Below are 56,821 nucleotides of genomic sequence, written 5' to 3' on the forward strand. Positions count from 1 at the left end.
ACCGGCAAGGGCCGCCTCCCGGACCCCGAGCAGATCTTCGAGGTCTGCCGCCGGGTGCTCGCCCGCGGCTCCCGTCCTGCCGACCTCACCGGCCGGCCGTCAGCCGCGGTCAGTGATGGCGAGCCTCGTCGGCACGGCCGAACCGCACGTCGCTCGTCTTGACCGAGTGGTCGATCCGCGTGCTGTGGTCGACCACCGAGCTCTTGTCGACCGTGTCACTGGCGTTGACGTCCGTGCTCTTGCCACAGCGATTGCCGTTGGCCTGCTGGACGTTGGAGAGGTCGGCGCTGCCGCCCTTCCCGCCGTTGGCGGTGGCACCCTGGTCCTGGGAACCGCTGCCCGACCCGGCGCCGCCCCGGCCCGCGCCCCCGGCACCGGACCCGCCCGTACCGGGACCGCCCGTGGCCGGGCCGCTCGCGCCGTTGCCTCCCTCACCGGGGCTGCCGGTGCCGAGGATGCCGCCGGCGCCGCCGGACACGGCCCCACCACCGCTGGCGCTGCCGCTGGTGGCACTGCCGCCCTTGCCCGCGCCTCCGGCGCCGGAGCCGCCGGTGCCCTCGCCGCCCACGCCGATACCGAGGAGGTCCTGGGCCTGCCGCACCACCGCGGTCCCGCCGGAGGCGTCGACCAGGCTGGAGTTGATCGGGTTGTTGCAGTAGATGTTCGAGACGCCTTCACCGTGCCCGGCATCGGCCGAGGCACCCCCGCATCCCACCCCGACCGCGGTGACAGCGAGCGTGGCGACGGCAGCGATCCGCTGAACGATCCTCACGAGCCTTCCCTCCCGTTCGACGCCGGCGTGCGTATGACCGGCGTACCTACACATCGCATTAACCACCGACCATCCGTAAAGTGACGGGTTAATCACGGTAGGTCACGTTGACGAACCAGGGAGAACCCGCGCCGGACCGCGGACAGCGCACGATCACCGACGCGCAGCGGAACGACGCCGGCGTGATCTGGCAGTGCCACCGAACGCACCACGAACCGCGGCCCGCTTCCCGCGCGGCGAGGCGGTCCACTACCGCGAGCACGCGCTCGACCTGGGCGTGCCGGACGACGCGATCCTCCTCGAGACCGAAACCGGCAACACCGGGCAGAACATCACGCTCTCGCGCGAGGTGCTACGCGCGGCAGGAGTCGAGGTCTCCTCGCTTGGCATCCGGAAGTCCGCCCGCGAGATCAGCGCGCGCAAGGCGCGACCGGTCGCGCCCCGGCCCATCGCCCTAGAACGGATACCACCGCACCGCCGCGTCCCCCTCCCGCAGTGACGCGACCCGGCGCCGGAACTCCGCGAGAGCCGCCGCGTTGCCCGGTGCGTGCTGGGCCACCCATGCGCAGCTGGCCGTCTCCCGGGCGCCCCGGAGCACGGCGCATCCTTCCCATTCCCGTACGTCCCACCCGTAGGTCCGCACGAAGGCGTCGTAGGCCGCCGGGTCCAGGCCGTAGCGGTCCTTGCTGAGGGCGAGTACGACCAGGTCGTGCTCCCGGAAGTCGTCGGAGACGGTCTCCAGGTCGACCAGGACCGGGCCGTCGGGCCCGATGTGCACATTGCGGGGAAGGGCGTCGCCGTGGATCGGGCCGGGCGGCAGGTGGGGGATCAGCCCGGCGGCGGCCTCCGCGAAGCCGTCCCGGCGCTCCCGCAGGTACGCGGCGTCGGCAGGGTCGACGGCGTCCCCCGCCAGCCGCAGCCAGCGCTCGACGCCGCCGAGCAGTTCACGCTTCGGCAGGGCGAAGCCGGGGGCGGGCAGGGCGTGGACCGTGCGCAGCAGTTCGGCGAGATCGGCCGTGGTCGCCGGGCGTGCGGGCTCGGGCAGACGGTGCCAGAGCGTCACCGGGTGTCCGTCGGCGACCCGCGCGGCGGGCTCGGCGGCCCGTACGGCCGGCACCCCGCTGTCCGCGAGCCATGCGGCGACGCGCAGTTCGTGGCCGGCCCGGTCCAGGAGCGAGGCGTCGCGCCCCACCTTGATCACGAGATCGCCGACGGCGAAGACCGCGTTCTCGCCGAGGGCGAGCAGCCTCGCGTCCGCCGCGGACATCTCCGGTGCCGCCGTCGCGAGGAGTTCGCGCGCCCGCTGTTCCCCGAATGCCGTTTCCACCACGTCGTACCTCACCTGCTGTCGGGCCGTTCCACGGGACAGTCTCCCCTGCCGCCCGGCGCGGCACGGGACCAGGGGCGTGGGGCCGCGCGGCGCGCGGGACGGGGAGCGGCAGGAGGTCGCCGTGGCGCCTCGCAGGAGTCGGCACGACGACATGCCGTCCGGCCTCTGAACCTCCGCTTTTTCGAGCCGAGTTGATGCCGCTGTGTCGTTGTTTCGGCGAAAAGCCCTCCGCGCAGCGAAAGTTGAACGCTTAACGCCTTACGCCTGTCCAATTTGCCGTCGTTCAGCGGCATTTACCTTTAAAAAACGACGTTGCATATGTCACACATCCCCATGGGAGTTGAATTGAGCGCGTCAATCCTGACAGGGTTTCGGGAACCCGGAGTGACACCTTCCGCCGCTCCGGGCCATTGCGCCCCACGCGCAATCCCCCCCCACATACGCATGAGGAGGAACCCTCGTCATGGCAACACACAAGCGCGCCGGCAAGCGACGGCTCGTACTGGCGATATCCGCCGCGGCCGCCGTCACGGCAGGAGTCACGGTGCTGACCCTGCCCGCAGGCGCCGCGCCCGCCCCCGCCGAAGGCACGGTCTACGGTGCCGGGGCCAAGGGCTCGGTCGACGGCAGCTACATCGTCCTGCTGAAGGACGGTGCGAGCGCCCAGGGCACCGGAGCCAAGTCCGTCGCGGCGAAGGGCAAGGACCTCGCCGCACGTTACGGCGGCAAGCTCAACCGCACCTACGACTCCGCCGTCCACGGCTTCTCCGCCAGCGGCCTCGACGCCACCGAGGCCAAGCGGCTCGCCGCCGACCCGGCTGTCGCCAAGGTCGTCCAGAACCACCGCTTCAGCGCCAGCGCCACCCAGGAGAACCCGCCCTCCTGGGGTCTGGACCGCATCGACCAGACCGAGACCAAGGGCGACGGCAAGTACACCTACCCGGACAGCGCGGGTGAGGGCGTCACCGCGTATGTCATCGACACCGGCGTGCGCATCAGCCACAAGGACTTCGGCGGGCGCGCCTCCTACGGCTTCAACGCCGTCGACAACAACGACAACGCCGACGACGGCAACGGCCACGGCACCCACGTCGCGGGCACCATCGCCGGGACCGAACACGGCGTCGCCAAGAAGGCGAAGATCGTGGCCGTTCGGGTGCTGAACGCGGAGGGCTCGGGCACCACCGAGCAGGTCGTCGCGGGTATCGACTGGGTCACCAAGAACCACAAGGGCCCCTCGGTCGCCAATATGAGTCTCGGCGGCGGCGCGGACGAGGCCCTGGACGCCGCCGTGCAGAAGGCCATCGCCTCCGGCGTCACCTTCGCCGTGGCGGCGGGCAACGAGTCCACCGACGCCGGCCAGGGCTCCCCGGCCCGGGTCAAGGAGGCCATCACCGTCGCCTCCTCCACCAAGGACGACCAGCAGTCCGACTTCTCCAACTACGGCAGCGCCGTCAAGCTGTACGCACCCGGCTCGGACATCACCTCCGACTGGAACGACAGCGACTCCGGGACCAGGACCATCTCCGGTACGTCCATGGCGACCCCGCACGTCACCGGTGCCGCCGCGATCTACCTGAGCGGCCACAAGGACGCCACCCCCGAGCAGGTCTCGGCCGCGCTCGTCCAGGGTGCGACACCGGACAAGATCTCCAACCCGGGTCCGGGCACGCCCAACAAGCTGCTGAAGGTCGTTCAGTAACCCGCTGACACACCGGGCCCGGCTCCGGCCGGCCGTCGTTCCCCACCCCCACGGGGCACGACGGCCGGCCTTCCCGGACTCGTCAGCGCAAGGGCCAGCGGGGGTCCACCACCGCGTCCGCGTCGCCCTTGCGGCGGAGCCACTTCTCGAAGTCCGTGGCCCAGTCCGCGTACCAGCGCACCTGGTCGTCATGGAGCTCCCACAGGGACGCGTCGGCTATGCGGGGATACCGCTCGGCGAGCGCGCACGCGACCCGGACCGCCGCGAGCGCGTCCGCGCCGGCCTCGTGGGCGCCGTCGAGGGCCACCCCGTACTCCCGGCAGACCGCCTCCAGGGTGCGCTTGCCCTTGCGGTAGCGGTCGACGGCGCGGTCCATCGTGTACGGGTCGACGACCGGGCCCGTGGCGCGGCCCGGGGCCGCCTCCCCGAGGCGCTCGCCGAGCGGGCGCAGCCCGTGCCGCCGCAACTCCGCGGCCAGCAGGGAGAGATCGAAGCAGGCGTTGTAGGCGACGACGGGGGCGCCCGCCGACCAGTGGGCGGCGAGGGCGTCCGCCACCTCCTCGACCACCTCGCGGGCGGGCCTGCCCAGCGCGGCGCGCTCGGTCGTGATGCCGTGGACGGCCGCGGCCTCCGCCGGGACGGGGACGCCGGGATCGGCCAGCCATTCCCGGCGGCCGACCGGCTCACCGCCCTTGGTCTCGACGACGGCCGCCGTGACGATCCTCGCCTCCGCCGGGTCCGTGCCCGTGGTCTCCAGGTCGAAGCCGATCAGCGGCTCGTGGTGCCACCCCATCGCGGTCCCCCTTCGTGGTGCTTCCCCCGACTGGTCCCCAGCGTCGCACGGACCACTGACAGCGCCCCCACGAGCCGTCACTTCCCGTACCCCGTCGTGCCGGACATATCAGGACACGGGGCGCGAATCCAGCCAGACGCTTTCGAATTCCTCGCGGTAGGTCTCGAAGAGACCGTGTTCCGGTTCCCGGCCCTCCCGCACCACGACGCCCCCGCCGCGCAGTACCAGCACCGGCGCCTCCATGCCGCGCGCCTTGCGGAGGTACGACTGGACCACGGCCAGCCCGTCCGAGCCGTCGCCGTTGACGAGGTAGGCGGTGAAGCGCGGCGTCTCGTCGAAGACCCGGATCTCGAAGGCCGCGGTGTCCCGGAGCCGGTCCCGGACCCGCCGCATGTGCATGATGTTCATCTCGACGGACCGGCTCATCTCGCCCTTCTTGATGCCCAGCTCCCGCTCCCGGCGGCGCACCGCGCTGCTGGCGGGGTTGAGGAAGAGCAGCCGGGCCCGGCAGCCGGCCTCGGCGAGCCGGACGAGTCGCCTCCCCGAGTAGTTCTGCACGAGGAGGTTCAGGCCTATGCCCACCGCGTCGAGGCGGCGGGCGCTGCCGAAGAGGTCCTCCACGGGCAGCTGCCGCTGGAGCCGCACCCGGTCGGGGTGGACGCCCACGACGTCGGCGTAGCGGTCGCCCACGAGGTCCTCGACGGCGTCGATGGGCAGCCGGTCGGCCGACGGGCTGCCCGCGCCGGTGCCGCCGCCGAGGATGTTCAGCAGCCGCGCCGAGGCCCGTTCGGCCTGGGCGAGGACGGTCTCGGAGAGTGCGCGGTTGCGGGAGACGACGTTGCGCGTCACCTCCAGCTCGTCCAGTGCCAGTTCGAGCTCGCGCCGGTCGTCGAGGTACGGCTCGAAGCACGGCCAGTGCTGGACGAGCAGCTCCCGCAGCTGCGGGAGGGTGAGGAAGCTGAGGACGTTGTCGTCGGCCGGGTCCAGCAGATAGCCCTTGCGGCGGCTCACCTCCCGTACCGCCACGGCCCGCTGGACCCACTCCTGCCCGGCCGGGCCCGCCGCGGCGACGACCCATTCGTCCTCGCCGTGCACCGGCTCGTAGACCGGCCGCAGCACGGCGGCGACGACGGCGCGCAGCCGCTGCTCCACCAGGTTCAGCCAGATGTAGGCCCGCCCGGCCCGCCGGGCGCGGGTGCGGACCTCGCTCCACGCCTCCGCGTCCCAGTCCAGGGCCGCCCCGATCTCCACGGGGCGCGCCACGGAGACCGCGCCGGGTGGTGTGTCGGCCGAACCGTCAACCCCTGGAATTCCCTCTCCAGGGGGCAGCTCCAGCCCGCCCGAGCTCACCAGTGCACCGCCTTCCGCCCCCGTCCAACGATCAAGGCAGACTACTGCGCGGGCGGGAGGCGCTGCACCCGGACACGACCGGCCTCCCGCCAACTCTCGCGTTCCGGGTGCGTGTTGCGCCCGGGCGGCGCGCGAGGAGTGAGCCGTTTCATAGGGCGCGAGGCGCGCGGGGGCCTCTCACGGGCCCGCGGGGCGCCGGGCGCGGCCGGACGCGTGGCCCGCCCCGGCGTAGCCCCGCTCCGGTTCCGGCACCGGGAGGTCACCCGGTTGGACGAGCCGAAGAGCGTCGTGGTTGCGCTCCTTTTGGGGAAGATCTGGCGAAAGGGCGGCTCGGCGACCGTGGTTGGACGAAGATGCCGGTCCGGCTCCGTACGGGGCCTCGGCCGACAGTCGCGGGCGGGAACTCGGGGCGCCCGTGGCGAACCCGATGAGCCGTCAAGAACCGTCGAGAAACCTCAGGAACCTTCAGAAAACTGGAAGAGTCGACTCATGCAGGTCTGGCCGGGACAGGCGTACCCCCTCGGCGCCACGTACGACGGCGCCGGCACCAACTTCGCGGTCTTCTCCGAGGCCGCCGAGCGGATCGAGCTGTGCCTGCTGCACGACGACGGCTCGGAGACGGCGGTGGAGCTCCGCGAGAGCGACGCGTTCGTCCGCCACGCCTACCTGCCGGGCATCATGCCGGGCCAGCGGTACGGCTTCCGGGCGCACGGCCCGTACGCCCCGGACCGGGGGCTGCGCTGCAACTCCGCCAAACTGCTGCTGGACCCCTACGCACGGGCGGTGAGCGGTTCCGTCGAGTGGAGCGAGGCGGTCTACGGCTACCACTTCGGGCGGCCGGAGAAGCGCAACGACATGGACTCCGCCCCGCACATGATGACCTCGGTCGTGGTCAATCCGTATTTCGACTGGGGCGACGACCGGCCGCCGCGCACCGACTACCACCGCACGGTGATCTACGAGGCGCATGTCAAGGGTCTGACGATGCGCCACCCGGCGCTGCCGGACGAGGTGCGCGGGACGTACGCGGCGCTGGCCCACCCGGCGGTCATCGAGCATCTGACGGAGCTGGGCGTCACCGCGATCGAGCTGATGCCGGTCCATCAGTTCGTCAACGACCACCGGCTGTCGGACGTGGGGCTGGCCAACTACTGGGGGTACAACACCATCGGCTTCTTCGCCCCGCACAACGCGTACGCCTCCTGGGGCGACCGCGGGCAGCAGGTGCTGGAGTTCAAGTCGGCCGTGCGGGCGCTGCACGCGGCGGGCATCGAGGTCGTCCTCGACGTCGTCTACAACCACACGGCGGAGGGCAACCACCTGGGGCCCACGCTCTCCTTCCGGGGCCTGGACAACGCCTCGTACTACCGGCTGGCGGACGACCCGCGCTACTACATGGACACCACCGGCACCGGGAACTCCCTGCTGATGCGCAGTCCGCACGTGCTGCAGCTCATCATGGACTCGCTGCGCTACTGGGTGACCGAGATGCGGGTGGACGGTTTCCGGTTCGACCTGGCGGCGACGCTGGCCCGGCAGTTCCACGAGGTGGACCGGCTGTCGTCCTTCTTCGACCTGGTGCAGCAGGATCCCGTCGTCAGCCAGGTGAAGCTGATCGCGGAGCCCTGGGACGTCGGGGAGGGCGGCTATCAGGTGGGGAACTTTCCTCCCCTGTGGGCCGAATGGAACGGCAAATTCCGGGACACCGCGCGGGATCTGTGGCGCGGCGAGCCCGCGACCCTGGCCGAGTTCGGCTCCCGGCTGACCGGCTCGTCCGACCTGTACCAGGGCGACGGCAGGCGGCCCCTGGCCTCCATCAACTTCGTCACCTGCCACGACGGCTTCACCCTGCACGACCTGGTGGCGTACAACGAGAAGCACAACGAGGCCAACGGCGAGCAGAACCGGGACGGCGAGAGCTACAACCGGTCCTGGAACTGCGGCGCCGAGGGCGACACCGACGACCCCGGGGTGCTCGCCCTGCGCGAGCGGCAGATGCGGAACTTCGTCGCCACCCTCCTCGTCTCGCAGGGCGTGCCGATGCTCAGCCACGGGGACGAGTTCGCGCGCGGGCAGCAGGGCAACAACAACGCCTACTGCCAGGACAACGAGGTCTCCTGGGTGCGCTGGCCGCACCCGTCCGACGGCTCCTCCGAGCGGGCCCGCCGGATGCTGGCCTTCACCCGCGCCATGGTGTGGCTCCGCCGCGACCACCCCGTGCTGCGGCGGCGGCGCTTCTTCCACGGCAGGCCGGTGCAGGGGACGCACGACGAGCTGTCGGACATCGCGTGGTTCACCTGCGAGGGCGAGGAGATGCGGGACGACGACTGGCACGCGTCCCACGCGAAGTCGCTGACGGTCTTCCTCAACGGCAGCGCGATCTCCGAACCCGGCCCCCGGGGGGAGCCGGTCACCGACGACTCGTTCCTGCTGATGTTCAACGCGCACCACGAGCCGCTCGAATTCACCGTTCCGGTGAACCACGGCAGGCAGTGGCAGCTCGTGGTGGACACCGCGCGCCCCGAGGGCGTGGTGACGGACGGCCCGAAGGTCCGGGCGGCCGACCGTGTGACCCTGACGGACCGCAGCCTGGTCGTGCTGCAACGCCCGGCGTAGTCGCCAACGTCCGGCGTAGTCGCTGCGGCAAGCCCGCCCGTTGTGGGTACGTACGTTCCCATGATGCTCGAGAGCGTGCCGCCGACCGCCACCTACCGGCTCCAGCTGCAGCCCGGCTTCCCCTTCCGGGCCGCCGAGCGCGCCGTGCCCCGCCTCGCCTCCCTCGGGGTGTCGCACCTGCATCTGTCGCCCGTGCTGGAGGCCGTGCCGGGCTCCACCCACGGCTACGACGTCGTCGACCACGGGGCCGTGCGGGCGGAGCTCGGCGGGGAGGAGGGGCTGCGCGCCCTGTCCCGCACCGCCCGGTCGCACGGGCTCGGGCTGATCCTCGACATCGTCCCGAACCACATGGCGGTGCCCGCGCCCGTACGGCTCAACGGCCCGCTGTGGGAGGTCCTGCGGGACGGGCCCGTCTCCCCGTACGCCCGCTGGTTCGACATCGACTGGTCCGAGCACGGCGGGAAGGTGCTGCTGCCCGTGCTCGCCGGGCGGCTGGGCGACGAACTGGAGCACTTCACCGTGGCGGACGGCCTGCTCCGCTACCGCGACCATGCCTTCCCCCTGCGGCCCGGCTCCGAGCGGCTGCCGCTGCCCGAGCTGCTGGACGCGCAGTGGTACCGGCCCGCCTGGTGGCGGCTGGCCCGGACCGAGCTGAACTACCGGCGCTTCTTCACCGTCTCCGAGCTGATCGCGGTCCGGGTGGAGGACCCCGGGGTGTTCGCCGCCACCCACGCCAAGGTGCTGGAGCTGCTGCGCGACGGGGTGGCCGACGGGCTGCGCGTCGACCACCCCGACGGCCTCGCCGACCCGGCCGGTTACCTCCGCGGGCTCGCCGCGGCCACGCGCGGCCGGTGGACGGTGGTCGAGAAGATCCTCAGCGGCGACGAACGGCTGCCCGCCGACTGGCCCGTCGCCGGGACGACCGGCTACGACGCCCTGCGCCACCTCGACGGCCTCTTCACCGACCCGGAGGGCGCGGCGGAGCTCGGCGCGGTGTACCGCGCGTTCACCGGCCTGCCGCAGGACCGCGGCGGCGACTGGCCCGCGACCGTGCGCCGCGCCGCCTACAAGGTGGTCAGCCACGAACTCGCCGCCGAGGTCGAGCGGCTGGTGCGCGGCGCCGTCCGGGTCTGCGAGGGCGCGCACCGGCTGCGCGACCACGCGCCCTGGGCGCTGCGCACCGCCCTGTGCGAGATCCTCGTCCGGCTGCCCGTCTACCGGCCGTACGCCGTGCCGGGGCGGCCCGTCACGCCCATGGACGCCGGACTGCTCGACGAGGCCGCCCAGGGGGCGCGTACGGCCTTCGCCACGCCCGAGGAGGCGCAGGCGGTCGAGGTCGTCCGGGACGCGGCCCTGGGGCGCCTCGGGGACGGTCCCGACCACCGGGACTTCTGCGCGCGGTTCGCGCAGACGGCGACCGCGCTGCGCGCCAAGTCCGTCGAGGACACGGCCTTCTACCGGTACGCGCCGCTGCTGTCCGCCACGGAGGTCGGCGGAGCCCCCGGCAGGCCCGCGGTCGCGCCGGCGGACTTCCACGCCTACTGCGCCCGGATCCAGCGCGACTGGCCCGCCACCGGGACCGTCCTGTCCACCCACGACACCAAGCGCAGCGCCGACGCGCGGGCCCGGATCGCCGCGCTCACCGAACACCCGCGCCGCTGGGCCGAACTGATGGACCGTGTGGCGGCGGGCGCCCCGGCGCCCGACCCGCACGTGGCGTGGCTGGCCTGGCAGAGCGCCTTCGGGCTGGGCGCACCCGACGCCGGACGGCTGGTCCCGGCGGTGCTCAAGAGCGTGCGGGAGGCCGCGCTCCGCACCACCTGGACCGAGCCCGACGCGGCGTACGAGGAGGCCGTGCGGGCCTATGTCGCGGCGGGCCCCGGCGGGCCGCCCGCCCAGGTCGCGTTCGCGCCGCTGGAGGACGCGGTGGCGCCCTCCGTACGGGCCCACACGCTCGGCGCGGCCCTGCTGCACCTGACGATGCCCGGCGTGCCGGACCTCTACATGGGCACCGAGCGCGTCTACACCGCCCTGGTCGACCCGGACAACCGGCAACCGCCGTCCTTCCCCGACGAGGAGCCCGGCGGAGAAGAGCCCGAGGAGGGGCGCGCCGGGCTGTCCGCGGAGAAGCTGCGGCTGACCCGCGCGGCGCTGCGGCTGCGGCGCGCGCACCCCGGCTGGTTCGGCACCGGCGCGTCGTACGAGCCGCTGCCCGCCGCCGGCCCGGCCGCCGAGCACTGCACGGCCTTCGTCCGCTCGGGCCGGGTGATCGCCGCGGCCACCAGGCTCCCCGCCCGCCTGGCCGCGGCCGGAGGCTGGCGCGGAACGGCCCTGGAACTGCCCGGAACCGGCCCGTGGCACGAGCTGCTGACGGACCGTCAATACGAGGGCGGGGTGCCGTTGCCGGAGCTGCTGGACGACTGGCCGGTGGCGCTTCTGGTGCGGGAGTGAGCGGTCGGTCCGGGCGGTCGGTCCGGGCGGTCGGGCGGTCGGTCCGGGCGGTCGGTCCGGGTGGACGGGAAAAGCGCTGGACGCGGCGCGTTCGGCACGCCTACGGTGCCGGGGCCGTCCATCGAAGGGACCCTCCTTTATGACCGAGCCGGTCGTCCGCGCGCTCACCGAGCGCGACACCGCTCTTTTCGCTTCCCTGCAGGACCCCGGCCTCGTCGGCCGGGCCGCCTTCGGCCACCGCTACGTGCCGGTGCACGAAGGCGGTGACTACCGCCCCGAGTGGACCTGGGTCGCGCTGCGCGACGACAAGGTCGTGGCCCGTGCCGCCTGGTGGGGCGCGCCGGGCGACGAGACGCCCGTGCGCCTCGACTGGTTCGACTTCGCCGACGGCGAGGCGGAGGCCGCCGCGCTGTTGCTGCGCACGGCCCCGCTGTCCGCCGAGTACAGCATCATGGTGCCGCCGGGCTGGCGGGAGCGCCCGGAGATACGGGCCGCCGCCGAGGCCCGGGTCGCGGCCGCAGAGGCCGCCGGGATGCGGCGGCTGGTCGAGCGTTACCGCTATGTGTGGACGAGCGACTGCGGGCTGCCGGAGCGCCCCGGGCGGCTGGAGTTCCGGCCGGAGCCCGACGACGGTGTCCTGCGGGACGTGGTGCGCCGCGTGTTCGAGGGCACGCTCGACGCGCACGACCGCAAGGCCCTGGAGGAGGGCGGGCCGCAGGCCGCGCTCGACGACCTGATGGGCTTCCTGGAGTGGCTGCCGTCGCCGCGCGCGTGGTGGAAGCTCGCGTACACGCCCGGCGGGGAGGTCGTCGGCATCCAGATTCCCGCGCACAACCCCACGGGGCCGTGCGTGGGCTACATCGGCGTCGTCCCCGAGCAGCGCGGGCACGGCTACGCGTACGACCTGCTCGTCGAGTGCACCCACGACCTGGTGGCGGAGGGCGCCACCCGGATCGCCGGGGCGACGGACCAGGGCAACTTCCCCATGGCGGCCAATTTCGCGAAGGCGGGCTACCCGGTCGCCCAGGAGCAGATCGACCTCGTGCCGTAGCCGTTCCGGGCACCATGGGCAGCATCGCCGTCGAGGGGAGCCGTCAGTGCTGTTCGAGGTGTGGGCGCCGGAGGCCGGCCGGGTCGCGCTGTGCGCGGACGGTGCCGGGTACGCGATGGAGCGGGACCCGGCCCGCCCCGGCTGGTGGCGGTGCGCGGCCCCCGCCGCGGACGGCACGCGCTACGGCTTCGCGCCGGATGGCGGGCCGGTGCTGCCGGACCCGCGCTCGCGCCGCCAGCCGGACGGCCCGGACGGGCTCAGCGCCGTCGTCGACTTCGCCGCCTTCCCGGCGCTGCGGGACGGGCCGGGCGTGCGGCTGCCGGAAGCGGTCCTCTACGAGCTGCACGTCGGCACGTTCACCCGGGACGGCACGTTCGACGCGGCCGTGGAGCGGCTGCCGCACCTGGCGGACCTGGGGGTCACCCATGTGGAGCTGATGCCGGTGTGCCCGTTCCCGGGCAGGCACGGCTGGGGGTACGACGGGGTGTCCTTGTGGGCGGTGCACGAGCCGTACGGCGGCCCGGCGGGCCTGCGGCGCTTCGTGGACGCGGCACACGGGCTGGGCCTGGGCGTCCTCCTCGACGTGGTGCACAACCACCTGGGGCCGTCCGGCAACCATCTGCCGTCGTTCGGCCCGTACTTCACCGGCACCCACCACACGCCGTGGGGCGCGGCCGTCAATCTCGACGCCGCCGGTTCCGACGAGGTCCGCGCGTATCTGACGGGCAGTGCCCTGGCCTGGCTGCGCGACTACGGGCTCGACGGGCTGCGGCTGGACGCGGTGCACGCGCTGGCCGGCACCCGGACGCCGCACTTCCTCGCCGAGCTGTCGGCCGCCGTGGACGGGCTGGCCGGGCGGCTGGGGCGGCCGCTCCTGCTGATCGCCGAGTCCGATCTGAACGACCCGGTCACCGTCACCCCGCGCGAGGCGGGCGGACACGGCGTCCACGCGCAGTGGAACGACGACTTCCATCACGCCCTGCACACGCTGCTGACGGGCGAGGCCCAGGGGTACTACGGCGACTTCGCGGCCGATCCGGCGCACGCCCTGGCCAAGACGCTGACCGGTGGCTTCTTCCACGACGGCACGTACTCCTCCTTCCGCGGCCGCCTGTGGGGCCGGCCCCTCGACCCGGCGGCCACACCCGCGTACCGCCTCGTCGGCTACGCGCAGAACCACGACCAGATCGGCAACCGGGCGCCGGGGGACCGGCTGTCGGCCCGCCTCTCCCCCGGGCTGCTGGCGTGCGCCGCCGCGCTGGTGCTGTGCGCGCCGTTCACCCCGATGCTCTTCATGGGCGAGGAGTGGGGTGCGCGCACGCCCTGGCAGTTCTTCACCGACCACACGGACCCGGGGCTGGCGGAGGCGGTACGGGCGGGGCGGCGGCGCGAGTTCGCCGCGCACGGCTGGGCGGCGGAGGACGTCCCGGACCCGCAGGACCCGGCCACCCGCGCCCGCTCCTGCCTGGACTGGACGGAACCGGGGCGCGAGCCGCACGCGGCGCTGCTCGCCTGGCACCGGCGGCTGATCGCGCTGCGGCGCGGCGAGCGGGACCTGGCGCGGGCGCCGCTCGCCGCGACGGACGTCACCGTCGCCGACGACCTCACCACCGTGCTGCGGCGGGGGTCGCTGTGCGTCGCCGTCAACCCGACCGGCCGCCAGGCCGCGATCCCGCTCGGCACGGCCGCGCGGCCCGCCGAACTCCTGGCGGCGTGGCGCCCGGTGGACCTGCCGGGCGCGGACGGGGTGCTGCGCCTGGCACCCGAATCGGCGGCCGTGCTGCGGTACGGCTGACCCCGCCCGCCGCTGCGGCCAGGGCGCCGAGCGGGATCGCGGCCGGTCGGTCCTCCGGACGCGGACGGCACCCGCGGCTGCCGCCGTCGTACCGCGCCGAGCGGGAGGGCGGCCCCCGTGCGGCGGTTCGGGAGCGGCCCGCTCAGTCCGCCGCCGGCTCCAGGCGGAGCGAGATGGAGTTGATGCAGTAGCGCTGGTCCGTGGGCGTGGGATACCCCTCGCCCTCGAAGACGTGCCCCAGGTGGGAGCCGCACCGGGCGCAGCGGACCTCGGTGCGGAGCATCCCGTGCGAGCGGTCCTCGATCAGCTCGACCGCATCGGAGTCCTTCGGGTCGTAGAAGCTGGGCCAGCCGCAGTGGCTGGCGAACTTCTCCGTGGAGCGGAACAGCTCCGACCCGCAGGCCCGGCAGGAGTAGACCCCGGCCGTCGTGGTGTCGGTGTACTCACCGCGGAAGGCGGGCTCGGTGCCGGCCTGGCGGAGCACCTGGTACTCCGCCGGGGTCAGTTCCGCGCGCCACTGCTCGTCCGGCTTCTCGACCTCGTACGACATCTCGCCCCTTCCGGGCAGTTCGGTCAGCTCTCCAGGCGGGCCAGGATGCGCGGACCGAGGTCGGTCACATCGCCGGCGCCCATGGTGAGAACGAGATCACCGGGCCGGGCCATTCCCGCGATCACGTCGGGCACGGCGGCCATGTCGTGCTCGGGGCGGACGTCGGCGCCGCGCTCGCGCGCCGCGTCGATGATCAGGGTGCTGGTGATGCCGGGGATCGGGTCCTCGCGGGCCGGGTAGATGTCCAGGACGACGGAGGAGTCCGCGAGGGCGAGCGACTCGCCCATCTCGGTGCCCAGCTCCTGGGTGCGGCTGAAGAGGTGCGGCTGGAAGACGACGAGGATGCGGGAGTCCCGCGCGGCGCCCCGGATGGCCTCCAGGTCGGCGGTCATCTCGGTGGGGTGGTGGGCGTAGGAGTCGATGACCTGGACGCCGTTGGCCTCGCCCTTGAGCTGGAGGCGGCGCTTGACGCCGGTGTACTTGCCGAGCGCGGAGGCCAGGTTGTGCAGCGGGAGGCCGAGGGCGACGCCCGCGGCGAGGGCGGCGACGGCGTTGTGCGCGTAGTGGCGGCCGGGGACGGACACCGTGAAGGTGAGCATCTTGCCGTTGATGAGGACGGTGACCTCGCTGCTCAGGCCGCGCGGGTTGACCTTGAGGACACGGACGTCCGCGTCCTCGGACTCGCCGTAGGTGACGACCTCGATGTCGTGGCGGCCGGAGATGCGCTCCGTCAGCTCGCGGGCGCCCGCCTGGTCGGCGGAGACGACGAGGGTGCCGCCGGGGCGGATCCGGCCGACGAAGGTCTCGAACGACTCGTAGATCTCGTCCATCGACGCGTAGTTCGCGTGGTGGTCCAGCTCCACGTTGAGAATGATCGCGACCTCGGGCGCGTACTTGTGGAAGCTGCGGTCGCTCTCGTCCGCCTCCGCCACGAAGATCTCGCCCGCGCCGTGCCGGGCGTTGGAGCCGGGGGCGTCGAGGTCGCCGCCGATGGCGTACGACGGGTCGAGGCCGAGGGCGTCGAGGGAGACCGCGAGCATCGAGGTCGTGGTCGTCTTGCCGTGCGTGCCGGCGACGGCGATCGGGCGCAGGCCGTCCATCAGGCGGGCGAGCGCGTCGGAGCGGTGCACGACGGGGATGCCGCGCTCGGCGGCGGCCGCCAGCTCGGGGTTGTCGGCCCGGATGGCGCTGGAGACGACGACGCAGGTGGCGTCCTCCGCGAGGTGGTCCGCGGCGTGCCCGATGTGCACCGTCGCGCCCAGGGCGCGCAGCGCCTCGGCGGTCGCGGACTCCTTGGCGTCGCTGCCCGCGACGCGCGCGCCGCGCTGCGCGAGGATCTTCGCGATGCCCGACATGCCGGCGCCGCCGATGCCGATGAAGTGCGGTCGGTCCATCGTCGTGGGGACGGCCGGTGCCATGTGCGGTGCTCCCTGGGGGTCGGGTCCTGGTGGAACTGCTGGCCCGATTGTTGCACCCGGCGCCGACAGCCCGTCCCACGGCCGCCCCATATCCGTCATACCGGGCGGATCAGGCCCGCCGCCAGGCCCGCGGCGATGGCGGCGGTGCGGCTGTCCACGCCGAGCTTTCCGTAGATGTGCACGAGGTGGGTCTTCACCGTGGCCTCGCTGATGAACAGGCGCCGGGAGATCTGTCTGTTGGCGAGGCCCTCGGCGAGGAGCCCGAGGATCTCGGTCTCCCGGGGCGACAGGGCGGGCCGTCCGGCGCGCACCCGGCCGAGGAGGCGGGCGGCGACGGGCGGGGCGAGGACGGTCTCGCCGCGGGCGGCGGCGTGGACCGCCGCGGCCACGTCCTCCGGCGGCGCGTCCTTGAGGAGGTAGCCGGTGGCCCCGGCCTCGACGGCGGCGAGGATGTCGGCGTCGGTGCTGTAGGTGGTGAGGATCAGTACGGCGGGCGGGTCGGGCAGGGCGGTGATGCGGCGGGTGGCCTCGACGCCGTGCATCCCGGCGCCCATCTGGAGGTCCATCAGGACGACGTCGGGCCGGGCCCCGCCGTCGAGCAGGCGCAGTGCCTCGGCGCCGTCGGCGGCCTCGCCGACGGCCGTCACCTCGGGCAGCTCGTCGACCATGGCGCGCAGGCCCCGCCGGACCACGGGGTGGTCGTCGACCAGGAGGACGCGGATCACGCGGCACCCGCCCCGGCGGTCCCGCGCGCCCGTACGGGCAGCGTGGCGGCGACGGCGGTGCCCTCGCCCGGCGCGGACTCGACGGTGAGCGTGCCGCCGAGCTCGGCGATGCGCTCGCGCATGCCGTGCAGGCCGAAGGTCCTGCGCCCGTCGGCGGGCCCGGTGCCCGGGGTGAAGCCGACGCCGTCGTCGTAGATGTCGAGGGTGACCTCGCCGTCGAGGTAGGCGAGGGTCACGGCGGCGCGGTCGGCGCGCGCGTGGCGGGCGACGTTGGCGAGCGCCTCCTGGGTGAGGCGCAGCAGGGCCACCTCGCTCTCGACGGGCAGCGCGCGGGGCTCGCCGTCGAGGTGGAAGGCGGCGGTGGGGACGGTCCGCGCGGTGACGCGGCGCAGTGCCTCGGGGAGTGGCGTGTCCTCCAGGGCGGGCGGGGTGAGGGCCTGGACGAAGCGGCGGGCCTCGGCGAGGTTGTCGGAGGCCGTCCGGCCGATCTCGCGTACGCGCGCGCGTGCCGTCTCGGGGGCGGCGGTCTCGGCGGCGCGGGCGAGCAGGACGATGCTGGAGAGCCCTTGGGCGAGGGTGTCGTGGATCTCGCGGGCGAGCCGCTGCCGTTCGGCGAGCCGCCCGGCCTCGCGCTGGGCCGCGGCGAGCTCGTCGCGGGTCCGTACGAGGTCGTCGATCAGGCGCTGGCGGCGGCGGGTCTCGCGGTAGAGCGCGGCGTAGCCGTAGGCGGTGAGGACGGCGACCGCGGCCCCGGCGACCGGTCCGATCACCTTCGCGGGGGTGAGCCCGCCGGGCGTGGTGGCCTGGGCCGTGACGACCGCGGCGGTGGCGGCCGCGACGGCGGGCAGGGACCAGCGGACCGGCAGCGCGTGCAGGAAGTGGAAGAACAGCGGGAAGGCGACGTAGCTGAACCCGTGGTCCTGCGCGAGGAGCACGAGCCACAGGGCGGTGACGGCGGCGAGCCACAGCAGGCCGCTCGCGCGGCCCGTACGGACCGTGTCCGCCGTGTCCCTCGGCGCGCCTCCTGGTGGGCCCTCCGTCGCTCCTGCCGCCGTGCCTTCTGCGGTGCCTTCCGCCGTGCCGCGACGGTGATCCGTGCCGTCCTCGTGCGGCGCCCGGTGGGCGGCGCCGAAGCCGTAGACGGCGGCCAGCGCGAGACCGGGCACGAGCAGGGTCAGAGGCTTCGCCCCGACGGCAGCAGGCGCGAGGGCGACAGCGAGCAGCGCGTAGAACGCCCCGTGCAGCGCGAGCCGGACCGAGCGCAGCACCGGGGCGTCGGGGGCCGGGTGCGCACGCGTGTGAGCGCGTACGGGGGGCGCGTCGGGGGTGGGGCTGCTGCTCGGTCTCACCCCATCGAGCGTACGGCTCCGGTCGATGGCCTCCGTCCACGTGGGCCATCAACCGTTCGATTGATTTCCGGGTGCACCGGACGGACGGGCCGGGGACCACTCCTTGCCCTGATGGCGGCGCGGCCCGCGCGCGGGAGGGTTGGGGGCATCCCGTTCAGAGCCCCGGGAGGGTTCCGTTGTTCGTCGCGCTCCGTGACATCCGTTTCGCCAGAGGGCGGTTCGCCCTCATGGGCACGGTCGTCGCGCTCATCACCACACTGGTGGTCTTCCTCTACGGTCTGACCGGCGGGCTGGCCCGCGAGGCGTCGTCGGCCGTCGCGGGCCTGCCGGTGGACCGGATCGTCTTCGGCGCGCCCCCCGGGGCGGAGCCGGAGGTGTCGTTCGGCAACAGCACGGTCGACGGGCGGCAGCTCCGGGCGTGGCGGGAGGCGCCGGGCGTGGCGTCCGCCGAGCCCCTCGGGGTGGCGATGACCCGGCTGACGGCGCACGGCAAGGCGTCGTCGGTGAGCGCGTTCGGCACGTCCGCCCGGCTGCGCCCCGCCCTGGTGACCGGAGCGGCGCCCGGGGACGGCCAACTGGCCGTGGGCGAGCGGGTGGCACGCGAGGGCGGCATCCGGGTGGGCGACCGGGTCACCCTCGGTACCGAGGAGCTGACGGTCTCCGGCATCACCGCCGACCGCGGTTACGGCCACGCGCCCAGCGTGTGGACCACGCTCCCGTCCTGGCAGGCCGTCAGCCACCAGCGGCAGCCGAGCGTGCTCGCCGTCACCGGTTCGGGCGGGCCGGCGGGCGCCGTCGCCGGGACCACGAAGGCGGTCCCGGTGGACGAGGCGCTCGACGGGATCGACGGCTACGCGGCGGAGCACGGCACGCTCCAGCTCGTGCAGGGCTTCCTGTTCGTGGTGAGCGCGCTGGTGGTGGGCGCCTTCTTCACGGTGTGGACGGTGCAGCGGCGGCCCGACGTCGCCGTGCTCAAGGCGGTGGGCGCGAGCAGCGGCTATCTGGTGCGCGACGCCCTCGGGCAGGCGGCGGCCGTGCTGCTCGCCGGGGCGGCCCTGGGTGCCGCGGCCGGTGCGGGCGGCGGGGCCCTGGCCGCGGCGGCCGTGCCGTTCGAGCTGGGCGCGGCCACGGTGGCCGTGCCGGTGGCGGCGATGGTCCTGCTGGGCCTCGCCGGGGCGGCGCTCGCCGTCCGCCGCATCACCTCCGTCGATCCGCTGACCGCGCTGGGAGCGTCCCGTTGACCACCACTCCTGTTCTGTCGATGGAAGCTGTCGAACTCACCTATCCGGATGGTGACCGCCGGCTGACGGCCCTGGACGAGGTGTCCCTGGCCGTGGCCCCCGGTGAGCTGGTGGCAGTCGTCGGGCCGTCCGGCTCGGGGAAGTCGAGCCTGCTGGCGGTGGCGGCGACCCTGCTGCGCCCGGACTCGGGCCGGGTGGTGGTGGCCGGACGGGACACGGCCGGGATGAGCGCCGGGGAGCTCACGGCGCTGCGGCGCGAGCGGATCGGCATCGTGTTCCAGCAGCCGAACCTGCTGCCGTCCCTGACGGCCGAGGAACAACTGCTGGCCGTGGCGCACCTCCGGGGCGGGAACGTACGGGCCGCCCGGCCGCGCGCGGCCGAGCTGCTGGAGTCCGTCGGGCTGGACGCGGCGAAGCGGCGGCGCCGCCCGCACCAGCTCTCCGGGGGCGAGCGGCAGCGCGTGAACATCGCCCGCGCGCTGTTCGCCGGCCCGTCCGTGCTGCTGGTGGACGAGCCGACGTCGGCGCTCGATCACGAGCGCGGCGAGCGGGTCGTGGACCTGCTGGCCGACGTGACCCGGCGGCACCGCACGGCGACCGTCCTGGTCACCCACGACCGGGCGCTGCTCGGGCGCGCGGACCGGGTGCTGTCGATGGGCGACGGGCGGCTGCGCGGGCGGTGACCGGCGAGGGCCGGGTCAGCCCTCGCCGGCGGTCCCGTCCTCCTCGTCGGCGTGCGCGTAGAGCTTGAGGACGGGGACGCCGACCTTGTGCCGGGCCCGGGACGCCCAGTCGCGGTGGAAGAACTCCTCGACCAGGTGCGGGGCCGTCAGCACGATCACCTCGTCGGCGTGGGTCTGGTCGACGACGGACCGCAGCAGGTCCAGCGGGTGGCCGTCGATGAGCTGGCCCACGGCCTCGCTGCCCGCCTCGCGGAGCGAGCGGAGCGAGTGCTCCAGGGCGAGCGCCGCGGGCCTGCGCGCCGCCTCCCCCTCGGGCTCGTCGGCCTCGTGGACGGCCTGTTCCAGCTCCCCGAGGGCCACGTCGTCGATGGCGCGCAGCAGCCGGTCCTCGGCGCCTCTGGGCTGCATCAGGACGACGAAGGACATCTGGTCGTCGTGGAGGGTGGTCACGAACTCGACGTCCGCGGCGGACAGTGGCTGCTCGATCATCAATACGCTCGTGAACACGGTGGGAGCCCTTCTCCTTCGTGGGCCACCGGGCCCAACAGAAACCATCCTGCGCGTGCCCCCTGGGCCCGCCTGTTCCGATCACGTTCCCGTGTGGGCGCGTCTGACTCAATTCTGCCCACGGAGAGGTAACCGGAGCAGAAAATTCCGCCGATTGTCAGATCCTTCTGTCAGATATTTCTGTCAAACCTTTCGGTACCTCGTGAACAAAAACCCCGCCTCCTCGATGACCGAAGCCAGGGCGAACCGTTCCGGCACCGCCATCGCCGGCCCGCTCGCGATGCGCGGCGAGGTGCCCGAGGCCACCAGCGGGGCCAGCGACAGACACAGCTCGTCCAGTACCCCGGCCGCCGCGAACTGACCCAGCAGCCGTGGCCCGCCTTCGGTCAACAGCCTGGTCAGACCCCGTTCCGCCAGCACCTCCGGCACCCGTTCCGGGTCCACCCGGCGCCCCGCGCCCGCCACGACCACCTCGGCGCCCGCGGCGCGGGCGGCCGCGGCGCGGTCCTCCGGGGCGTCCTCGCCCGTCAGCACCAGGGTCGGCACCAGCGGCTCGGTGAACAGCGGGAGCGAGAAGTCCAGGTCGAGACCGGCGCTCACGATCGCGATCACCGGCGCGGGACCCTGACCGAGCGCTGCCCGGCGCGCCGCGAACGCCTCGCGCGCCCGCGCGGGCCGGTAGCCCTCCTGCCGTACGGTCTCCGCGCCCACCACCACGGCGTCCGCGAGGCCCCGCAGCGTGCCGAAGATCCGCATGTCCGCGTCGGAGGAGAGCGGCTGGGAGCGCCCCTCGTGGTGCGCCGCGCCGTCGAGGGACGAGACCATGTTGGCCCGCAGCCAGGCGCCGCCCGGCCGCCCGGCCGCCGCGGTGTCCCCGGCCGCCGGGCCGGGGTAGGCGTAGGCGTCGGCCAGTTCGTCCAGGTCCCAGGTGCGGTCCTCGGTTTCGGCGGGGGTGAGCGGGGAGGGGAACAGGCGTCGCATAGGCCGCAGTGTGACATGCCTCGCCGTGGCCCTGCCCCCGGCGGACAGCGACTACGCTGGACGGTTGTGTCACCCTCCTCTGCATCCGCTTCCGGCGCAGCAGCCCCGGCAGCCACTTCAGCCCCGGCCCCGGCCGACGCCTCCGGCCCGATAGCCGGGCAGGGCGGCGGTTCGCCGATCGCCCTGACCTCACGCGCCCCGCAGGTACCGGCCGACCGGCTGGTCGCCGAGATGGTGCCGCCACCGCGCTTCGACTCGGTGCGCTTCGAGAACTACATACCGGACGCCAAGCAGCCCAGCCAGGCGGAGGCCGTGCGGATACTCGGCGGCTTCGCGGCCGGGCTGGGCGGCGCGAGCGCGACCGGCGGGGGGCGCAGGCGCTGGTTCCGGCGCGAGGCGAAGCCCGCCGCCGCCGACGGCCCGCGCGGCGTCTACCTCGACGGCGGCTACGGCGTCGGCAAAACCCACCTGCTGGCCTCCCTCTGGCACGCCACACCCGCCGCGCCGGAGCAGAAGGCGTTCGGCACGTTCGTGGAGCTGACCAATCTCGTCGGCGCGCTCGGCTTCCAGCAGACCGTGCAGACCCTCGGCGGACACCGGCTGCTGTGCATAGACGAGTTCGAGCTGGACGACCCGGGTGACACGGTGCTGGTCTCCTCGCTGCTGGGCAAGCTCGTGGACGCGGGCGTGGCCCTCGCCGCGACCTCCAACACGCTGCCGGGCAAGCTGGGCGAGGGCCGGTTCGCGGCCGCCGACTTCCTGCGCGAGATCCAGGGCCTGTCCTCGCGCTTCCGGCCGCTGCGGATAGACGGCGAGGACTACCGCCACCGGGGGCTGCCGGAGGCACCCGCCCCGTTCAGCGATGACGCCGTCACCCGTACGGCTTATGCGACGCCGGGCGCCTCGCTGGACGACTTCCCCTCGCTGCTCGACCATCTCTCCAAGGTCCACCCGAGCCGCTACGGCGCGATGTGCGACTCCGTCCAGGCGGTGTGCCTGACCGGTGTCGAGCCGGTGCCCGACCAGTCGACGGCGCTGCGGCTGGTGGTCCTGGCGGACCGGCTGTACGACCGGGAGATACCGGTACTGGCCTCCGGCCGGCCCTTCGACGAGCTCTTCGGGCCGGAGATGCTGTCGGGCGGCTACCGGAAGAAGTACTTCCGGGCCATTTCCCGGCTGACGGCGCTGGCACGCGATGCCAAGCCGCTGGTCGCTGGGACACATTGACGCGGTGGGTCACCCCCACTCCCTGTCCACTGGGGGCTCCGCCCCCAGGCCCCGACCACGACGGGACCCGCGCCGCCTCCGTTCCCCGGGGGCTCCACCCCCAGACCCCCATTCACGGGGCTCCGCCCCGGACCCCGGTCCGGGGAGCGCCTCGGGATCGACCTCGGGGCTCCACCCCGGGCCCGGTCTCGGGGCCCCATTTATGGTCACCAGGGCCTGCGCCCCAAGCCCCCGGCCACGGCAGGTCGCTCCCTTGTGATCAACGGGGGCTCCGCCCCCAGACCCCGACGCGGCGGGGCGTTCCCATTCGTGCCCACTCGTGGTCACTCACCGAGGATTCCGCCACCGGCCCTGGGCCCCGGCCGGTCCCCCCTGCGGTCATCGCGGGCCGTCGCTGCTCCCGACCGCGACCGGTCGGCCCCACTCGCAGTCACCGGGGCTCCGCCCCGGACCGGCTGAAGTCGCGGGCCCTGGCCCGCAAGTCGGCGTCCCGGAGCTGAGAGGATGCTCGGCGTGTTCTCACTGCGTCGTAGCGTTCGGTTCATCGTCGGTGTCGCGCTGTGCGGCGGGCTCGTGGGGTGTGGTGGGGCCGGGAAGCCCGGAGCGGTGGCTTCGGGGGTGGCTTCGGCGGCCGCGGACCGTACGGCTCCCTCCGTGGCGCCCTCCTCCGCCGCCCCGACCCTCCCTGCCGGGCCCGGCGGGCTCACGCCCGTGTTCGCGCACGGCAAGCGCGACGGCGCCAAACGGGTCGCGCTGACCTTCGACGCCGACATGACCGTCGACGAGGACAAGCGGGCGGCCCGCGGGGAGCGGTTCGACAACCCCGAGCTGATCGCGACGCTGCGGCGGCTGAAGGTGCCCGCGACCGTCTTCATGACGGGCAAGTGGGCGGACCAGTACCCGGACCAGGCCAAGGCCATCGGGGCGGACCCGCTGTTCGAGGTCGCCAACCACTCGTACACCCACCACGCGTTCTCCACGCCCTGCTACGGCCTGCCCGCCATCGCGCCCGGTTCCGCCCGGGACGACGTGGAGCGCGCGTTCGCCGCGTTCAAGCGCGCCGGAGTGGAGCGCACGGTCCCGTACTTCCGCTTCCCGGGCGGGTGTTACAACGACACCGTCCTGCGGGCCGTCGCCCCCACCGGGGTGACGGCCGTGCAGTGGGACGTGATCAGCGGTGACGCCTTCGCCAAGCAGGCGGGCCCGGTGGCGAACCAGGTGCTGTCCCAAGTGAAGCCCGGATCCGTCGTGGTGATGCACTGCACCCGCAGCGCGGCGCCGGTCACGGAGGAGGCCGTACGGAAGATCGTGCCGGAGCTGCGGGACCGCGGCTACGAGTTCGTCCGGGTGTCGGATCTGATCGCCGGGCGCTGAGGGCGGTCAGCCGGAACAGGCCGTCCGCTGGGCCTCCTGCCACTCGCAGACGGGGCACAGCGTGATGCCGGGGCGCTCCGCCGGGTGCTCGGTGGGCCCGCCGCAGTGCACGCAGCCGGCGAAGGCCCCGGGGCCGTCCTTGTGGTCGCTGTTGCCGCTGTGGTCGTCGCTCATGCGTCCATGGTCGCCCATCGCCGTCGTCAGGTCCGGCGCGAGCTGAGCGCGCACGCCACGGCGACGGCAGCGGCGGCGAGTGCCGCGGCCGCGGCGAGAGGCAGCAGCGACACCGTGACCGTGCCGTGGCGGGAGCCGGTGACCAGCCCGGTCACGGCGGCGTTCGCGGGCGACACCCCGGCGAACAGCACCGCGAACGCGGCGAGCGCGGTCGACGGCACCGCCCACGCGGTGCTGCGCAGCAGGGGCCGGTTGCACAGGGCGCCGACGCCCGTGCCGAGCAGGGCGCAGGAGACCGCGGCCACCAGTCCCGCCGCGGTGGCGGGCCACAGGGGGACGGCCACTCGGCGGTCGGCGCTGTGGGGGTCGCTGATCGCGGCGACGACCGCCGTGCCGGCGACCGCGAGCGCGGTCGAGGCGCCCAGGGCGGTGAGCACGGCGGCGAGGTGCACGCGCCACGGCCCGGCCGCGGCGGCGGCGCAGTCCCGCGCGGCCGGGGGCTCGTCGGTCACGCAGACCCGTACGAGCCAGGCGGCCACCGGCAGTTGGGCGGCAGCCGCCCAGCCGAAGGAGTCCAGGACCGGGTTGCCGGACTGCACGCCGACGGCCAGGAAGACGCCGTGGAGCAGAAGGGGCGGCAGCCAGCGGTGCGAGCGCAGCAGCAGGGCGGCCTGGTAGCGGAGCAGTGCGGTCATCGGCCGGGCTCTCCTCGGTGGTGCGCGGGCGTCACGGTACGGATGTGCCAGGCGGGGTCGGCGGTGAGCAGGGCGTGGAGGAGGGCGTCGGAGTGCTCGGCGGCCACGGTGAGCCGGAAGGCCCCGGGGGCCACCGGTACGTGGCACGGTGCGCCGGGCAGGGTTTCCGGCAGCCGGGCCCCGGGCGGTCCGGCCACCTCCACGTGGACCTCGGTGCGTACGCCCGGGGCGCCGTCGCCGTCGGGCACGGGCGCGTCCACCGCCGTCAGCCGCCCGGCCGCCACCCGGAACACCGTGTCCGCCCGCCCCGCCAACCGTCGCGGGTCGTGGTCGACGAAGACGACCGTGCCTCCCGCGGCGACGCGCTCGGCGACCGCGCCGTCGAGCACGGCGCGGGAGGCGCGGTCCAGCCCGGTCCACGCCTCGTCGAGGACCAGCAGGCCGGACGGGGCGAGGAGGCCCTGGGCGACGGCGACCTTCTGGCTGGTGCCCTTGGACAGTTCGGACAGTGGCGTGCCCGCGTGTGCACCCGCCCCGAAGTGCTCCAGCCACTCTCGCGCGCCGTGCGCGGCGGCGGAGCGGCCCAGCCCGTGGACACGGCCGAGCCGGGTGAGGTATCCGGCCGCGGTGAACGGCAGTGCCGCCGGGAACCGTTCGGGCACGTACGCGGTGCGCGGGCGGCCGGTGATCCGTCCCGCGCTGGGCGCGTCGATGCCCGCGAGCAGGCGCAGGAACGTCGACTTGCCGCTGCCGTTGGCTCCTTCGACGCGCAGCAGGGCGCCCGTCGGCACCTCCAGGTCGATGTCGCGCAGCACCCATGGACCGCGCAGGCCGTAGCGTCGGCCGACCCCCCTGAGTCTCATGCGGTCACGGTAACGGGCGCTGCCGCGCGCTTCCCGGGCTGCTGGCAGACTGGGGCGGGTGACCAGTGCTGACACCGCTTCCGACACCGCCTCCGTGGACCCCCGGGACGAGGCTCCCCAGTTCGTGCTGCCGCTCGTGGTGCGGATCGAGAAGGACGCGCCGCCGGCCCGTACGGACGCCCTGGAGACCGCGGCGCGGGCGGTGCTCGCGCTGCTGTCCGACGAGCGGTCCGGCACCGTCGACGGCGAGGACGGCGAGTGGGCGCGGGCCGTGCGGGACTGGCAGGACTCCCGGATCCGCAAGGTGGTGCGGCGGGCGCGCGGCGCGGAGTGGCGGAAGGCCTCGGCGCTGCCGGGCATCGCGGTGACCGGTGACCGAGCCGAGGTGCGGGTGTTCCCGCCTGTGCCGTTGGACGGCTGGCCCAAGGAGCTGGCGAAGCTCCAGGTGTCGGGCACGGACCTCGACGACGCCGAGCCCCCGGCCGCGCCGGAGGACGGGCTTCCGGTGCTGTGGCTGAACCCCGGGCTGGAGATGTCGGCAGGCAAGGCGATGGCGCAGGCCGGGCACGGCGCGCAGCTCGCGTGGTGGGCGCTGCCGGACGCGGAGCGCGAGGCCTGGCGCAAGAACGGGTTCGCGCTGGCCGTGCGGACGGCCGCCGCGGAGTCCTGGGCGGGGCTGGCGGGGAGCGGTCTGCCGGTGGTCCGCGACGCGGGGTTCACGGAGATCGCCCCCGGTTCGTGCACGGTGGTCGCGGATCACCCGGCCCTGCGGGGTTGTCCGAGCGACCTGTGATACTTGGCGCCAGAACATCTGTTGAGGGCGCCAGGGGGTAGGACGTTGTCGAAAAGGACCTTGCGGGGCACGACGGCTCTGGTCGCCGCGGGCACCGTGACCGCCCTCGCACTGGGGCTGTCGGCCTGCGACTCCGGCAAGAGCGACGACGCCAAGGGCCCCTCCCCGTCGGCCTCGGCGCCGACGCGGGACAAGGCGAAGAACGTTCCGGAGGACGGGGCCGAGCCGAGCGGGAAGCCCGAGGAGAAGTGGGACGGCAAGGTCCGTGTCCTCGGTGACGGTTCGACGTCCTACACCGGTCCGCAGCCGAACCAGCCGAAGCCGCAGAAGCTGAAGCCGGGCGAGAAGCCTCCGCAGTTCGTGGTGTTCTCCTGGGACGGCGCGCTGGAGGGCGACGACCACCAGCTCTCGCACTTCCGCGAGGTCGCCAAGGAGAACAACGCGAAGATGACGTTCTTCCTGAGCGGCATGTACCTGCTGCCGAAGTCGAAGTCGTCGCTGTACAAGCCCCCGCAGCACAAGCCGGGCGCGGCGGCGATCGACTTCGCCACGGACCCGCACATCAAGGACACCATCGAGCAGATCGGTGGCGCCTGGCTGGACGGCAACGAGATAGGCACGCACTTCAACGGCCACTTCTGCGGCGCCAAGGGCGGCGGCGACTGGAGCCCGGCGGAGTGGAAGAGCGAGATAGAGCAGTCCTACTCCTTCGTGGAGAACTGGAAGACGAACACCGGCCTGACGGACCTCCCGCCGCTGCCCTTCGACTACAAGAAGGAGCTGGTGGGCGGCCGCGCCCCCTGTCTGGAGGGACAGAAGACGCTGATACCGGCGGCGAAGCCGTTCGGCTGGCGGTACGACGCGAGTTCGCCCGGCGACTTCCAGATCTGGCCGTCCCAGATCCAGGGCATCTGGAACTTCCCGCTGCAGCTGCTGCCCTATCCGAAGAGCGAGAAGCAGGTCCTGTCCATGGACTTCAACTTCCTCTACAACCAGTCCGGTGACAACACCAAGGGCGATCCCGCGAAGTACGCGGAGTGGCGGAAGCTGACGCGCGACGGCTATCTGAACGGCTTCGAGCGGGTCTACAACGGCAGCCGGGCGCCGATGTTCGTGGGCAACCACTTCGAGGACTGGAACGGCGGCATCTACATGAAGGCCGTCGAGGACGTCGTGAAGTCGGTCTGCAAGCGGGACGGCGTCCACTGCGTGTCGTTCAAGCAGCTCGCCGACTGGCTGGACGTGCAGGACCCGAAGGTGCTGACGAAGCTGCGCGGGCTGGACCCGGCGCAGGCCCCGGACTGGTCGACGTTCGTCAAGTAGTCCGGCGCCGCCCCGCGCGGGCCGGGCGCCGGAACCGCGGTCCGGCGCCCGTACGGCCTCAGCGCAGTCCGGTCGTGTACCGGGTCCAGATGTCGATCGGGCAGGAGCTGCCGACGGCCGGCTTGGGCGCGCCGCCGAGGCCGTCGAGCGGGAGCAGCTCCTGTGTCTTCGGGTCGATGCGGGAGAGCGAGACGGCGGTCACGAGCTTGCCCCGGTAGCCCACGTACCAGGCCGACTTGTTGTTCGCCTCGGTGCCGGTCTTGCCCGCCGCGTCGGCCCCGGCGACCGCCGCGGAGGTCGCGCTGCCCTTCTTGACGGCGTCGTGCAGGGCGTCGTCGACGGCGCCCGCGACGCTCTGCGGAAGGACCCGTTCGGACGTCGGCTTCTCCACCTCGACGGCATTGCCGTTGCGGCTCAGCCGGTCCACGGAGTACGGCTCGCTGTGCAGGCCCCGGGTGGCGAACGTGCCGTACGCCCCGGCCATCCGGATGGCGCTGGGTGTGGTGTTGCCCAGCGAGAAGGCGGGCACCTTGGTGCCGAGGCTGTCGGCGAGCAGGCCGGTCCGCACGGCGGTGGCGCCGACCCGGTCGAACCCCACGTCCATGCCGAGCTGCAGCATCGGGGTGTTCACGGACTGGGCGACGGCGTCCCGCAGGCTGATCTTGCCCCACGATCTGCCGCCGTCGTTGGCACCCTTGACGATCTTCCCGGAGCGGTCCCAGTACGGGCCCTCCGGCGTCATCAGCGACACGTTGTGGTCGCCGTCGTAGACGGTGGAGGGGGACACGGGGGTGCGGGGCTTGTCGCGTTCGCGCTGGACGCCGTCGCCGAGGGCGGCGGCGTAGACGAACGGGGTGAAGGCCGTACCGGCGGGGACGACGGACGAGTTGGCGTCGTTGAAGCCCTGCTTGAGGTAGTCGGGGCCGCCGTGCAGGGCGACGATGCGCCCGTCCGTCGTGACCGAGGCCGCGCCGATGCGGACGTTCTTGTCGGCTTCCCGCTTCTCGGGGTCGAGCTTGCCCTGCACCTCCTCGACGGCCTTGTTGAGGGCGTCGACCTTCGGCTTCTCGAAGGTGGTGCGGATCTGGTAGCCGCCGAGGTCGAAGTCGTGGTCGGAGACCTCGGTGTGGGCGCTCACATAGGCGCGCGCGGTCTCGACGAGGTAGCCGGTCTGCCCGGTCAGCCCGGCGGGCTTCGGCGGTGCCTGCGGCTCGGGGAACGTCCTGTACCCGGCGCGCTCCTCCTTGGAGAGCTTGCCGATGGTGACCATGCGGTCGAGGATCCAGTTCCAGCGCTCCACGGCGCGCGCGTGGTTCTTGGTGCCGAGGGCGGGGTCGTAGAGCCCGGCGCCCTTGAGCAGCGAGGCGAGGAAGGCCCCCTCGCTCGCGTTGAGCTGGGAGACGTCCTTGCCGTAGTAGGCGTGGGCGGCGCGCTGGATGCCGTAGGTGCCGCGCCCGAACCAGCTGGTGTTGAGGTAGCCCTCCAGGATGTCGTCCTTGGACATCCTGTTGTCCAGCTTGATGGCGATGAACATCTCCGTGAACTTGCGGGAGAAGGTCTGCCGCTGGTTGAGGTAGGCGTTCTTGACGTACTGCTGGGTGATCGTGGATCCGCCCTGGGTGCTGCCGCCCGTGACCATCCTGGTGACCGCCCGCGTCATCCCGCTGACCGAGATGCCGCTGTCGGAGTAGAAGGTCTCGTTCTCGGCGGCGAGCGCCGCCCAGCGCACCTTCTCCGGGATCTTCTCCAGGGCGGTGTCCTGCCGGTTGATCTCGCCGGTGCGGGCCATCTCGGTGCCGTCGGCCCAGTAGTAGACGTTGTCCTGCTGGGTCGCGAAGGCGTTGAGGTCGGCGGGTATCTCCGTCCGGACGTACATGATCGCCACCAGGGCGGTGAGCAGCCCCCCGGCGGACAGGGAGAGCCCCAGCGTCTGGCGCCACGACGGCACCCAGCGCCGGAAGCCCTGCCGCCCCGGGCGGGGGTAGGCCGGGCGCAGCCTGCGCTTGCGGGGGGCGGCGCGCCTCCGGCGTGCCGGTGCGGCGTGGTTCCGGGCGTGCGCGCCTTTTCGTCGTTCGAACACCGCTCGACCCTACGACGGGTCGGGTGGTGGAGGCACGAAAGATGTCCGTGGATTCCTGTGGATTCCGAATCAGGCGTCCTGTTCGGGTACCGTATCGTTTTTACAGCTCTGTAAAAGCAGTAGATCTTGGGTCGTATCCCCTGAGAACCCCCTGAGGATTCCCTGAGAACCCCCGGGATCAGCAGCCTTGAGAACAGCAGAAGGACACCGCCCGCATGGACACAGCCACACCGAGCACCGTGGTGCACCAGCGCCACGGCCGACGCCGCGCGAACGGGGCGCTGGAGGGCGAGGTGCTCGCCGCGCTGCAGCGGGCGGAGGGCCCGCTGACGCCGCGCGAGGTCCAGGGCCGGCTGGCGGGTGAGCTCACCTACAGCACGGTGGTGACGATCCTGTCCCGGCTGCACGGCAAGGAGGTGCTGTCGCGCACGCCGCGGGGGCGGGCGTACGCGTACGCGCCGGTGACGGACGAGGCCGGGCTGGCGGCGCGGCGCATGCGGAAGATCCTGGACGGGATGGCGGACCGGGAGGTCGTGCTGACCCGCTTCGTCGCGGATCTGCCGCCCGCCGACGAGGCACTCCTCCGCTCTCTCTTCACGAGCGCTTTCCTCCCGGCCCGCTGAGGCGGCGCGGCTTCGGCCCGTCCTGGGAGCGCCGCAGGGCCAGCCATGCGACCGCACCGGTGGCCGCGGCGCCGCCCGCCAGCCAGCCGACCGGCGGCCCGTCTCCGTCCCTGTCCCCGTCCTCTCGCGAAGGCGCACCCGGCGGGCCCGCGTCGCCCTCCGCCACCGCCGGTCTCACCGACCCGTCCGCGTTCAGCAGGACCTTCCCCGGGTGCGGGTGCGCGAAGTCGAACATGTTGAGCAGGGTGCCCGCGCGGTCGTCGAAGGACGAGCCGCCGATCCTGGCCGTCCGCCAGTTCCACTCGATGAACTTGAGGATCGAGGTCTGCTCGGTCGGGGTGTGGTCGACGGTGTTGACCTTGCTGTAGGGGGAGAGCAGCAGCAGCGGCAGCCGTGGGCCGGGGCCGCAGCGGTCGGCGAAGCCGCCGGCGGGCGCGGGGCCCGTGCGGCAGGCCGGGCTGTCGACGGGCCGGCCCTTGGGGCCCTTGGCGCCGTCGCGCGAGCCGTTGAGCGGCTTCGCGTAGACGTGGTCGTACCAGCCGTCGGAGTCGTCGTAGGCGATCACGACGGCGGTGTTCCGCCACTCCGGCGCGCTCTGGATCCGGTTGAGCCACTCCACCAGGAAGTGCTGTTCGTCGAGGGGGTCGGAGTAGCCCGCGTGGCCGTCCTGGTAGGCGGGGGCCTTGAGGAAGCTCACGGCGGGCAGCCGTCCGGCGCGCAGGGCCGCGTCGAAGTCGGTCAGGTCGTACTGGTGGTTGGCCCGCCCGGCGTGGCCGATCTCGGCGACGGACCGCGGCGGCAGGTGGTGCGGGTTCGCTGTCGACGCGTAGTACTGGAACGGCTGGTGGTGCGGGCTGTAGTCGATCACCCGCGCGCCGCCGACGTTGGCGTGCGCGGTGCCGGAGCACTTCGCGTAGTGGCCGCGCCGCCCGTCCCAGGGGGTGCTGGGCCGGAAGCCGCCCTGGAACCAGCCCCAGGAGACGCCCTCCTCGTCGAGCCGGTCGCCGATGTTCGCCCCCTTGAGGGCGGCCAGCGGGCTGCGGGCGGTGTGGTCCTCGCCCGAGCAGTCGTCGTACGCGGGGTCCGGGTCGTCGACGATCGTGCCCACGCCCTCGGCGTCGGGCGAGGCCACGGCGTACGGGTCGGGCTTCGCGGTCCGCTTCGGGTGCTCGGTGCCGGACGCGGGGTCGGTGGAGAACACCCCGTGGGTCCGGCCGGAGACGAGGTTGATCGCGCCGGGCGTGGACGGCCCGTAAGTGGTGCCGAACGACCGGTCGTTCATGCTGAAGTGCTGGGCGTAGTTCCACAGGGCGGTGACGGTGTTCCCGTCGTAGTAGTCCATGACCAGGCCGGGCTCGCCGAACAGCTTGCCGGAGCACTTGCCGGAGTCGGTGTTCTGGACGAACGCGTCGGACCGGCCGCCGTGGGCCGCGTACTGCTCGGGGCTGTAGGAGTGGTTCTGGTCGCAGGTCATGGCCTGGTGCGGGGTGAGCCGTTTCGGCGCGTACTGGTTGGGGTTCCTCTTCAGCAGTCCCGCGGTGCGCAGGTTGTCCACGTGGGCGGGGGTGGCGCGGGCGGGGGCGAAGGGGGTGCCGTCGGTGTTGGCGGCCTTGGGGTAGGTGGCGAAGTAGTGGTCGAAGGAGATGTTCTCGTCGAAGACGACCACCAGGTGCTCGACGGGCGACGCGGTGTCCGCGGCGCGCGGCGCGGCGGGGCCGGCCGGTGCCACGGTCAGCGCGACGGCGCCGAGGGCGGCTACGGCGGCCGGGCACCGGGTGACTGTGCCGTTACGGGCCATGGGGGCTCCCACTCTCGTGCATCAGGTCTCGTCCATCAGGGCGCGGCCGTACCAGTCCGCGCCGTCCCGCACCCCGGGCAGGGCGAAGAAGTAGCCGCCGCCGAAGGGGGTGACGTAGTCGGTCAGCGGCTCGCCCGCCAGGCTCCGCTGGACGGTCGCGAACTGCCGCCGGAGGTCCTGCTGGTAGCAGCAGAAGAGCAGCCCCATGTCGAGGTTGCCGTTGGCGTCGGTCCCCCGGTCGTAGTTGTACGAGCGGCGCAGGAGCCGCCGGTCCGCGGTGCCGGGGGTGCGCGGGCCCGCCAGCCGGATGTGGCTGTCGAGCGGGATCACGTCGCCCTTGGGGTCGTGGGTGTAGCGCGGCGTGTCCGATTCCCGGTCGCCGTCGAGCGGTGCCCCGGTGTCGCGGGCGCGGCCGATGACGCGCTCCTGTTCGGCGAGGGAGATCCGGTCCCAGAACTCGACGAGCATGCGGATCAGGCGCACCACCTGGTAGCTGCCGCCGGTCGTCCAGCGGGGTTCGCCGGAGTGGGCGCCGGTCCAGACGAGACGGTTCATCAGGCGGGGGTCGCGGGGGTCGGGGTTGGCGGTGCCGTCCTTGAAGCCGAGGAGGTTGCGGGGGGCGCCGGAGGGGCGGGGCGGGGCGGTGAAGCCGTCGAGCCGCCAGCGGACCTGGAGGCCGCCGCGGGTGTGCCGGGTCAGGTCGCGGAGGGCGTGCAGCACGGTGTCCGCGCTGTCGGCGCACAGCTGGACGCCGAGGTCGCCGTGGCACCAGGCCGGGTCGAGGTCGTCGTCCGGGAAGGACGGCATGGTCCGCAGCAGGCGGGGGGCGCAGGCGGACAGCCCGAAGCGGCCGTCGAAGAGAGAGGCACCGACGCCCACGGTGACACGGAGCCCGCCGTCGGCGGGGACGTCCGGCCCGAGGAGGCCGGAGTCGGGAGGCGGTCCGGTGATGCCGACCGGGTCCGGGGTGCCCCCGGCCGTCAGGAAGCGGGCCCGCCCGGTGAGCGTGCGCAGCAGCTCGGTGAGTTCGCCGCGGCCCTCGGCGGTGACGTCGAACGCCGTGAAGGCCGTGCTGCGGGCGGGCGGGGAGAGGACGGCGGCCTGGTGGGCGCCGTGGAAGGGGAAGCGGGTGGCGTACGGGGGCGCGCCGGTGGCGGCGCCGCGCGCGGGCGGAACGCCGGGGCCGCCGGCCACCGCTCCGCCGATGCCCGCCGCGGCGCCCTGCAGCAGGGTGCGCCGCCGTGGCGGCCCGGTCCGCGGTGTGCCGGTCACGGTGTCCTCCGGGGTTCGCAGAGCGTCGCGACGGATGCCAGACGCTCCGTCAGGTCGCCGATGGCGGCGTCGATCTTCTCGCGGTCGGCGCGGCCGAGCCGGGCGAGCGGGGTCCAACGGTGCGGGGTCCAACGGCCCGGACCGGTACGGCCCGCGGCCGGGCCGTACCGGTCCAGGAGATCCGCGGCGCGGTCGAGGCGCCGGTCGAGGACGGCCGCGCCGGGGTAGCGGCCGCGCAGGAGGGGGCGCAGGCGGTCGAGGACGGCGCGGGTGCCGTCGAGGTTGGCGCGGGCGGTGGCGAGGCCGCTCCCGCTGCCGTGGTCGGTCCGGCCGGTCAACTCGTGCTGCAGGGTGTCCTCCAGGATCTCGTGGGCGCGCCGTCCCAGGTCGGCGGGGTCCATCCGGGTCAGCTCCCAGGAGTCGCGCAGCGCGTGGACGTCGACGGCGAGGCGGTGCGCGGCGCGGCGCAGGGCGGGCCCGCGCTCGCCGTGCCACAGGCCGTGCTCGACGCGGTGGAAGCCGGTGAAACCCGGGTCGCGCACTCCGCCGGGGAGCCCGGCCGCGGTGCCGTCGACGGCGCGGCCGGCGTCGCCGAAGGCGCCGTACGCGGCGCCCAGCCGCCCGTAGGCGAGGTGGGCGGGGAGCCAGGCCGCGCGGGCGGCGGCCGGATCGCCGCTGTCGACAGCCGTGCGCAGGGCGTCCGTCGCGGTCACGAGCCCGGCCATCCGCTCGCCGACCCAGCGCTGGTAGTCCAGGGTGAGCGGGATCAGGTCGTCGCGGGTCACGGGCACGGCCGCGGGACCGCCGCCCCCTCCGGTGCCGGGAATCCGGACGGCGGGGCCGGTGACGGGGTCCGCGTCGTCGGGCAGGCAGACGAACGCGTACGCGCCCGGCCCGAGCCGGGCCGTGAACGTCCTGTGCGTGCCCGGCGCGATCCCTTCCACTTCGCCGTGGACGGCGCCGGTCGCGGCGTCCACGAGACGGGCGTCGGCGGGGGTGGCGGAGGTGTTGCGCAGGACGAACATCTGCGGGCCGGGACGGAGGTGCGGCAGCCGGCCGTGACCGCAGTCGCCCGGTGCGACGTCGACGGTCTCCGGCCGCGGGCCGGCATCCGTGGGCGCCGCCGAGGCCACTGCCGTGCCGCTCAACAAGACGCACGTGACGGCCAGTGCCACACGCTGCCGGCGGCGGGCTGGTCTTGCGGCTGCGGTCCACCAGATCCGGTTCATCCGGCCTTTGAGGACAAGCGGCGCAGCCGCTTCGGGGGTCCGGGGGTCTCCCCCCACGCGGCGGAGCCGCACATCGGCACTGTCGGGAAGGGGCGGGGCCGGGGAGAAAGCAACCCGGCCCGCACCCGGTCGGTGGTCCGGGGCACCCGCAGCGGGGAGAAAGGACCGCCGGACACGGCGGGATCGCACGGTGGGGGGCTCCCTCCGGTCCGGGGTCGGGCGCGGCCCCGGCCATGCTCGCGCACGCGCCCCGTCGGCCGACGCCACCGCCCCCCGAAAGGGTGCGGGAATTCACCCGCCTGATGTCACGTCACGCCCAGAGCCAGACACGCCGGTTGCGGGCCACCGTGTGGACGCGGTCGGCCCGGCGCGGGTGCAGGGCCCCGCCGAGCGTGCCGAGCGCGGCCGTCTCCGTCTCCCCCAGCACCCGCACGTCGTCCAGCGACGGCGACACCTCCACGCTCTCGGCGCCCACGAACACCAGGACCGGCCGCACCTGGACGAGGAAGCCGCAGCCCCGTGACAGGACGAGCGAGGCCCGCGCGGTGTCGTGCCGGATCTCGCGGACGTACGGGCGCGGGTGCCGCTCCCGGGACACGTGGACCAGGTTCTCGCCGACCTGGATCCGGGCCTTGTGGGCGGCCTTGGCGGCGATGCCGAAGACTCCGCCGGGGCCTATGAGGAGGTGGGGGATGACCGAGTCGCCCGGCAGGACGATCGAGTGGACGACGTCCCAGCCGCCCGCCGTCAGCTCCTCCAGGGCCGTCCCGACGGCCTGTTCGGCGGCGAGCGCCCGCCGCCAGGTGTCCTCGACGGGCCGCCGCCCGAGACAGCGGGCGAGCAGCAGGGCGACAGGGCCGGTCCTGGAGGCGTCGAGCCGGGCGCGGAGCGTCTCGCCGGGGCGGTTGGGGGCGAGGTCGTCGTCGGGCGGCAGGAACAGCCGCTCCGGGTCGAAGCTCTTCCCGTTCGCGCGCTTCTTCCCGTCCCTGTTGCCGTCCCTGTTGCCGTCAGGGCTGCCGTCAAGCCGCTCGCGCACGCGCACCACCCCCACCCGCCATCTTGCCGCAGAAGCCGGGGAACCAACCCGCCCGGCGGCCCGTTGACCCGGTGAGGCCCCGCGACATCCCCCCGATCGCGGGGCCTCACCAGTGCCCGGCCGCGCGCACGCGGCCCCGGGGGGCGGAGCGCGGAACCGGCCACCGTACCAACAGCCCCATCGGGCACGGGCGGCCTTCCTCCCGCAGTGACGCAGCCCACATTCGCGCACCGTGCTCCGGGAACGGGGTAAAGGTCCAGGCCAGGTGGTGGTTCCAGGGCCGGGCCGGGCGGGCGGCTCCGCCGAACTCCCTTGCGGATCACCGCGGAGGGCCTACCGTGCGGTGCCGCACGAGGAGGCATCATGCGATCGTTCACCGGCACCGGTCTGGTCGTCACCGCGCTCACGGCGACCGTCGCCGCGCTGCTCTTCCCCCTCTGGTCGTACCGCGACCGCGCGAACACGGGGACCGTCGACCTCACCGCCGGGTCCGTGGCCACGCCGTTCGGCCCGCTGTCGGCGCTCGACCGCGACTTCGTGGAGCGCGTCCGGCTGGCGGGGCTCTGGGAGCTGCCCGCCGGGCAGCAGGCGGAACAGCGCGGCACCACGGCCGCCGTGCGACGGGCGGGCGAGCACCTGGTCGAGGGCCATACGGTGCTCGACCGGCACGTCCGCGACGTCGCGGCCCGGCTCGGCGTCGATCTGCCCAGCAGGCCCAACGCGCAACAGCAGCGGTGGCTGGCCCGGCTCGACGCCGCGCACGGCGCCGCGTACGACCGGGAGTTCACCAACATCCTGCGGCTCGCGCACGGCACGGTCTTCACCGTCGTCGCCCAAGTGCGGGCCACCACGCGCAACTCCGCGGTGCGGGAGCTGGCCGACGACGCGAACACCACCGTCCTCGACCACATGAAGGTGCTGGAGGACACCGGGCTGGTCGACTTCGACGCCGTCGCGGCCGGCACGAAACCCGGGCAGCCGCCCGCCCCGGCCACGCCCGGCACCCGGCCCGCCGCCACCTTCCCGCTCCCCCCGGCCGCCACCCGGCCCGAACAGTCCCCCACGTCCCCCACACCCTCCGCGTCCCCCACGTCCCCCACCGTCCCTTCCGGCACGACACCACCGGAGAAGAAGTGAGCCCCATGCCCGTCCGTCACCGCCGCAGGCTCGGCACCACCCACCTCGTCCTCATCGCGTTACTCGCGCTGCTCGGCTCGGCGGCCACGTTCGCCGCCGTCACCGGCAGTGCCTCCGCCCACCCCGACGACACCTCGCCCAGCGTGACACCCGCCACTGACAGTCACGTCCACGCGGGCCCCGTCACCGCCGACTTCGCCGACATCCGCAGCGCGCCGCCCGCCCCGCGCGCCCCCCGGGACCTGCCGGGCGCCTCCACCGGTACATTCACCACCCGGTGCGGCCGCAACGAGAACGGCCACCGCAACCCCGACAACTTCATCGTCACGCCCGGCGTCACCAACGGCGCCCACCACCTCCACGACTACGTCGGCAACCTCTCCACGGACGCCTTCTCCACCGACCGGTCGCTGCGCGCGGCGGGCACGACCTGTTCCCAGGGCGACAGGTCGACATACTTCTGGCCCGTCCTGCGCGTGCTGGGCAAGGCCTCCGAGGGGCGGCGGGAGGCCGACCGGGCCAACCCCGGACGCGTCCTCGTCCCGGACAGCGTCGGCCTGGCCTTCCACGGCAGCCCGGTCTCCGGGGTCGCCCCGATGCCGGACGCCCTGCGGGTGATCACCGGTGACGCGAAGGCTCTCACCAATGGGACGGCCGATGCCCGCGCCCGGTGGACCTGCACCGGCTTCACGGACCGCGCCCTCGTGGACAAGTACCCGCTGTGCCCGGCGGGCAGCCGGGTGATGCGGCTGCTGGACTTCCCCAGCTGCTGGGACGGACGGCGGACCGACAGTCCCGGCCACCGCGCCCACATCGGCTTCCCCGACGCCTCGACGGGCCGCTGCGCCCGGGGGTCCACGCCCGTGCCCCGGCTGCGGATGACCCTGACCTACACCGTGCCCCGGGGTCCGGTCTACGCGGTCGACAGCTTCCCCGAGCAACTCCGCAAGCCCGTCACGGACCACGCCGACTTCGAGAACGTGATGCCGCGCGCGCTCATGGAGACCGCCGTGCGCTGCATCAACACGGGCCGCCGCTGCGGCTGATGACCCGTCGATCCGCATGGCGCATATCGGCCGCATACCAGCCGCATATCGACCACATGGCGAAACGACCGATGGCGGGAACGCGTGACGGTCGAGTACACATCCTGTATGTGGGTCATCCTCCTGCTCGTCGCCTGGGCCTCGGCGGTCCTCACCTGCGGCCGCCTCTGCCTCGCCGCGACGGCCGCGGCGCAGGTCCCCGAGCGCGCCGCGGCCGGCGCGCGGCCGCGGACGCTGACGCTGTACGAAGCGGCCTTCCTGGCCGGCGGCCCGCACCGGGTCACCGACCTCGCGCTGGTCACGATGGGCCGGCAGCGCCGGGTGCTGCTGGCCCACACCGGCTGGGCGACGGTCGTCGACCCGGTCGGCCGGGACGAGTTGGAGCGCTCGGTGATCACCGCGATCGGGCCGGGCGGCCAGTCCACCGTGCCCGAGGTGCGGGCCGCGCACGCCGCCGCCGACGCCGTACGGGCGCTCGCCAACCGGCTGACCGCAGCCGGGCTCGCGGTGCCCGCCCCGGCCCGGACGGACGTGTCGGCGGCGGTCCGTCACGTGCGCGGCGCCTGCGCCCTGATCCTGCTGACCGGCGCCACGGCCGTGCTGCTGATGCCGCCGGAGACGGGCCGGGGGCAGGTCGCGGCCTGGTTCTCGCTGCCGCTGGTCCTGACGACGGCCTGTCTCGCGATCGCCCGCGTCGAGATCCACCCCTACACGCGCTGGGCCTCGCCCGCCGGACAGGAACTGCTGGGCCACCTCTCCACCGGACTGCCCGGCCGGAGGCGGCGGGCCGCCCACAAGGACACCTACGGCACCGACGACGCCGACGACACGGGGCTGCTGACCGCGCTCGCCATAAAGGGGCGCAAGGCGCTCACCGACCCCGCGCTGCGCTCCGCCCTGGCCGCCACCCTGCGCGACCACCGTTACTGACCCGGCGTCACCTTCCCCGCTGGGCCCATCGTGCCCAATGCGACCGACACCGGGCGTCGGTGCTGTACTTCACCAACCACCGGACAGATTATCCCTTTTGTCGTAATTTCACGCCGCGAAGGGATGTCCCGTGAGATCAGCAGCCTTGTACGGAGCCCTCGGATCCCTGGTCCTCACCGCGCTCACGGCGGCCCCCGCACCGGCCGACGGCATCGACCTGGCGCGCCCGCCGGGCGGCCGTGCCGAGGCCTTCGGCGCGATGCTCGCCGCACGGCAGGCCGCCGCCAGGGGCGTCCGCTTCGGCGCGTGCCCCACCGTCGAGCAGCTGCCCGCCCCCGTGCAGTGCGGCACCGTCTCCGTCCCCCTGGACTACGCGCACCCCGAGGGCAAGCACATCGGACTCACCGTCAGCCGCGTCCGGTCCACCGGCACCGCCGCCGAGCGCCAGGGCGCGCTGGTCTACAACCCCGGCGGGCCGGGCGGCACCGGCATGTGGTTCCCGCTGCTCACCGGGGTCCGGCAGTGGCAGGCGACGGCCAAGGCGTACGACTTCGTCGGCTACGCGCCCCGCGGCGTGGGCCGCTCGGCGCCGCTGTCCTGCGCCGAACCGACCCGCTTCGCCAAGGCCCCCAGCCAGGCGCCGGAGCACCCCACGGAGGCGTACAAGAAGCAGCGGATCGCCGAGGCCAAGGCGTACGCGCAGGGCTGCGCCCGCCGGGGCGGGCAGGACCTGCAGTACTTCACGAGCCTCAACAACGCCCGCGACCTGGACGTCCTGCGCGCCGCGCTCGGGGAACGGAAGCTCACCTACATGGGGGCCTCCTACGGCACGTACTTCGGCGCGCTCTACGCCACGCTGTTCCCCGGCCACGTGCGCCGCATGGTCTTCGACAGCATCGTCGACCCCGCCCCGCGGAAGATCTGGTACGAGAGCAACCTCGCCCAGTCCGCGGCCTTCGAGACGCGCTGGGGCGACTGGCGCCGCTGGGTGGCCAAGCACGACGCCGTCTACCACCTGGGGCGCACGCCGCAGCAGGTGGCCGCCTCCTACGAACGGGCCCGGCAGCGGCTCGCCCGCAGGCCCGTGGGCGGCAAGATCGGCCCGGGAGAGCTGCAGGCGTCCTTCCTCCAGGTCGGCTACAGCGACAGCCACTGGGCGAAGAACGCCGACGCGCTGGCCACCTACCTGCGCGGTGACGACAAGGCGCTGCGCGCCCTCGCGCTGCCCAACCCGGCGGCCGCGGGGGCGGGCGAGAACTCCAACGCCGTCTACACGGCCGTCGAGTGCAACGACTCCCCGTGGCCGCGCTCGTGGCCGGTGTGGGACCGGGACAACACCCGGCTCGCCCGCCGGGCGCCGTTCGAGACCTGGCAGAACGCCTGGATGAACCTGCCGTGCGCCTTCTGGACCGCGCACCAGCAGCGGGCGGTCGAGGTCGGCGCGGCCCGGCACGCGCTGCCGCCGACGCTGCTGCTGGCGGCGGAGCGGGACGCGGCGACACCGTACGAGGGCGCGCTGGAGCTCCACCGGCGGCTGCCCGGCTCGTCGTTGGTCACCGAGCGGGGCTCGGGCACGCACGGCATCGCGTTCGGGCCCAACGCGTGCGTCAACGCCCATGTGCAGACGTACCTGCTGACGGGTTCCGTGCCCGCGCGGCGCACCTGGTGCGGCCCCCGGGCCGAACCCGCGGCGACGGCGGCGGGCGGCAAGGCCAACATCACGCTGGGCTGACAACGCGAACGCCGGGCGGGCCGGTCCTCCGGCCCGCCCGGCGTTCCCGTTCCGGGGACCTACGCGAGGTCCCCGATCAGCTCCGCGACGGCCTTGCGGCGGCCCGTGTAGAACGGGACCTCCTCGCGGACGTGCATACGCGCCTCGGAGGCCCGCAGGTGACGCATGAGGTCGACGATCCGGTAGAGGTCGTTCGCCTCGAAGGCGAGGATCCACTCGTAGTCGCCGAGCGAGAAGGAGGCGACCGTGTTGGCGCGCACGTCCGGGTAGCCGCGCGCCATCTTGCCGTGGTCCGCGAGCATCCGGCGGCGGTCCTCGTCGGGCAGCAGGTACCAGTCGTAGCTGCGGACGAAGGGGTAGACGCTGACGTAGTCGCGCGGCGTCTCGTCGGCGAGGAACGCCGGGATGTGCGACTTGTTGAACTCCGCGGGGCGGTGCAGCGCCATGTTCGACCACACCGGCTCCAGGGTGCGCCCGAACTTCGTGCGGCGGAAGCGGTTGTACGCGTCCTGGAGGGCGTCCGCGGTCTCGGAGTGCCACCAGATCATCACGTCGGCGTCGGCGCGCAGGCCCGAGAGGTCGTACGTGCCGCGGACGGTGACGTCCTTCTCGGCGAGCTGCGCGAACAGCTCCTCCACCTCGTCGGCGTAGCCGGACCGGTCCTGGGGGAGGACGTCGCGGAGCTTGAACACCGACCAGAGGGTGTAACGGATGACCTCGTTGAGGTCCTTGGCCTTCTTGCCGGCGTTCGGAATCTTCTCGGGGGCGTCAGTCATGTCCCTATTGTCACTCGCGGCCGTCGGCGCCTTCCGGCAGGGTCCCGAGAACCTCGTCGGCGGCCCGGTGCCCGCTGGAGACGCAGGCCGGGATGCCCACGCCGTCGTAGGCTGCGCCGCACACCCGCAGCCCCGGAACGGCGGCGACGTGCGCACGGACCCGGGCCACCCGGTCGAGGTGCCCGACGGGGTACTGCGGCAGCCCGCCGTGCCACCGGTCGACCCGGCTCGCCACAGGGGACGCCGCCAGGCCGACGGCGTCGCCGAGGTCCTTGAGCGACATCGATACCAGCTCGGAATCCTCGCGCTTCAGATCGTCCTCGTCGCCGAACCGCCCGATCGAGGTACGCAGCACGAAGAGTTCCGGGTCGGCGTCGGCGTTCCAGCGCCACTTGTTGGTGGAGAACGTGGACGCCTTGATCTTCCGGCCGTCGACGGGCGGTACGAGGAAGCCGCTGCCGTGCGGCAGCCCTTCGACGTCCGAGCGGCGGAAGGCCATGGTCACCAGGGCCATGGACGCGTACTCGACGGCCGCGAGCTCCGCGGCCGCGGCGGGCGCGGGACCGTCCAGGAGGCGGGCCGCGGGGCCCGCCGGGAGGGCGACGACGAGGGCGTCCGCCGTCAGCGTCCCGGAGTCCAGGGCGATCCGCCAGCCGTCGGTCCCGCGGGCGATGCCGCGCACCGGGGTGTCCGTGCGGATCTCGCCGCCCGCCGCGCGCACGGCGTCCGCGACGGCGAGCGGCAGCCGTCCGATGCCGCCCTCGATCCCCATGAAGACCGGCCCCGCCTGCCGGGGGGCGGCGGCAGCCCGCTCCTGGGCCGCGCGCACGCCCTCGATCAGCGAGCGGTGGGCACGGGCGAGCTCGAAGAGCTGCGGCACGGCCGCGCGCATCGAGATGCGGTACGGGTCGCCCGCGTAGACGCCGCCGAGCAGGGGCTCCACCAGCCGGTCCACGACCTCGCGGCCCATGCGGGCGGCCACGTACGCGCCGATCGCGACGTCGTCGCCGACCTCCGTGCGCGGCAGTTCGCGGTCGCGGGCGACCCGGGCGAGGCCCTCCTCCGAGAGCACCCCGGACGCGGCGAGCGGAGCGAGGTCGCCGGGCACGCCCATCATGTGCCCCTTGGGCATGGGCCGCAGGCCGCCGCGCGTCCAGATGCCCGCCGTGGCGGTGGCGGGCGGCTGGAGCCGGTCCGCGAGGCCGACGGCACGGGCCAGTTCGACCGCCTCCGGCCGCCGGGCCAGCATCGATTCGGCGCCCAGGTCGACGGGCACCCCGGCGATCTCCCCCACGCGGAGCTTGCCGCCGAGGCGGCCGGACGCCTCCAGGAGCGTGACCCGGGCACCGCCCGTCACCAGCCGGTGGGCCGCCGCCAGCCCGGAGATGCCGCCGCCGATGACCACCACGTGGTGCCTGGGAGTGTCGCTCATGCTCCCACTCTCTCAAACGCTCCCCGGGGGCCCGGTTCCGGGCCGTTGACAGCGGAAGGCGGCGGTCCGAGACTCGTCACGACTTCGATCGTGAACGACAGTTCATCGGGCGGACGCCCGAGGGAGCGCCCGACAACCTACGGAGCGGCCATGACCCTCGTCCGGGATGTGTTCGTCGTCGACGCCGTACGCACTCCGGTCGGCAAGTACGGCGGAGCGCTGTCCTCCGTGCGCCCCGACGACCTCGCGGCCCATGTCGTCCGGGCCCTGGTCGGCCGGTCGCCCGGCCTGGACCCGGCCCGCGTCGACGACGTGGTGCTCGGCAACGCCAACGGCGCCGGCGAGGAGAACCGCAACGTGGCCCGCATGGCGGTGCTGCTGGCCGGGCTGCCCGTGACCGTGCCCGGCGTGACCGTCAACCGGCTGTGCGCGTCCGGCATGGAGGCGGTGGTGCACGCCTACCGCGCCGTCGCCCTCGGGGACGCGTCGGTGGTGGTCGCGGGCGGCGTCGAGTCGATGAGCCGCGCCCCCTACGTGCTGCCGAAGGCCGAACGGGCCTTCCCCACAGGGCACCAGGAGCTGTATTCGACGACCCTGGGCTGGCGGATGACCAACCCGGACATGCCGGCGCGGTGGACGGTCCCGCTGGGCGAGGGCGCCGAGCTGATCGCCGACAAGCACGGCATCTCCCGGGAGCGGCAGGACGCCTTCGCGCTCGCCAGCCACCGGAAGGCGGCGCGGGCGTGGAAGGAGGGCGCGTACGACGCGGAGGTCGTGCCGCTGCCGGATGTCGTCCTGCCCCGCGACGAGACCATCCGGGACAACACCTCCGCCGAGGCCCTCGCCCGGCTCAAGCCGTCCTTCCGCAGGGAGAACGGCACGGTCACGGCGGGCAACTCCTCGCCGCTGAACGACGGCGCCGCGGCGCTGCTGCTGTGCGACGAGGAGGGGCTGCGGGAGACGGGCCGCGAGCCGCTGGCGCGGATCAGGGCCTCCGCCGTCACGGGCATCGAACCGGACCTCTACGGCCTCGGGCCCGTCGAGGCGGTGCGGCGCGCCCTCGCCAAGGCGGGGCGCGCCTTCGCGGACCTGACGCACTTCGAGCTCAACGAGGCGTACGCCGCGCAGGTGTTGGGGTGCTTCGAGGAGTGGCCGGAGCTCGATCCGGACGTGGTCAATCCGCGGGGCGGCGCCATCGCGATCGGCCATCCTCTGGGCTGTTCTGGCGCCCGGCTGACGGGCTCGGTCGCCCACCAGCTGGCGGCGGCCGGTTCGGGTACGGGGCTGGCGGCGCTGTGCGTCGGGGTGGGGCAGGGCCAGGCGCTGGTCCTCGAACGCTGAGCCCGCCGGCTGGCCGGTATCGGTCCATGGACGCCGCCCACCAAGCCGGTCGGCCGGTCAGCAGGGATCACCCGGGACACCGCGGGGTAGGGGATGCCCATGGCAGCAGAACCCCTCCAGGAACAGCTGAGCCGTGAGACCTCCGACTTCCCCGACCTCGCCGACGGCCTGCCCGCGGGCGGGTCCGCCCCCTATCGCGGGCCCGTGCAGCGGCACCCCGCCCGGCCCCTCGTCCCCGTCGTACCGGACGCCGTCGAACTGACCGGCCCCGTCTTCGGCCCGGCCGACGTGGGCCCGCTGGACTCCGACCTGACCCGGCAGCACCGCGGCGAGCCGCTGGGCGAGCGCATCACCCTCTCGGGCCGGGTGCTGGACCGGCACGGCCGGCCGGTGCGCGGCCAGCTCGTCGAGGTGTGGCAGGCCAACGCCGCGGGCCGCTACGCGCACGAGGCCGACCGGCACGCCGCGCCGCTCGACCCGAACTTCACCGGTACGGGCCGCTGCCTCACCGACGACGAGGGCCGCTATCACTTCACGACCGTGCGCCCCGGCGCATACCCCTGGGACCACGACGGCAACGCGTGGCGCCCGCCGCACGTGCACTTCTCGCTCTTCGGCACGGCGTTCACCCAGCGCCTCGTCACCCAGATGTACTTCCCGGGCGATCCACTGCTGCCGTACGACGCGCTCTGGCGGGCCATCGCCGACCCGGGCGCGAGGGCCGGCGTGATCGCCGCGTACGACCCCGCGCTCAACTGCCCCGAGTGGTCGCTCGGCTACCGCTGGGACATCGTCCTGGACGGGCCCGCCGCCACTCCGTCCGAAGGGGGCCGCTGAATGTCCGCGCCCGTCACTCCCTCGCAGACCATAGGCCCCTTCTACGGCCACGCCCTCCCCGTGGCGGGCGGCGGCGAACTGGCGCCCGCCGGGCACCCGGACACCGTCACCGTGCACGGGTACGTGTACGACGGCGAGGGCGCGCCTGTCACCAACGCGCTGCTGGAGTTCTGGCAGGCGGCACCGGACGGCTCGCTCCGGGGCGCGCCGGGGAGCCTCCACCGCGACGGGACCGCGTTCACGGGCTTCGCCCGCGTCACGACCGGCCGGGACGGCCACTTCGTCCTGCGGACGCTGTTGCCGGGGGGCGTGCCCTATCTGGCCCTGTGCGTCTTCGCGCCGGGGCTGCCCCGGCACCTGTTCACACGCGCCTATTTCTCCCTGCCAGAGGACGACGTACTGCTGTCGTCCCTGCCGGCCGACCGCCGGACGACGCTCCTCGCCGTGCCGGACCCGGGGGCACACCGGGCGTACCGTTTCGACGTCCGGTTGCGAGGCGAACGCGAAACGGTGTTCCTGGAGTTCTCTCCCGGCCCCGGGGCGGGGCGGAGCGACTAACGCGCCGTCTGCGTGTGGACGTAGTCGACGAGGCGGGTGAGGGCGTCCGGGTCCGTGGTGGGGAGGACGCCGTGGCCGAGGTTGAAGACGTGGCCCTCCAGGCCGCGCGCCGCGTCGAGCACCTCGCGGGTCTTCGTCTCGACCGCCTCGCGGCCGGCGAAAAGGACTGCCGGGTCCAGGTTGCCCTGGAGCGCCTTGCCGGGGCCGACCCGGCGGGCCGCCTCGTCCATGGGGACGCGCCAGTCGGCGCCGACGACGTCCGCACCGGCCTCGCCCATGAGACCGAGCAGCTCACCGGTGCCGACGCCGAAGTGGATGCGCGGCACACCGTGACCGGCGACGGCGTCGAAGACCTTGGCGGAGGCGGGCATGACGGAGCGGCGGTAGTCCGCGGGGGCGAGCGCGCCGACCCAGGAGTCGAAGAGCTGCACCGCGGAGGCCCCGGCCTCGATCTGCACCTTCAGGAAGGAGGCGGTGATGTCGGCGAGCCGGTCGAGGAGGTCGGCCCACAGCTCCGGGTCGCCGTACATGAGCGCCTTGGTGTGCTCGTGGTTGCGCGAGGGCCCGCCCTCGACCAGGTAGCTGGCCAGGGTGAAGGGCGCGCCGGCGAAACCGATGAGCGGGGTGGCGCCGAGCTCGGCGGTGAGCATGCCGATGGCCTCGGTGACGTACGGCACGTCGGAGGCGTCGAGCGGGCGGAGCCGGTCGAGGTCGGCACGGGTGCGGATCGGCTCGGCGACGACCGGGCCGACGCCCTGCTCGATGTCGAGGTCGATGCCGATGGCCTTCAGCGGGACGACGATGTCGCTGAAGAAGATCGCGGCGTCGACGTTGTGCCGCCGGACCGGCTGGAGCGTGATCTCCGTGACGAGGTCGGGCCGCATGCAGGACTCCAGCATGGGGATGCCCTCGCGGAGCTTGCGGTACTCCGGCAGCGACCGGCCGGCCTGTCGCATGAACCAGACCGGGGTGTGCGGCACGGGCTCGCGTCGGCACGCCCGCAGGAACGCGGAGTCGTACGCCGCGGTGCGGCCGGTCTGCTGCTGGCTGGCGGGCTGGCTGGGCTCCCTGCGCTCACTCATGCCCCAAATCTTCGCACGGGCCGAACGAGTGACCCGCCCATGTGGGTGTCCTACCCGGAACGGGGCCACCTTCCGCCTAGTCTTCCGGGCATGGCTGCGGCGCAGGGACACCTCTCGGACGGTCCGGACGACGCGGACGGGGAGGACACCCCGTCCGTCTTCCGGCAGGCGGTCGCGGGGCTCCAAGGGGTGCGCCTGCGGCCGGAGATCGAACTGGACGCGACCCCGCCGCCCCAGCGGCTCGCCCCGTACTCGTACGCGCTGGAGGCCGCGGTCGTCGTGGACGACGAGGAGCTGGCGGACGGGCGGCTGATCCTGCTGCACGACCCGGCGGGGCACGAGGCGTGGGGCGGCACGTTCCGCCTGGTGACCCTGGTGCACGCCGACCTGGAGCCGGAGATGGCGGCGGACCCGCTGCTGCCGGAGGTGTGCTGGTCCTGGCTGACGGGCGCGCTGGAGGCCCGCCGGGTGCCGTACGGGGCGCCGAGCGGGACGGTGACCCGGGCGAGCTCGCACTACTTCGGGGGACTGCAGGACCGGGAGCCGTCGACCCGGATCGAGATCAGGGCGTCGTGGTCGCCCACGGAACCGCCCGCGAGCCTCGCCAAGCAGGCCGGTGAGGGCGGTGTGCCGGACACCGCGGCACACCTCGCCGCATGGTGCGACCTGCTCTGCCAGATCGCGGGCCTGCCGCCCGGCGGGGCGCCGGAAGCCGGGGTGGTGACGCTCCCCCAGCGCCGCGATCCACAAAGTCGTTGACCAGTCAACCGTCTGAATTGCCCGAATTGTTACTCATCAATTCGTGATCATTCCCTAAAGCCGGGACGCTTCGGTGCCGAAGAGGCTTGTGACCCTTCCCATACGGATCGCCCCGGCTTACCCCCCACGCCGGCACCCGTCCCCCGCCACTCCCCCCTGGAGGCTTGGTGTCCGTTCTCCTCGAGCAACCTGCGAGCCTCGCCTATCGCCCGAACAAACCGACGGCCATGGTCGTCGTCGCCGATCCCCGCGTCCGCTCCACCGTCACCCGCCACCTGTGGGCGCTCGGGGTGAGAGACGTGATCGAGGCGTCGTCGATCGCGGAGGCCCGCCCCCGCGTCGGCAACCCGCGCGACATCTGCGTGGCCGATGTCCACCTCCCCGACGGCTCCGGGCTCACCCTTCTCTCCGAGACCCGCGCCGCGGGCTGGCCCAACGGCCTGGCCCTCTCCGCCGCGGACGACATCGGCGCCGTGCGCAACGCCCTCGCGGGCGGCGTCAAGGGCTACGTCGTCACCGGCACCCGCACCAACCTGGGCCTGCCCGGCCGCCCCGGCGCCGCGCCGATCGGCTCCGCCGCCGCGGCCCGGATGCACCGCCGCCCGCCCGGCGCGCCCGGCCACCCGGGCGGTTACCGCGAACTGTCCGGCCGTGAGGTCGAGGTGCTGCGACTGGTGGCGGAGGGCCAGTCCAACAAGGCCATCGGCGTCTCGATGGGGCTGTCCGCCCTGACCGTCAAGAGCCACCTCGCCCGGATCGCCCGCAAGCTCGGCACCGGCGACCGCGCCGGAATGGTCGCCGTGGCCCTGCGCACCGGCATCATCCACTGACCGCTCGCAACCGCCGTTCCGGGCCCCCGGAAATGGCACCACGCCCGTCGAGAGGACGTACCGTCGGCGGGCGCTTGCCATACACAGATACCCTTGACCGGTGACCGACGCCCAAGAGACCGCAGAAGACACGACACTGCGAACCCCCGGGGGCGCTCCCCCGGACGACGTCGATTCGGCGCCGATCCCCCTGCTGGAACCACGCGAAGGCATCCCGCCGGTCGTCGCTGACAACGATGCCCTGGCCGGAGTCGTCGCGGCGTTCGCCGCGGGCACGGGCCCCGTCGCCGTCGACGCGGAGCGCGCCTCCGGCTATCGCTACGGCCAGCGCGCCTACCTCGTGCAGCTGCGCCGCGAGGGTGCGGGTTCCACCCTGATCGACCCGGTCGGCTGCCCCGACCTCTCCGCGCTCGGCGATGCCATCGGCGACGCCGAGTGGGTGCTGCACGCGGCCACGCAGGACCTGCCGTGTCTGCGCGAGATAGGAATGACGCCGTCGCGGCTCTTCGACACGGAGCTGGCGGGACGGCTCGCCGGATTCGCGCGGGTGGGGCTCGGCGCCATGGTCGAGAACGTCCTCGGCTACGCCCTGGAGAAGGGCCACTCCGCCGTCGACTGGTCGACCCGCCCGCTGCCCGACCCGTGGCTGCGCTACGCCGCGCTCGACGTGGAGCTGCTCGTCGACCTGCGCGACGCGCTGGAGCGGGAACTGAACCGGCAGGGCAAGCTGGAGTGGGCCCACCAGGAGTTCGCGGCCATCGCCGCGGCGCCGCCCGCGCCGCCGCGCAAGGACCCGTGGCGCCGCACGTCCGGCATGCACAAGGTGCGGCGGCGCCGGCAGATGGCCGTGGTCCGTGAGCTGTGGACCGCTCGTGACCTGATCGCGCAGCGGCGCGACGTCTCGCCCGGCAAGGTGCTCGGCGACGCCGCGATCGTCGAGGCCGCGCTGAACATGCCGCCGAACGCGCACGCGCTCGCCGCGCTCCCCGGCTTCGGCCACCGTATGAGCCGCAAGCAGCTCGAGCAGTGGCAGGCGGCCGTCGACCGCGCCCGCGCGATCCCGGACGCCGAACTCCCGCAGCCCGGCCAGCCGCTGACCGGCCCGCCCCCGCCGCGCGCGTGGGCGGACAAGGACCCCGCGGCGGCGGCGCGCCTCTCGGCGGCCCGCACGACGGTGTCGGAGCTGGCGGAGCGGCTCACCATGCCGCAGGAGAACCTGATCGCGCCGGACACGGTGCGGCGCCTGTGCTGGGAACCGCCGAAGGCGGCGACGGAGGAATCGGTCGCGGAGTTCCTCACCTCCCACGGCGCCCGCCCCTGGCAGGTGGAACAGGTGACTCCGGGCCTGGTGACGGCTCTGAAGGCACCAGCGGCCTGATCCGCACACCGGACGGGTCGGAACGACGGGCTGAATTGCTGCCGAGCGCGCAATTCAGCCCGTCCGGCGTTTGAGGACGCGTCCGCAGGACGCTCCCGCCGCTGGGGGTCCCCCCGGCCGAAGGTTGGGGGAGGCAACGGCGCCGCGCCCGGCAGCGGACCGCACCCCGATGTGACGTTCGCCGCGCAGCGAAGGGGCTGGGCAAGCCTGGTTACCCGCAAGTAGCATGACGGTATGAGTCCGCGCCGCGGCGGAGCCGTATCGGCATGCCCGCGCGCAGCGATCCGTACCTGGAGGAGAGCCAACGTGCCTCGTACCGCTAGGGATGTCGTCTTCGTCGACGGCGTCCGCACCCCGTTCGGCAAGGCGGGCCCGAAGGGCATCTACCACGAGACCCGCGCGGACGACCTCGTCGTCAAGTGCATCCGTGAGCTGCTGCGCCGCAACCCGGACCTCGACCCCGCCAAGATCGACGAGGTCGCGATCGCCGCGACGACGCAGATCGGTGACCAGGGTCTGACCCTGGGCCGCACGGCGGGCATCCTCGCGGGGCTGCCGCAGTCCGTGCCGGGCATGTCCATCGACCGCATGTGCGCCGGTGCGATGACCGCCGTGACGACGGTCGCCGGTGGCGTCGCGTTCGGCGCGTACGACATCGCGGTGGCAGGCGGCGTCGAGCACATGGGCCGCCACCCCATGGGCGAGGGCGTGGACCCGAACCCGCGCTTCGTGTCGGAGAAGCTGGTCGACGAGTCGGCCCTCTTCATGGGCATGACGGCGGAGAACCTGCACGACCGGTTCCCGCAGCTCACCAAGGAGCGCTCGGACGCGTACGCGGTCCGCAGCCAGGAGAAGGCCGCGAAGGCGTACGCCGACGGCAAGATCCAGCCCGACCTGGTGCCGATCTCGATCCGCCGCACGACGCCCGAGGGGGGCGAGCTGGGCTGGGGTCTGGCCACGGCCGACGAGCCGATGCGTCCGGGCACCACCATGGAGGGCATCGCCGACCTCAAGACGCCGTTCCGCCCGCACGGCCGGGTGACCGCGGCCAACTCCTCCGGCCTCAACGACGGCGCGACCGCCTCGCTGATCGCCGCCGAGGACGTGGCGCGCGAGCTGGGCCTGCCGGTGCGGATGCGCCTGGTGTCGTACGCCTTCGTGGGCGTCGAGCCCGAGGTGATGGGCTACGGCCCGATCCCGGCGACCGAGAAGGCCCTCGCCAAGGCGGGCCTGTCGATCGACGACATCGGCCTGTTCGAGATGAACGAGGCGTACGCGGTGCAGGTGCTCGCGTTCCTCGACCACTACGGCATCGCGGACGACGACCCGCGGGTCAACCAGTACGGCGGCGCGATCGCCTTCGGCCACCCCCTCGCCTCCTCCGGCGTGCGTCTGATGACGCAGCTGGCGCGGCAGTTCGAGGAGCAGCCGCACGTGCGTTACGGCATCACTTCCATGTGTGTCGGCTTCGGCATGGGCGGAACGGTCATCTGGGAGAACCCGCACTTCGAGGGGGACAAGTGAGCAACACCGCTGAGCTGTTGAAGGGTGCGGCCGAGCTGTTCCCCGACGAGGTCGTCACCCACGCGCACGTGCGCCACCTCGACCTCCCGCTGGGCGCGGGCCGTTTCGCGCTCATCACGCTGGACAACGGCCTGGACCACACCAAGCCGACCACCTTCGGCCCGCAGTCGCTCGCGAACCTGGACGCCGCGCTCGACCAGGTCGAGGCGGAGGCGAAGGCCGGGCAGATCACCGGCGCCGGCATCACCGGCAAGCCGTTCATCTTCGCCGTCGGCGCCGACCTCAAGGGCGTGGAGCTGCTCAAGCGCCACGAGGACGCGGTGGCCATCGGCAAGGGCGGCCACGACGTCTTCAAGCGGCTGTCCGCGCTCGCGGTCCCGACGTTCGCGTACTACAACGGCGCGGCGATGGGCGGCGGCGTCGAGGTCGGTCTGCACTGCTCGTACCGCACGGTCTCCAAGGCGATCCCCGCCTTCTCGCTGCCCGAGGTCTTCCTCGGCCTGCTCCCGGGCTGGGGCGGCTGCGCGCTGCTGCCGAACCTCATCGGCCCCGAGCGCGCGATCTCGGTCATCATCGAGAACTCGCTCAGCCAGAACCGGCAGCTGAAGGGCAAGCAGGTCTTCGAGCTCGGCATCGCCGACGCCATCTTCGAGGGCGCCGACTTCCTTGAGCAGTCGCTGCTGTGGACCGCGTCCGTCCTCAAGGGCGAGACCGAGGTCGTCCGCCCGGAGCTGGACCGCGGCGAGGCCTGGGACCGGGCCGTCGAGCACGGCCGGGCCGTCGCGGACTCCAAGGTGCACGGCGCGGCCCCGGCCGCCTACCGCGCGCTCGACATCATCGCCGCGGCCAAGAACGGCGATCTGCGCCAGGGCTTCGACGCCGAGACGCAGGCCCTCGCCGACCTGATCATGGGCGGCGAGCTGCGCAGCGGCATCTACTCGTTCAACCTGGTGCAGAAGCGCGCCAAGCGCCCGGCCGGTGCGCCGGACAAGTCGCTGGCCCGCCCGGTCACCAAGGTGGGCGTCGTCGGCGCCGGCCTGATGGCCTCTCAGCTCGCGCTGCTGTTCGCGCGCCGCCTGGAGGTGCCGGTCGTGCTGACCGACATCGACCAGGAGCGGATCGACAAGGGCGTGGGCTACGTCCACGGCGAGATCGACAAGCTGCTCGCCAAGGGCCGGATCGGCCAGGACAAGGCGAACCGGCTGAAGGCCGCCGTCACGGGCTCCCTCGACAAGGCCGCCGCCTTCGGCGACGCGGACTTCGTCATCGAGGCCGTGTTCGAGGAGATGGGCGTCAAGCAGCAGGTGTTCGCCGAGGTCGAGGCGGTCGTCCCGGCCCACACGATCCTGGCGACCAACACCTCCTCGCTGTCGGTCACCGAGATGGCGTCGAAGCTCAAGAACCCCGAGCGGGTCGTCGGCTTCCACTTCTTCAACCCGGTCGCGATCCTCCCGCTGCTGGAGATCGTGCGCGGCGAGCGCACCGACGACGCGGCGCTGGCCACCGCGTTCGGCGTCGCGAAGAAGCTGAAGAAGACCGCGGTGCTGGTGAAGGACGCCCCGGCGTTCGTCGTCAACCGCATCCTCACCCGCTTCATGGGCGAGATCCAGAACGTCATCGACGAGGGCACGCCGGTCGCGACCGCCGAGAAGGCCGTCGAGCCGCTGGGCCTGCCGATGTCGCCGCTGGTGCTCCTGGAGCTGGTCGGTCCGGCGATCGGCCTGCACGTCTCCGAGACCCTCAACCGGGCCTTCCCGGACCGCTTCACGGTCTCGAAGAACCTGGCCGCGGTGGTCAAGGCGGGCAAGCGCGGCTTCTACGTGTACGACTCCGGCAAGCCGGAGCTGGACCCCGAGGTGGCCGCCCTCCTGGTGCAGGGCGACTCCGTCCTCACCGAGGAGCAGGTGCGCGACCGGGTCCTGGACGCCGTCGCGCAGGAGATCGGTCTGATGCTCGACGAGGGCGTCGTCGCCGAGGCGCAGGACATCGACCTGTGCCTGATCACGGGCGCGGGCTGGCCGTTCCACCTGGGCGGCATCACGCCGTACCTGGACCGTGCCGGTGTCTCCGAGCGGGTCCTCGGCAAGAGGTTCCTTGCCGAGGGAGTTGCCAGCGTTCCGGCCTGACGGCCGGGAGGTGCCGCGGGCCGCGTGGGTACGGGTTTTCCCGTGCCGCGCGGCCCGTCGCGTTTTTTCTTCCCCAGCCTCGCCCCTTCCCGGCTGTGTCGATTTGCGGCTCCGCCGCGTGGGGGGCTTCGCCCCAGACCCCGCAACACGGCTTCGCCGCGTTGTCCTCAATCGCCGGACGGGCTGAATTTCGCGGACCGTGGCTCTTTGGCCTGCGGCCCGCAGGTTGCGGACTACGCCAGCAAAATCCAGCCCGTCCGGCGATTGAGGACGCGCCCGAAGGGCGCCCCCGCCGCAGGCGGCAGACGGCCCGCAGACTCAAGGCCACGGCTGGCAAACCAGCCCGTCCGGCGTTTGAGGACGCGGCCGCAGGCCGCCACCGCCGCAGGCGGCGAACCGGGCGGCAGTTCAGCCGCGGCCCGTGGACCAGCGGCGGGTCACCGTTGTCAGGGCCCGGACTGCCGCCGTCACCCGGTCGTCGTCCGCGCGGACCGAGCGGCTGTGTTCCACGTGGAGGAACGGCACCCCGGCCGACGCCGCGTGGTCGCCCTCCACGTTCGTACGCCCCTCCAGGCGGCCGCAGTACCGTTCCCACACCTCGCACACGCGCAGCGATTCGCGGCGGAGCGCGTCCGCGAGGCGGCGGGCCGCCGGGAGGCCGGCTTCGCCCTTGCCGGTGGAGACGACGACGTCCTCGTCGGGGAGGCTGCTGTCGGCGAAGCCGTGGACCTGGACGGCGGGGAGCCGTCGGTCGGCGAGCGCGTCGGAGACGGCGGCGAAGACGGAGTCCCGGCGGTGGGCGACATCGGCGGCGTCGGACGAAGTGCCGTCGTCCGCCGGGGCGTTGCGGTGCGCGCCCGCCAGGACGAGGACCCCGCCGGGGGAGCCGCGCAGCAGGCCGATGCCGAGTTGTTCGGTGCGCTGGTCGGCGGTGGGGTGCGGGACCTGTACCTGCCAGCGGGCCGGTCCGCCCAGGTCGACGTAGACGCGGCCCCAGCCCCGCCGGGCCTCGCCGTCGGCGGTGGCGTCGGCGATCTCGGCGACGCGCCGCCCGCCGTCCCGGTCGACGAGGTCCCGTACGGCGTAGCCCACTGTGCCCAGGGAGCGTCCGGCGGCGGCGCGGTCCCCGTCGAGCAGGGCGCGGACCCCGTCGGCGACGGCGCGGCGGTCGCGCTCGGCGGGGACGCGGTAGGTGCCGCCGTCCTGGGTGATGCGGTCGGTGAAGGACGTGATGCGCTCGCGGAGGTCGACGGACCGGTCCGCGCCGGACGCGCCGTCACGGCGGGCGTCGCCCTTCCGGCCGTCGGCGGAGTGCGAGCAGCCGGTGAGCGCGGCGGCCGCCGCGGCGGCGAGCAGCGCGGCCAGCGCACGGCGAGCGGTTACCGACTTGAGCGTCATGTCGCAAAAATACCGGGCACTCCGATTCCTGCGCGCCATCATAGGATTTTGCCTGGACTTTAGTTTTTGCTTAGGATTCCATCACTCAGTACCCACCGCATCCGCGGCAGACAACTCAAGGTATTCCGTCGTCCCGGCATGCCCGTGCCGCGACCGAAAGGAATCCTGTTGTCCGCTCCGCGCGGCACGCGTCGGCGCAAGATCCGCCGTCGCGCCGATATGCCCCTGCTCGGTGGCGCCCGGCCCCCGATCGCCGCACTGCTGGCGCTGTTGCTGGCGGTGGCCGGAGCGACGGCCCTGGTGCTCGGCGACCGTGACCGGTCGGCCGTCGACAAGGCCGTGCTGACGTCCCAGCAGCGCGTCGCCGAGGACGGCGCCCTGTCACTGCGGGCCTCGCTGGACGAGAGCGTCACCGACCTCAAGCGCGCCGCGGCTCTGTTCGCCGGGCAGGAGGCCGTCCCGTCGGACACCGTCCTGGACAAGCTCGGCAAGGTCTACAACAAGTGGCGCGGCACCGCGGTCATCGACCCCGTCAGCGGCACCCTGCTCGCGGCGCGCGGCGAGACCATCCCCCTGGCCGACGTCCTCGACGACAACGCCGGGAAGGGGAAGCAGGATCTCGCGCCCCGTCTGGTGAAGCTGTCCTCCGGCGAGACCCGGATGCTGGTCACGGCGGCGCTGCCCGGCGGTGACCGCCCCCGGCTGCTCGTCGCCTCCGGCACCCTCAACGTGCCGGGCATCTCCACCGGTGAGAACCGTTCCCTCCTCGTCGTCGACTCCGCCGGTACGGTGCTGGCCAAGGACGGGCCCTCGGTGGCCCGTACCGCGTGGGCCAAGCGCGCCGTCAGGACCGCCGCCGCCGCGTCCGGCGACACTCCCGAGCCGGGCGGCCATCCGGGCGCCAGCGGGCACCTCATGGGCGGCCCGGACAACAGCCGCCGCACGGCCGTGGGGTACGCGGCGGCCGGGCGCGCGCCCGGGGAGACCAGCCCGGCGGGCGCCCTCGGGCTGTCGGTGGTCACCTCGGTCAAGGTGACCGAGGACGTCCGGGCCGTACGGACGCAGGCGTTCGGCCTGGTGGCCGCCGCCGTGCTGCTGGTCCTCGCCGTGCTGGTGACCTGGGTGCTGGTCCGTACGGTCCAGCGGCCGCTGATCCAGCTGTACCTGGAGAGCCGTCGCATCGGCCGCGGTGAACTCGACCGGCCCGTCCAGCGGTTCCGCGGCCGGGAGGCGGCCCGGATCGGCGCCGCCCTGGAGAGCCTGCGCAAGCAGTTGCTCGGCGGGCGCCCCACCCGCACCGGCCGCGCCCGCAGCCGCTTCGGCACCCGCGGCACGGTCGTCGTCTGCGGCGTGGTCCTCCTCGCGTGGGCCGCCCCGCTCCTGCTGCTGCTCAACCGGGCGGGCAGCGGGGTCTCCGTGCCGAAGCAACTGGTCGAGGACCAGCGGCGGCGCACGGACACGGCCGCCGACCGGGTCCGCAAGGCGCTCAACGAGGGCTGGGCGGACGTGGCCTCGGTCGCGCAGACCGTCGGCGCGAGCGGCACGAAGGACGGCGCGGAGAAGGCCGTCCTGGAGACCACCCTGCGCGAACACCCGCGCTACCGCTCGGTCTACGTCCTCGACGGCGACGGCAAGGTCCTCTCCCGCGCCGGCGCCTCCCCCCGCCACCCGGCGGGCAAGGGCCCGCACGAGGACTCCGTCGCCCAGCTGAACACCTCGGGCAAGGAACCGGCCGTCGCCGCCTACGCGGCCGTGCCGGACGGCAAGGGCCGCACGGTCGTCGGCGAGTACGACCCGCAGTTCCTGATCTCGATGGTCACCCGGCCGGGGCTGGGGCAGGTCTGGCTGATCGACAAGAAGCACCGCGTCATCGCCGCCGACCGGCCGCACGGCTTCCGCGCCTTCTCCAAGCTGCCCGGCCGCCACCTCGACGAGCTGGCCGTCAAGTCCCGCAAGGACAGCGACGGCAAGGCCGTCCTGCACCGCGCCAAGGGCTCGGCCTCGCTCGTGGCCGCCGCGCCCTTCACCGGCGGCGGCGCGGTCAAGGGCCTGGACTGGCAGGTCGTCAGCGAGCAGCCCGCCGCCTGGCTGGACCTCCCCGAGTACGCCGCCCAGCGGCACACCATGCTCGCCG

Annotated in this window: 47 protein-coding genes and 2 pseudogenes (1 of these 49 cut by a window edge); 27 read left to right on the top strand and 22 right to left on the bottom strand. The window is 73.7% G+C overall.

Going from position 1 to position 56,821, the window contains the following annotated elements; translation table 11 throughout:
* Positions 1 to 129: pseudogene (locus tag ACWD4A_RS18320) on the top strand (phosphopantothenoylcysteine decarboxylase); the annotation flags it as partial.
* Here ACWD4A_RS18320 and ACWD4A_RS18325 read toward each other — a convergent pair.
* Complete coding sequence (locus tag ACWD4A_RS18325) at positions 110 to 772, bottom strand: hypothetical protein (protein ID WP_451195004.1); 663 nt, start codon at positions 770 to 772, stop codon at positions 110 to 112. The pseudogene ACWD4A_RS18320 and the gene ACWD4A_RS18325 overlap by 20 nt on opposite strands.
* 202 nt (positions 773 to 974) lie before the next feature.
* Between ACWD4A_RS18325 and ACWD4A_RS18330 the strand changes: the two are divergent.
* Positions 975 to 1,157, top strand: a pseudogene (locus ACWD4A_RS18330) (YdcF family protein); the annotation flags it as partial.
* A gap of 69 nt (positions 1,158 to 1,226) precedes the next feature.
* Here ACWD4A_RS18330 and ACWD4A_RS18335 read toward each other — a convergent pair.
* Entirely contained in the window at positions 1,227 to 2,039 is an 813-nt protein-coding gene (locus ACWD4A_RS18335) for a phosphotransferase enzyme family protein (protein ID WP_451195099.1), read from the bottom strand.
* 526 nt (positions 2,040 to 2,565) lie between these two features.
* On the opposite strand from ACWD4A_RS18335, the gene ACWD4A_RS18340 reads away from it, so the two are divergent.
* On the top strand, positions 2,566 to 3,804 hold the full coding sequence (locus ACWD4A_RS18340) for a S8 family peptidase (RefSeq protein WP_451195005.1): 1,239 nt from the start codon (positions 2,566 to 2,568) through the stop codon (positions 3,802 to 3,804).
* An 82-nt stretch (positions 3,805 to 3,886) separates the two neighbouring features.
* Here ACWD4A_RS18340 and ACWD4A_RS18345 read toward each other — a convergent pair whose 3' ends face one another.
* Complete coding sequence (locus ACWD4A_RS18345) at positions 3,887 to 4,597, bottom strand: exonuclease domain-containing protein (protein ID WP_451195007.1); 711 nt, start codon at positions 4,595 to 4,597, stop codon at positions 3,887 to 3,889.
* 108 nt (positions 4,598 to 4,705) lie between these two features.
* Positions 4,706 to 5,947: an SAV2148 family HEPN domain-containing protein gene (locus ACWD4A_RS18350; protein ID WP_451195009.1), complete on the bottom strand. Its 1,242-nt coding sequence runs from the start codon at positions 5,945 to 5,947 to the stop codon at positions 4,706 to 4,708.
* Between the two features lie 489 nt (positions 5,948 to 6,436).
* Here ACWD4A_RS18350 and glgX point away from each other — a divergent pair, with 489 nt between their 5' ends.
* The 4 genes from glgX to treZ all read left to right on the top strand — a co-directional run bounded on the left by glgX (position 6,437) and on the right by treZ (position 13,860).
* Positions 6,437 to 8,563: a glycogen debranching protein GlgX gene (glgX, locus tag ACWD4A_RS18355; protein WP_451195011.1), complete on the top strand. Its 2,127-nt coding sequence runs from the start codon at positions 6,437 to 6,439 to the stop codon at positions 8,561 to 8,563.
* A gap of 60 nt (positions 8,564 to 8,623) precedes the next feature.
* Positions 8,624 to 11,014 (top strand): malto-oligosyltrehalose synthase, encoded by a 2,391-nt coding sequence (gene treY, locus ACWD4A_RS18360; RefSeq protein WP_451195013.1) that lies wholly within the window; start codon positions 8,624 to 8,626, stop codon positions 11,012 to 11,014.
* Positions 11,015 to 11,153: 139 nt separating this feature from the next.
* A complete protein-coding gene (locus ACWD4A_RS18365; protein ID WP_451195015.1) occupies positions 11,154 to 12,065 on the top strand; it encodes a GNAT family N-acetyltransferase in 912 nt (303 codons plus the stop codon).
* A 46-nt stretch (positions 12,066 to 12,111) separates the two neighbouring features.
* Positions 12,112 to 13,860 carry a malto-oligosyltrehalose trehalohydrolase gene (gene treZ / locus ACWD4A_RS18370; protein WP_451195017.1) on the top strand — a complete coding sequence of 583 codons (1,749 nt, stop codon included), beginning with the start codon at positions 12,112 to 12,114 and terminating at the stop codon, positions 13,858 to 13,860.
* Between the two features lie 142 nt (positions 13,861 to 14,002).
* Here treZ and msrB read toward each other — a convergent pair whose 3' ends face one another.
* From msrB to ACWD4A_RS18390, 4 genes are all read right to left on the bottom strand, one after another.
* Positions 14,003 to 14,410, bottom strand: a complete 408-nt coding sequence (gene msrB / locus ACWD4A_RS18375; RefSeq protein ID WP_451195019.1) for a peptide-methionine (R)-S-oxide reductase MsrB — start codon at positions 14,408 to 14,410, stop codon at positions 14,003 to 14,005.
* Positions 14,411 to 14,433: 23 nt separating this feature from the next.
* Positions 14,434 to 15,828 (bottom strand): UDP-N-acetylmuramate--L-alanine ligase, encoded by a 1,395-nt coding sequence (murC, locus tag ACWD4A_RS18380; protein WP_451195021.1) that lies wholly within the window; start codon positions 15,826 to 15,828, stop codon positions 14,434 to 14,436.
* A gap of 95 nt (positions 15,829 to 15,923) precedes the next feature.
* Positions 15,924 to 16,553 (bottom strand): response regulator, encoded by a 630-nt coding sequence (locus tag ACWD4A_RS18385; RefSeq protein ID WP_451195023.1) that lies wholly within the window; start codon positions 16,551 to 16,553, stop codon positions 15,924 to 15,926.
* The gene (locus ACWD4A_RS18390; RefSeq protein ID WP_451195025.1) at positions 16,550 to 17,902 is read right to left on the bottom strand and encodes a sensor histidine kinase; all 1,353 of its coding nucleotides are present in this window, start codon (positions 17,900 to 17,902) and stop codon (positions 16,550 to 16,552) included. The genes ACWD4A_RS18385 and ACWD4A_RS18390 overlap by 4 nt, the downstream gene beginning before the upstream one ends.
* Positions 17,903 to 18,078: 176 nt before the next feature.
* Between ACWD4A_RS18390 and ACWD4A_RS18395 the strand changes: the two genes are divergently transcribed.
* Both ACWD4A_RS18395 and ACWD4A_RS18400 read left to right on the top strand, forming a co-directional pair.
* Complete coding sequence (locus ACWD4A_RS18395; protein ID WP_451195027.1) at positions 18,079 to 19,143, top strand: FtsX-like permease family protein; 1,065 nt, start codon at positions 18,079 to 18,081, stop codon at positions 19,141 to 19,143.
* A 20-nt stretch (positions 19,144 to 19,163) separates the two neighbouring features.
* Positions 19,164 to 19,826, top strand: a complete 663-nt coding sequence (locus ACWD4A_RS18400) for an ABC transporter ATP-binding protein (protein ID WP_451195029.1) — start codon at positions 19,164 to 19,166, stop codon at positions 19,824 to 19,826.
* A 15-nt stretch (positions 19,827 to 19,841) separates the two neighbouring features.
* On the opposite strand, the gene ACWD4A_RS18405 is transcribed toward ACWD4A_RS18400, so the two are convergent.
* Both ACWD4A_RS18405 and ACWD4A_RS18410 read right to left on the bottom strand, forming a co-directional pair.
* Positions 19,842 to 20,333: an indole-3-glycerol phosphate synthase gene (locus ACWD4A_RS18405; protein ID WP_451195031.1), complete on the bottom strand. Its 492-nt coding sequence runs from the start codon at positions 20,331 to 20,333 to the stop codon at positions 19,842 to 19,844.
* A gap of 183 nt (positions 20,334 to 20,516) precedes the next feature.
* Entirely contained in the window at positions 20,517 to 21,314 is a 798-nt protein-coding gene (locus tag ACWD4A_RS18410) for a pyrimidine reductase family protein (RefSeq protein ID WP_451195032.1), read from the bottom strand.
* A 150-nt stretch (positions 21,315 to 21,464) separates the two neighbouring features.
* On the opposite strand from ACWD4A_RS18410, the gene zapE reads away from it, so the two are divergent.
* Together zapE and ACWD4A_RS18420 are read left to right on the top strand one after the other, a co-directional pair.
* Entirely contained in the window at positions 21,465 to 22,541 is a 1,077-nt protein-coding gene (gene zapE / locus ACWD4A_RS18415; RefSeq protein WP_451195101.1) for a cell division protein ZapE, read from the top strand.
* A 504-nt stretch (positions 22,542 to 23,045) separates the two neighbouring features.
* Positions 23,046 to 23,915, top strand: coding sequence for a polysaccharide deacetylase family protein (locus tag ACWD4A_RS18420; RefSeq protein WP_451195034.1), 870 nt, complete (start codon positions 23,046 to 23,048; stop codon positions 23,913 to 23,915).
* A 6-nt stretch (positions 23,916 to 23,921) separates the two neighbouring features.
* Here ACWD4A_RS18420 and ACWD4A_RS18425 read toward each other — a convergent pair whose 3' ends face one another.
* The 3 genes from ACWD4A_RS18425 to ACWD4A_RS18435 are packed head-to-tail and all read right to left on the bottom strand — an operon-like array spanning position 23,922 to position 25,647.
* A complete protein-coding gene (locus tag ACWD4A_RS18425) occupies positions 23,922 to 24,089 on the bottom strand; it encodes a hypothetical protein (RefSeq protein ID WP_451195036.1) in 168 nt (55 codons plus the stop codon).
* 26 nt (positions 24,090 to 24,115) lie between these two features.
* Positions 24,116 to 24,784, bottom strand: coding sequence for an ABC transporter (locus ACWD4A_RS18430; RefSeq protein WP_451195037.1), 669 nt, complete (start codon positions 24,782 to 24,784; stop codon positions 24,116 to 24,118).
* On the bottom strand, positions 24,781 to 25,647 hold the full coding sequence (locus tag ACWD4A_RS18435) for an ABC transporter ATP-binding protein (RefSeq protein ID WP_451195039.1): 867 nt from the start codon (positions 25,645 to 25,647) through the stop codon (positions 24,781 to 24,783). Before ACWD4A_RS18435 ends, ACWD4A_RS18430 begins: the two co-directional genes overlap by 4 nt.
* Before the next feature lie 58 nt (positions 25,648 to 25,705).
* Between ACWD4A_RS18435 and ACWD4A_RS18440 the strand changes: the two genes are divergently transcribed.
* Complete coding sequence (locus ACWD4A_RS18440) at positions 25,706 to 26,440, top strand: aminoacyl-tRNA hydrolase (protein WP_451195041.1); 735 nt, start codon at positions 25,706 to 25,708, stop codon at positions 26,438 to 26,440.
* Positions 26,441 to 26,485: 45 nt separating this feature from the next.
* Positions 26,486 to 27,763, top strand: coding sequence for a hypothetical protein (locus tag ACWD4A_RS18445; protein ID WP_451195043.1), 1,278 nt, complete (start codon positions 26,486 to 26,488; stop codon positions 27,761 to 27,763).
* 58 nt (positions 27,764 to 27,821) lie between these two features.
* On the opposite strand, the gene ACWD4A_RS18450 is transcribed toward ACWD4A_RS18445, so the two are convergent.
* Positions 27,822 to 29,843, bottom strand: a complete 2,022-nt coding sequence (locus ACWD4A_RS18450) for a transglycosylase domain-containing protein (RefSeq protein WP_451195045.1) — start codon at positions 29,841 to 29,843, stop codon at positions 27,822 to 27,824.
* Positions 29,844 to 30,058: 215 nt separating this feature from the next.
* Between ACWD4A_RS18450 and ACWD4A_RS18455 the strand changes: the two genes are divergently transcribed.
* The gene (locus tag ACWD4A_RS18455; RefSeq protein ID WP_451195047.1) at positions 30,059 to 30,466 is read left to right on the top strand and encodes a BlaI/MecI/CopY family transcriptional regulator; all 408 of its coding nucleotides are present in this window, start codon (positions 30,059 to 30,061) and stop codon (positions 30,464 to 30,466) included.
* On the opposite strand, the gene ACWD4A_RS18460 is transcribed toward ACWD4A_RS18455, so the two are convergent.
* The 4 genes from ACWD4A_RS18460 to ACWD4A_RS18475 all read right to left on the bottom strand — a co-directional run bounded on the left by ACWD4A_RS18460 (position 30,438) and on the right by ACWD4A_RS18475 (position 35,801).
* Positions 30,438 to 32,264, bottom strand: a complete 1,827-nt coding sequence (locus ACWD4A_RS18460; protein WP_451195049.1) for a phospholipase C — start codon at positions 32,262 to 32,264, stop codon at positions 30,438 to 30,440. The genes ACWD4A_RS18455 and ACWD4A_RS18460 overlap by 29 nt on opposite strands.
* A 21-nt stretch (positions 32,265 to 32,285) precedes the next feature.
* Entirely contained in the window at positions 32,286 to 33,536 is a 1,251-nt protein-coding gene (efeB, locus tag ACWD4A_RS18465; protein WP_451195050.1) for an iron uptake transporter deferrochelatase/peroxidase subunit, read from the bottom strand.
* Positions 33,533 to 34,684 (bottom strand): EfeM/EfeO family lipoprotein, encoded by a 1,152-nt coding sequence (locus ACWD4A_RS18470; RefSeq protein WP_451195052.1) that lies wholly within the window; start codon positions 34,682 to 34,684, stop codon positions 33,533 to 33,535. The genes efeB and ACWD4A_RS18470 overlap by 4 nt, the downstream gene beginning before the upstream one ends.
* Positions 34,685 to 35,075: 391 nt before the next feature.
* Positions 35,076 to 35,801: a nuclease-related domain-containing protein gene (locus tag ACWD4A_RS18475; RefSeq protein ID WP_451195054.1), complete on the bottom strand. Its 726-nt coding sequence runs from the start codon at positions 35,799 to 35,801 to the stop codon at positions 35,076 to 35,078.
* Positions 35,802 to 36,164: 363 nt separating this feature from the next.
* Between ACWD4A_RS18475 and ACWD4A_RS18480 the strand changes: the two genes are divergently transcribed.
* The 4 genes from ACWD4A_RS18480 to ACWD4A_RS18495 all read left to right on the top strand — a co-directional run bounded on the left by ACWD4A_RS18480 (position 36,165) and on the right by ACWD4A_RS18495 (position 40,646).
* Positions 36,165 to 36,938, top strand: coding sequence for a DUF4142 domain-containing protein (locus ACWD4A_RS18480; RefSeq protein ID WP_451195056.1), 774 nt, complete (start codon positions 36,165 to 36,167; stop codon positions 36,936 to 36,938).
* A gap of 5 nt (positions 36,939 to 36,943) precedes the next feature.
* A complete protein-coding gene (locus tag ACWD4A_RS18485; RefSeq protein ID WP_451195057.1) occupies positions 36,944 to 37,984 on the top strand; it encodes a DUF1996 domain-containing protein in 1,041 nt (346 codons plus the stop codon).
* A gap of 108 nt (positions 37,985 to 38,092) precedes the next feature.
* Positions 38,093 to 38,914 (top strand): TIGR04222 domain-containing membrane protein, encoded by an 822-nt coding sequence (locus ACWD4A_RS18490; RefSeq protein WP_451195059.1) that lies wholly within the window; start codon positions 38,093 to 38,095, stop codon positions 38,912 to 38,914.
* A 130-nt stretch (positions 38,915 to 39,044) separates the two neighbouring features.
* Entirely contained in the window at positions 39,045 to 40,646 is a 1,602-nt protein-coding gene (locus tag ACWD4A_RS18495) for an alpha/beta hydrolase (RefSeq protein WP_451195060.1), read from the top strand.
* A 59-nt stretch (positions 40,647 to 40,705) separates the two neighbouring features.
* Here ACWD4A_RS18495 and hemQ read toward each other — a convergent pair whose 3' ends face one another.
* Together hemQ and hemG are read right to left on the bottom strand one after the other, a co-directional pair.
* The gene (gene hemQ / locus ACWD4A_RS18500; RefSeq protein ID WP_451195061.1) at positions 40,706 to 41,422 is read right to left on the bottom strand and encodes a hydrogen peroxide-dependent heme synthase; all 717 of its coding nucleotides are present in this window, start codon (positions 41,420 to 41,422) and stop codon (positions 40,706 to 40,708) included.
* Positions 41,423 to 41,432: 10 nt separating this feature from the next.
* Entirely contained in the window at positions 41,433 to 42,854 is a 1,422-nt protein-coding gene (hemG, locus tag ACWD4A_RS18505) for a protoporphyrinogen oxidase (RefSeq protein ID WP_451195062.1), read from the bottom strand.
* Positions 42,855 to 43,004: 150 nt separating this feature from the next.
* Between hemG and ACWD4A_RS18510 the strand changes: the two genes are divergently transcribed.
* The 3 genes from ACWD4A_RS18510 to pcaG all read left to right on the top strand — a co-directional run bounded on the left by ACWD4A_RS18510 (position 43,005) and on the right by pcaG (position 45,590).
* Entirely contained in the window at positions 43,005 to 44,195 is a 1,191-nt protein-coding gene (locus ACWD4A_RS18510) for a thiolase family protein (RefSeq protein ID WP_451195063.1), read from the top strand.
* Positions 44,196 to 44,288: 93 nt separating this feature from the next.
* The gene (gene pcaH / locus ACWD4A_RS18515) at positions 44,289 to 45,032 is read left to right on the top strand and encodes a protocatechuate 3,4-dioxygenase subunit beta (RefSeq protein ID WP_451195065.1); all 744 of its coding nucleotides are present in this window, start codon (positions 44,289 to 44,291) and stop codon (positions 45,030 to 45,032) included.
* Complete coding sequence (gene pcaG / locus ACWD4A_RS18520; RefSeq protein ID WP_451195067.1) at positions 45,033 to 45,590, top strand: protocatechuate 3,4-dioxygenase subunit alpha; 558 nt, start codon at positions 45,033 to 45,035, stop codon at positions 45,588 to 45,590.
* Here pcaG and hemE read toward each other — a convergent pair.
* Positions 45,587 to 46,672, bottom strand: a complete 1,086-nt coding sequence (hemE, locus tag ACWD4A_RS18525; protein ID WP_451195069.1) for a uroporphyrinogen decarboxylase — start codon at positions 46,670 to 46,672, stop codon at positions 45,587 to 45,589. The two genes, pcaG and hemE, sit on opposite strands and share 4 nt — an antisense overlap.
* A 90-nt stretch (positions 46,673 to 46,762) precedes the next feature.
* On the opposite strand from hemE, the gene ACWD4A_RS18530 reads away from it, so the two are divergent.
* The 5 genes from ACWD4A_RS18530 (at position 46,763) to ACWD4A_RS18550 (ending at position 53,289) form a co-directional block, all read left to right on the top strand.
* Positions 46,763 to 47,431 (top strand): DUF3000 domain-containing protein, encoded by a 669-nt coding sequence (locus ACWD4A_RS18530; protein ID WP_451195071.1) that lies wholly within the window; start codon positions 46,763 to 46,765, stop codon positions 47,429 to 47,431.
* Between the two features lie 167 nt (positions 47,432 to 47,598).
* Positions 47,599 to 48,261, top strand: coding sequence for a response regulator transcription factor (locus tag ACWD4A_RS18535; RefSeq protein ID WP_116214433.1), 663 nt, complete (start codon positions 47,599 to 47,601; stop codon positions 48,259 to 48,261).
* A 100-nt stretch (positions 48,262 to 48,361) separates the two neighbouring features.
* The gene (locus ACWD4A_RS18540) at positions 48,362 to 49,639 is read left to right on the top strand and encodes an HRDC domain-containing protein (RefSeq protein WP_451195073.1); all 1,278 of its coding nucleotides are present in this window, start codon (positions 48,362 to 48,364) and stop codon (positions 49,637 to 49,639) included.
* 306 nt (positions 49,640 to 49,945) lie between these two features.
* The gene (locus ACWD4A_RS18545) at positions 49,946 to 51,163 is read left to right on the top strand and encodes a thiolase family protein (protein ID WP_451195075.1); all 1,218 of its coding nucleotides are present in this window, start codon (positions 49,946 to 49,948) and stop codon (positions 51,161 to 51,163) included.
* On the top strand, positions 51,160 to 53,289 hold the full coding sequence (locus tag ACWD4A_RS18550; protein ID WP_451195077.1) for a 3-hydroxyacyl-CoA dehydrogenase NAD-binding domain-containing protein: 2,130 nt from the start codon (positions 51,160 to 51,162) through the stop codon (positions 53,287 to 53,289). The genes ACWD4A_RS18545 and ACWD4A_RS18550 overlap by 4 nt, the downstream gene beginning before the upstream one ends.
* Positions 53,290 to 53,697: 408 nt before the next feature.
* Here the strand turns inward: ACWD4A_RS18550 and ACWD4A_RS18555 are convergent, their stop codons facing one another.
* Positions 53,698 to 54,687 (bottom strand): hypothetical protein, encoded by a 990-nt coding sequence (locus ACWD4A_RS18555; protein ID WP_451195079.1) that lies wholly within the window; start codon positions 54,685 to 54,687, stop codon positions 53,698 to 53,700.
* Positions 54,688 to 54,855: 168 nt separating this feature from the next.
* Between ACWD4A_RS18555 and ACWD4A_RS18560 the strand changes: the two genes are divergently transcribed.
* On the top strand, positions 54,856 to 56,821 hold the 5' portion of the coding sequence (locus tag ACWD4A_RS18560) for a HAMP domain-containing protein (RefSeq protein WP_451195081.1). 215 nt of this gene lie beyond the right edge of the window; 1,966 of the gene's 2,181 nt are visible here — the first part of the coding sequence; its start codon is at positions 54,856 to 54,858; its stop codon lies off the right edge, out of view.

It is taken from the genome of Streptomyces sp. NPDC002537 (assembly GCF_053594975.1).

What these genes read in the sequence shown, in the direction of transcription:
- ACWD4A_RS18435 (WP_451195039.1), bottom strand. Translation starts at nt 25,647, where the DNA reads ATGAGACTCAGGGGGGTCGGCCGACGCTACGGCCTGCGCGGTCCATGG.
- hemQ (WP_451195061.1), bottom strand. Translation starts at nt 41,422, where the DNA reads ATGACTGACGCCCCCGAGAAGATTCCGAACGCCGGCAAGAAGGCCAAG.
- pcaH (WP_451195065.1), top strand. Translation starts at nt 44,289, where the DNA reads ATGCCCATGGCAGCAGAACCCCTCCAGGAACAGCTGAGCCGTGAGACC.
- ACWD4A_RS18410 (WP_451195032.1), bottom strand. Translation starts at nt 21,314, where the DNA reads ATGCGACGCCTGTTCCCCTCCCCGCTCACCCCCGCCGAAACCGAGGAC.
- pcaG (WP_451195067.1), top strand. Translation starts at nt 45,033, where the DNA reads ATGTCCGCGCCCGTCACTCCCTCGCAGACCATAGGCCCCTTCTACGGC.
- msrB (WP_451195019.1), bottom strand. Translation starts at nt 14,410, where the DNA reads ATGTCGTACGAGGTCGAGAAGCCGGACGAGCAGTGGCGCGCGGAACTG.
- ACWD4A_RS18510 (WP_451195063.1), top strand. Translation starts at nt 43,005, where the DNA reads ATGACCCTCGTCCGGGATGTGTTCGTCGTCGACGCCGTACGCACTCCG.
- ACWD4A_RS18490 (WP_451195059.1), top strand. Translation starts at nt 38,093, where the DNA reads ATGTGGGTCATCCTCCTGCTCGTCGCCTGGGCCTCGGCGGTCCTCACC.
- hemE (WP_451195069.1), bottom strand. Translation starts at nt 46,672, where the DNA reads ATGAGTGAGCGCAGGGAGCCCAGCCAGCCCGCCAGCCAGCAGCAGACC.
- ACWD4A_RS18455 (WP_451195047.1), top strand. Translation starts at nt 30,059, where the DNA reads ATGGACACAGCCACACCGAGCACCGTGGTGCACCAGCGCCACGGCCGA.
- ACWD4A_RS18480 (WP_451195056.1), top strand. Translation starts at nt 36,165, where the DNA reads ATGCGATCGTTCACCGGCACCGGTCTGGTCGTCACCGCGCTCACGGCG.
- ACWD4A_RS18420 (WP_451195034.1), top strand. Translation starts at nt 23,046, where the DNA reads ATGCTCGGCGTGTTCTCACTGCGTCGTAGCGTTCGGTTCATCGTCGGT.
- hemG (WP_451195062.1), bottom strand. Translation starts at nt 42,854, where the DNA reads ATGAGCGACACTCCCAGGCACCACGTGGTGGTCATCGGCGGCGGCATC.
- ACWD4A_RS18345 (WP_451195007.1), bottom strand. Translation starts at nt 4,597, where the DNA reads ATGGGGTGGCACCACGAGCCGCTGATCGGCTTCGACCTGGAGACCACG.
- ACWD4A_RS18340 (WP_451195005.1), top strand. Translation starts at nt 2,566, where the DNA reads ATGGCAACACACAAGCGCGCCGGCAAGCGACGGCTCGTACTGGCGATA.
- treY (WP_451195013.1), top strand. Translation starts at nt 8,624, where the DNA reads ATGATGCTCGAGAGCGTGCCGCCGACCGCCACCTACCGGCTCCAGCTG.
- ACWD4A_RS18400 (WP_451195029.1), top strand. Translation starts at nt 19,164, where the DNA reads ATGGAAGCTGTCGAACTCACCTATCCGGATGGTGACCGCCGGCTGACG.
- ACWD4A_RS18460 (WP_451195049.1), bottom strand. Translation starts at nt 32,264, where the DNA reads ATGGCCCGTAACGGCACAGTCACCCGGTGCCCGGCCGCCGTAGCCGCC.
- glgX (WP_451195011.1), top strand. Translation starts at nt 6,437, where the DNA reads ATGCAGGTCTGGCCGGGACAGGCGTACCCCCTCGGCGCCACGTACGAC.
- ACWD4A_RS18335 (WP_451195099.1), bottom strand. Translation starts at nt 2,039, where the DNA reads ATGTCCGCGGCGGACGCGAGGCTGCTCGCCCTCGGCGAGAACGCGGTC.
- murC (WP_451195021.1), bottom strand. Translation starts at nt 15,828, where the DNA reads ATGGCACCGGCCGTCCCCACGACGATGGACCGACCGCACTTCATCGGC.
- ACWD4A_RS18425 (WP_451195036.1), bottom strand. Translation starts at nt 24,089, where the DNA reads ATGAGCGACGACCACAGCGGCAACAGCGACCACAAGGACGGCCCCGGG.
- ACWD4A_RS18365 (WP_451195015.1), top strand. Translation starts at nt 11,154, where the DNA reads ATGACCGAGCCGGTCGTCCGCGCGCTCACCGAGCGCGACACCGCTCTT.
- ACWD4A_RS18530 (WP_451195071.1), top strand. Translation starts at nt 46,763, where the DNA reads ATGGCTGCGGCGCAGGGACACCTCTCGGACGGTCCGGACGACGCGGAC.
- ACWD4A_RS18555 (WP_451195079.1), bottom strand. Translation starts at nt 54,687, where the DNA reads ATGACGCTCAAGTCGGTAACCGCTCGCCGTGCGCTGGCCGCGCTGCTC.
- ACWD4A_RS18430 (WP_451195037.1), bottom strand. Translation starts at nt 24,784, where the DNA reads ATGACCGCACTGCTCCGCTACCAGGCCGCCCTGCTGCTGCGCTCGCAC.
- ACWD4A_RS18485 (WP_451195057.1), top strand. Translation starts at nt 36,944, where the DNA reads ATGCCCGTCCGTCACCGCCGCAGGCTCGGCACCACCCACCTCGTCCTC.